This window comes from Allokutzneria multivorans (genome assembly GCF_039537405.1).
GTDB lineage: Bacteria > Actinomycetota > Actinomycetes > Mycobacteriales > Pseudonocardiaceae > Allokutzneria > Allokutzneria multivorans.
This window is the reverse complement of sequence record NZ_BAABAL010000019.1, coordinates 170,566-226,175: the sequence shown is the minus strand read 5'-3', so window position 1 is coordinate 226,175 and position 55,610 is coordinate 170,566. Positions and strand designations below refer to the sequence as shown.

General features: G+C 70.0%; 59 protein-coding genes (2 of these 59 only partly in view). 45 read left to right on the top strand and 14 right to left on the bottom strand.

Annotation, left to right across the window (positions count from 1 at the left end; all coding sequences use genetic code 11):
- From nadA to ABD798_RS28920, 4 genes are all read left to right on the top strand, one after another.
- Positions 1-720: the 3' portion of a quinolinate synthase NadA gene (gene nadA, locus ABD798_RS28935; protein ID WP_344881585.1), read on the top strand. It extends 282 nt beyond the left edge of the window; 720 of the gene's 1,002 nt are visible here — the last part of the coding sequence; its start codon lies beyond the left edge, outside the window; it ends in the stop codon at positions 718-720.
- Positions 717-2,354 (top strand): L-aspartate oxidase, encoded by a 1,638-nt coding sequence (locus tag ABD798_RS28930; RefSeq protein ID WP_344881582.1) that lies wholly within the window; start codon positions 717-719, stop codon positions 2,352-2,354. Before nadA ends, ABD798_RS28930 begins: the two co-directional genes overlap by 4 nt.
- Positions 2,351-3,244 carry a carboxylating nicotinate-nucleotide diphosphorylase gene (gene nadC / locus ABD798_RS28925; RefSeq protein WP_344881579.1) on the top strand — a complete coding sequence of 298 codons (894 nt, stop codon included), beginning with the start codon at positions 2,351-2,353 and terminating at the stop codon, positions 3,242-3,244. The genes ABD798_RS28930 and nadC overlap by 4 nt, the downstream gene beginning before the upstream one ends.
- A gap of 177 nt (positions 3,245-3,421) precedes the next feature.
- A complete protein-coding gene (locus ABD798_RS28920) occupies positions 3,422-4,309 on the top strand; it encodes an ATP-grasp domain-containing protein (protein ID WP_344881576.1) in 888 nt (295 codons plus the stop codon).
- Positions 4,310-4,327: 18 nt separating this feature from the next.
- On the opposite strand, the gene ABD798_RS28915 is transcribed toward ABD798_RS28920, so the two are convergent.
- Positions 4,328-5,116 carry a carbon-nitrogen hydrolase family protein gene (locus tag ABD798_RS28915; RefSeq protein ID WP_344881573.1) on the bottom strand — a complete coding sequence of 263 codons (789 nt, stop codon included), beginning with the start codon at positions 5,114-5,116 and terminating at the stop codon, positions 4,328-4,330.
- Between the two features lie 50 nt (positions 5,117-5,166).
- Between ABD798_RS28915 and ABD798_RS28910 the strand changes: the two genes are divergently transcribed.
- Positions 5,167-5,784, top strand: coding sequence for a GntR family transcriptional regulator (locus ABD798_RS28910; protein WP_344881570.1), 618 nt, complete (start codon positions 5,167-5,169; stop codon positions 5,782-5,784).
- Between the two features lie 173 nt (positions 5,785-5,957).
- On the opposite strand, the gene ABD798_RS28905 is transcribed toward ABD798_RS28910, so the two are convergent.
- Entirely contained in the window at positions 5,958-7,265 is a 1,308-nt protein-coding gene (locus tag ABD798_RS28905; RefSeq protein WP_344881566.1) for an MFS transporter, read from the bottom strand.
- 54 nt (positions 7,266-7,319) lie between these two features.
- Here ABD798_RS28905 and ABD798_RS28900 point away from each other — a divergent pair, with 54 nt between their 5' ends.
- The gene (locus ABD798_RS28900) at positions 7,320-7,994 is read left to right on the top strand and encodes a DUF2848 domain-containing protein (RefSeq protein ID WP_344881563.1); all 675 of its coding nucleotides are present in this window, start codon (positions 7,320-7,322) and stop codon (positions 7,992-7,994) included.
- Positions 7,995-8,021: 27 nt separating this feature from the next.
- Here the strand turns inward: ABD798_RS28900 and ABD798_RS28895 are convergent, their stop codons facing one another.
- Positions 8,022-8,234: a helix-turn-helix domain-containing protein gene (locus ABD798_RS28895; RefSeq protein ID WP_344881560.1), complete on the bottom strand. Its 213-nt coding sequence runs from the start codon at positions 8,232-8,234 to the stop codon at positions 8,022-8,024.
- Between the two features lie 52 nt (positions 8,235-8,286).
- Between ABD798_RS28895 and ABD798_RS28890 the strand changes: the two genes are divergently transcribed.
- From ABD798_RS28890 to ABD798_RS28840, 11 genes are all read left to right on the top strand, one after another.
- Positions 8,287-9,885, top strand: a complete 1,599-nt coding sequence (locus tag ABD798_RS28890; RefSeq protein WP_344881557.1) for an ABC transporter substrate-binding protein — start codon at positions 8,287-8,289, stop codon at positions 9,883-9,885.
- Positions 9,882-10,865 (top strand): ABC transporter permease, encoded by a 984-nt coding sequence (locus ABD798_RS28885; RefSeq protein ID WP_344881554.1) that lies wholly within the window; start codon positions 9,882-9,884, stop codon positions 10,863-10,865. Before ABD798_RS28890 ends, ABD798_RS28885 begins: the two co-directional genes overlap by 4 nt.
- Positions 10,866-11,038: 173 nt before the next feature.
- Positions 11,039-11,875, top strand: a complete 837-nt coding sequence (locus ABD798_RS28880) for an ABC transporter permease (RefSeq protein ID WP_344881551.1) — start codon at positions 11,039-11,041, stop codon at positions 11,873-11,875.
- The gene (locus ABD798_RS28875) at positions 11,872-12,771 is read left to right on the top strand and encodes an ABC transporter ATP-binding protein (RefSeq protein WP_344881548.1); all 900 of its coding nucleotides are present in this window, start codon (positions 11,872-11,874) and stop codon (positions 12,769-12,771) included. The genes ABD798_RS28880 and ABD798_RS28875 overlap by 4 nt, the downstream gene beginning before the upstream one ends.
- Complete coding sequence (locus ABD798_RS28870) at positions 12,753-13,397, top strand: ABC transporter ATP-binding protein (protein ID WP_344881545.1); 645 nt, start codon at positions 12,753-12,755, stop codon at positions 13,395-13,397. The genes ABD798_RS28875 and ABD798_RS28870 overlap by 19 nt, the downstream gene beginning before the upstream one ends.
- 18 nt (positions 13,398-13,415) lie before the next feature.
- Positions 13,416-14,600, top strand: a complete 1,185-nt coding sequence (locus ABD798_RS28865) for an aminotransferase class V-fold PLP-dependent enzyme (RefSeq protein WP_344881542.1) — start codon at positions 13,416-13,418, stop codon at positions 14,598-14,600.
- 25 nt (positions 14,601-14,625) lie between these two features.
- On the top strand, positions 14,626-14,928 hold the full coding sequence (locus ABD798_RS28860) for a hypothetical protein (protein ID WP_344881539.1): 303 nt from the start codon (positions 14,626-14,628) through the stop codon (positions 14,926-14,928).
- A gap of 45 nt (positions 14,929-14,973) precedes the next feature.
- Positions 14,974-15,276 (top strand): hypothetical protein, encoded by a 303-nt coding sequence (locus ABD798_RS28855; protein WP_344881536.1) that lies wholly within the window; start codon positions 14,974-14,976, stop codon positions 15,274-15,276.
- A 95-nt stretch (positions 15,277-15,371) separates the two neighbouring features.
- On the top strand, positions 15,372-15,647 hold the full coding sequence (locus tag ABD798_RS28850) for a hypothetical protein (RefSeq protein ID WP_344881533.1): 276 nt from the start codon (positions 15,372-15,374) through the stop codon (positions 15,645-15,647).
- A gap of 45 nt (positions 15,648-15,692) precedes the next feature.
- Positions 15,693-16,025 (top strand): hypothetical protein, encoded by a 333-nt coding sequence (locus tag ABD798_RS28845; protein WP_344881531.1) that lies wholly within the window; start codon positions 15,693-15,695, stop codon positions 16,023-16,025.
- Positions 16,026-16,066: 41 nt separating this feature from the next.
- Entirely contained in the window at positions 16,067-16,399 is a 333-nt protein-coding gene (locus tag ABD798_RS28840) for a hypothetical protein (RefSeq protein WP_344881528.1), read from the top strand.
- A gap of 67 nt (positions 16,400-16,466) precedes the next feature.
- Here ABD798_RS28840 and ABD798_RS28835 read toward each other — a convergent pair whose 3' ends face one another.
- The 3 genes from ABD798_RS28835 to ABD798_RS28825 all read right to left on the bottom strand — a co-directional run bounded on the left by ABD798_RS28835 (position 16,467) and on the right by ABD798_RS28825 (position 20,503).
- Positions 16,467-17,729, bottom strand: coding sequence for a M14 family metallopeptidase (locus ABD798_RS28835; protein ID WP_425549285.1), 1,263 nt, complete (start codon positions 17,727-17,729; stop codon positions 16,467-16,469).
- A 111-nt stretch (positions 17,730-17,840) separates the two neighbouring features.
- Complete coding sequence (locus ABD798_RS28830; RefSeq protein WP_344881525.1) at positions 17,841-19,124, bottom strand: M14 family metallopeptidase; 1,284 nt, start codon at positions 19,122-19,124, stop codon at positions 17,841-17,843.
- Between the two features lie 80 nt (positions 19,125-19,204).
- Entirely contained in the window at positions 19,205-20,503 is a 1,299-nt protein-coding gene (locus ABD798_RS28825) for a M14 family metallopeptidase (protein WP_344881522.1), read from the bottom strand.
- Positions 20,504-20,735: 232 nt separating this feature from the next.
- On the opposite strand from ABD798_RS28825, the gene hisD reads away from it, so the two are divergent.
- From hisD to ABD798_RS28800, 5 genes are all read left to right on the top strand, one after another.
- Entirely contained in the window at positions 20,736-22,058 is a 1,323-nt protein-coding gene (hisD, locus tag ABD798_RS28820) for a histidinol dehydrogenase (protein WP_344881519.1), read from the top strand.
- 31 nt (positions 22,059-22,089) lie between these two features.
- Entirely contained in the window at positions 22,090-23,208 is a 1,119-nt protein-coding gene (locus tag ABD798_RS28815) for a histidinol-phosphate transaminase (RefSeq protein WP_425549284.1), read from the top strand.
- Positions 23,205-23,804 (top strand): imidazoleglycerol-phosphate dehydratase HisB, encoded by a 600-nt coding sequence (gene hisB / locus ABD798_RS28810; protein ID WP_344881516.1) that lies wholly within the window; start codon positions 23,205-23,207, stop codon positions 23,802-23,804. Before ABD798_RS28815 ends, hisB begins: the two co-directional genes overlap by 4 nt.
- Before the next feature lie 136 nt (positions 23,805-23,940).
- On the top strand, positions 23,941-24,312 hold the full coding sequence (locus ABD798_RS28805) for a peptidase inhibitor family I36 protein (protein ID WP_344881513.1): 372 nt from the start codon (positions 23,941-23,943) through the stop codon (positions 24,310-24,312).
- 64 nt (positions 24,313-24,376) lie between these two features.
- Complete coding sequence (locus tag ABD798_RS28800) at positions 24,377-24,535, top strand: hypothetical protein (protein WP_344881510.1); 159 nt, start codon at positions 24,377-24,379, stop codon at positions 24,533-24,535.
- Between the two features lie 13 nt (positions 24,536-24,548).
- Here ABD798_RS28800 and ABD798_RS28795 read toward each other — a convergent pair whose 3' ends face one another.
- Both ABD798_RS28795 and soxR read right to left on the bottom strand, forming a co-directional pair.
- A complete protein-coding gene (locus ABD798_RS28795) occupies positions 24,549-25,082 on the bottom strand; it encodes an RNA 2'-phosphotransferase (RefSeq protein ID WP_344881507.1) in 534 nt (177 codons plus the stop codon).
- Positions 25,083-25,353: 271 nt separating this feature from the next.
- On the bottom strand, positions 25,354-25,818 hold the full coding sequence (gene soxR, locus ABD798_RS28790; RefSeq protein WP_344881504.1) for a redox-sensitive transcriptional activator SoxR: 465 nt from the start codon (positions 25,816-25,818) through the stop codon (positions 25,354-25,356).
- Between the two features lie 55 nt (positions 25,819-25,873).
- Here soxR and ABD798_RS28785 point away from each other — a divergent pair, with 55 nt between their 5' ends.
- The 4 genes from ABD798_RS28785 to priA all read left to right on the top strand — a co-directional run bounded on the left by ABD798_RS28785 (position 25,874) and on the right by priA (position 29,053).
- Complete coding sequence (locus tag ABD798_RS28785) at positions 25,874-26,575, top strand: transketolase (protein ID WP_344881501.1); 702 nt, start codon at positions 25,874-25,876, stop codon at positions 26,573-26,575.
- A gap of 59 nt (positions 26,576-26,634) precedes the next feature.
- Positions 26,635-27,513, top strand: coding sequence for a transketolase family protein (locus ABD798_RS28780; protein WP_344883615.1), 879 nt, complete (start codon positions 26,635-26,637; stop codon positions 27,511-27,513).
- Positions 27,514-27,671: 158 nt separating this feature from the next.
- Complete coding sequence (gene hisH / locus ABD798_RS28775; protein ID WP_344881498.1) at positions 27,672-28,301, top strand: imidazole glycerol phosphate synthase subunit HisH; 630 nt, start codon at positions 27,672-27,674, stop codon at positions 28,299-28,301.
- Positions 28,302-28,315: 14 nt separating this feature from the next.
- Positions 28,316-29,053, top strand: coding sequence for a bifunctional 1-(5-phosphoribosyl)-5-((5-phosphoribosylamino)methylideneamino)imidazole-4-carboxamide isomerase/phosphoribosylanthranilate isomerase PriA (priA, locus tag ABD798_RS28770; protein WP_344881495.1), 738 nt, complete (start codon positions 28,316-28,318; stop codon positions 29,051-29,053).
- On the opposite strand, the gene ABD798_RS28765 is transcribed toward priA, so the two are convergent.
- Complete coding sequence (locus ABD798_RS28765) at positions 29,050-29,742, bottom strand: Clp protease N-terminal domain-containing protein (RefSeq protein WP_344881492.1); 693 nt, start codon at positions 29,740-29,742, stop codon at positions 29,050-29,052. The genes priA and ABD798_RS28765 overlap by 4 nt on opposite strands.
- Before the next feature lie 634 nt (positions 29,743-30,376).
- On the opposite strand from ABD798_RS28765, the gene hisF reads away from it, so the two are divergent.
- From hisF to hisI, 3 genes are read left to right on the top strand one after another with little or no spacing between them, the layout of a single operon-like run.
- Complete coding sequence (gene hisF / locus ABD798_RS28760; protein ID WP_344881489.1) at positions 30,377-31,150, top strand: imidazole glycerol phosphate synthase subunit HisF; 774 nt, start codon at positions 30,377-30,379, stop codon at positions 31,148-31,150.
- The gene (locus ABD798_RS28755; protein WP_344881486.1) at positions 31,147-31,506 is read left to right on the top strand and encodes a hypothetical protein; all 360 of its coding nucleotides are present in this window, start codon (positions 31,147-31,149) and stop codon (positions 31,504-31,506) included. The genes hisF and ABD798_RS28755 overlap by 4 nt, the downstream gene beginning before the upstream one ends.
- Positions 31,503-31,859, top strand: coding sequence for a phosphoribosyl-AMP cyclohydrolase (gene hisI / locus ABD798_RS28750; protein ID WP_344881483.1), 357 nt, complete (start codon positions 31,503-31,505; stop codon positions 31,857-31,859). The genes ABD798_RS28755 and hisI overlap by 4 nt, the downstream gene beginning before the upstream one ends.
- Here hisI and ABD798_RS28745 read toward each other — a convergent pair.
- A complete protein-coding gene (locus ABD798_RS28745; RefSeq protein WP_344881481.1) occupies positions 31,837-32,451 on the bottom strand; it encodes a TetR/AcrR family transcriptional regulator in 615 nt (204 codons plus the stop codon). The genes hisI and ABD798_RS28745 overlap by 23 nt on opposite strands.
- 96 nt (positions 32,452-32,547) lie before the next feature.
- On the opposite strand from ABD798_RS28745, the gene ABD798_RS28740 reads away from it, so the two are divergent.
- The 10 genes from ABD798_RS28740 to ABD798_RS28695 all read left to right on the top strand — a co-directional run bounded on the left by ABD798_RS28740 (position 32,548) and on the right by ABD798_RS28695 (position 41,681).
- Positions 32,548-34,095 carry an anthranilate synthase component I gene (locus ABD798_RS28740; RefSeq protein WP_344881478.1) on the top strand — a complete coding sequence of 516 codons (1,548 nt, stop codon included), beginning with the start codon at positions 32,548-32,550 and terminating at the stop codon, positions 34,093-34,095.
- Positions 34,088-34,648 (top strand): Trp biosynthesis-associated membrane protein, encoded by a 561-nt coding sequence (locus ABD798_RS28735; protein WP_344881476.1) that lies wholly within the window; start codon positions 34,088-34,090, stop codon positions 34,646-34,648. The genes ABD798_RS28740 and ABD798_RS28735 overlap by 8 nt, the downstream gene beginning before the upstream one ends.
- Positions 34,649-34,835: 187 nt before the next feature.
- A complete protein-coding gene (trpC, locus tag ABD798_RS28730; protein WP_344881473.1) occupies positions 34,836-35,645 on the top strand; it encodes an indole-3-glycerol phosphate synthase TrpC in 810 nt (269 codons plus the stop codon).
- Positions 35,646-35,668: 23 nt separating this feature from the next.
- On the top strand, positions 35,669-36,892 hold the full coding sequence (trpB, locus tag ABD798_RS28725) for a tryptophan synthase subunit beta (RefSeq protein ID WP_344881470.1): 1,224 nt from the start codon (positions 35,669-35,671) through the stop codon (positions 36,890-36,892).
- On the top strand, positions 36,892-37,683 hold the full coding sequence (gene trpA / locus ABD798_RS28720; protein WP_344881468.1) for a tryptophan synthase subunit alpha: 792 nt from the start codon (positions 36,892-36,894) through the stop codon (positions 37,681-37,683). The genes trpB and trpA overlap by 1 nt, the downstream gene beginning before the upstream one ends.
- Before the next feature lie 309 nt (positions 37,684-37,992).
- Positions 37,993-38,187, top strand: a complete 195-nt coding sequence (locus tag ABD798_RS28715; protein WP_344881466.1) for a hypothetical protein — start codon at positions 37,993-37,995, stop codon at positions 38,185-38,187.
- 3 nt (positions 38,188-38,190) lie between these two features.
- A complete protein-coding gene (locus ABD798_RS28710) occupies positions 38,191-38,589 on the top strand; it encodes a type II toxin-antitoxin system VapC family toxin (protein ID WP_344881463.1) in 399 nt (132 codons plus the stop codon).
- A gap of 58 nt (positions 38,590-38,647) precedes the next feature.
- Positions 38,648-39,628 (top strand): prolipoprotein diacylglyceryl transferase, encoded by a 981-nt coding sequence (lgt, locus tag ABD798_RS28705; protein ID WP_344881459.1) that lies wholly within the window; start codon positions 38,648-38,650, stop codon positions 39,626-39,628.
- Between the two features lie 11 nt (positions 39,629-39,639).
- Positions 39,640-40,305, top strand: coding sequence for a response regulator transcription factor (locus ABD798_RS28700; RefSeq protein WP_086827280.1), 666 nt, complete (start codon positions 39,640-39,642; stop codon positions 40,303-40,305).
- A 2-nt stretch (positions 40,306-40,307) separates the two neighbouring features.
- Complete coding sequence (locus ABD798_RS28695; RefSeq protein WP_344881455.1) at positions 40,308-41,681, top strand: sensor histidine kinase; 1,374 nt, start codon at positions 40,308-40,310, stop codon at positions 41,679-41,681.
- A gap of 96 nt (positions 41,682-41,777) precedes the next feature.
- Here ABD798_RS28695 and ABD798_RS28690 read toward each other — a convergent pair whose 3' ends face one another.
- The gene (locus ABD798_RS28690; protein WP_344881452.1) at positions 41,778-42,722 is read right to left on the bottom strand and encodes a TAXI family TRAP transporter solute-binding subunit; all 945 of its coding nucleotides are present in this window, start codon (positions 42,720-42,722) and stop codon (positions 41,778-41,780) included.
- 163 nt (positions 42,723-42,885) lie between these two features.
- On the opposite strand from ABD798_RS28690, the gene dctA reads away from it, so the two are divergent.
- The gene (gene dctA, locus ABD798_RS28685) at positions 42,886-44,226 is read left to right on the top strand and encodes a C4-dicarboxylate transporter DctA (protein WP_344881449.1); all 1,341 of its coding nucleotides are present in this window, start codon (positions 42,886-42,888) and stop codon (positions 44,224-44,226) included.
- Here dctA and ABD798_RS28680 read toward each other — a convergent pair.
- From ABD798_RS28680 to ABD798_RS28670, 3 genes are read right to left on the bottom strand one after another with little or no spacing between them, the layout of a single operon-like run.
- The gene (locus ABD798_RS28680; RefSeq protein WP_344881446.1) at positions 44,216-44,989 is read right to left on the bottom strand and encodes an ABC transporter ATP-binding protein; all 774 of its coding nucleotides are present in this window, start codon (positions 44,987-44,989) and stop codon (positions 44,216-44,218) included. The genes dctA and ABD798_RS28680 overlap by 11 nt on opposite strands.
- Complete coding sequence (locus ABD798_RS28675; RefSeq protein WP_344881443.1) at positions 44,989-46,035, bottom strand: FecCD family ABC transporter permease; 1,047 nt, start codon at positions 46,033-46,035, stop codon at positions 44,989-44,991. Before ABD798_RS28675 ends, ABD798_RS28680 begins: the two co-directional genes overlap by 1 nt.
- Positions 46,032-46,976, bottom strand: coding sequence for an ABC transporter substrate-binding protein (locus tag ABD798_RS28670; protein WP_344881440.1), 945 nt, complete (start codon positions 46,974-46,976; stop codon positions 46,032-46,034). The genes ABD798_RS28675 and ABD798_RS28670 overlap by 4 nt, the downstream gene beginning before the upstream one ends.
- Positions 46,977-47,382: 406 nt before the next feature.
- Between ABD798_RS28670 and gltB the strand changes: the two genes are divergently transcribed.
- The 5 genes from gltB to ABD798_RS28645 all read left to right on the top strand — a co-directional run.
- Positions 47,383-51,939 (top strand): glutamate synthase large subunit, encoded by a 4,557-nt coding sequence (gene gltB, locus ABD798_RS28665; RefSeq protein WP_344881437.1) that lies wholly within the window; start codon positions 47,383-47,385, stop codon positions 51,937-51,939.
- Complete coding sequence (locus tag ABD798_RS28660) at positions 51,932-53,437, top strand: glutamate synthase subunit beta (protein ID WP_344881434.1); 1,506 nt, start codon at positions 51,932-51,934, stop codon at positions 53,435-53,437. Before gltB ends, ABD798_RS28660 begins: the two co-directional genes overlap by 8 nt.
- 226 nt (positions 53,438-53,663) lie before the next feature.
- Positions 53,664-54,608, top strand: a complete 945-nt coding sequence (locus ABD798_RS28655; RefSeq protein ID WP_344881431.1) for an L-tyrosine/L-tryptophan isonitrile synthase family protein — start codon at positions 53,664-53,666, stop codon at positions 54,606-54,608.
- Between the two features lie 30 nt (positions 54,609-54,638).
- The gene (locus tag ABD798_RS28650) at positions 54,639-55,469 is read left to right on the top strand and encodes a TauD/TfdA dioxygenase family protein (protein ID WP_344881428.1); all 831 of its coding nucleotides are present in this window, start codon (positions 54,639-54,641) and stop codon (positions 55,467-55,469) included.
- On the top strand, positions 55,466-55,610 hold the 5' portion of the coding sequence (locus ABD798_RS28645; protein WP_344881425.1) for an ArnT family glycosyltransferase. It continues 1,625 nt past the right edge of the window; only the first 145 of its 1,770 coding nucleotides appear in the window; it begins with the start codon at positions 55,466-55,468; the stop codon falls past the right edge of the window. Before ABD798_RS28650 ends, ABD798_RS28645 begins: the two co-directional genes overlap by 4 nt.

Genomic DNA, 55,610 nt, shown 5'->3' with positions numbered 1-55,610 from the left:
CGCGCGGGCTGCTCGCTGGCCGACTCGATCACCGCCGACCAGCTCCGCGCCTGGAAGGCCGAGCACCCCGGCGCCGTGGTCGTCTCCTACGTCAACACCACCGCCGACGTGAAGGCGGAGACCGACATCTGCTGCACCTCCTCCAACGCCGTGGACGTGGTGCGCTCGATCCCCGAGGACCGCGAGGTGCTCTTCCTTCCCGATCAGTTCCTCGGCGCGCACGTGCGGCGCGAGACCGGGCGGGACAACGTGCACGTGTGGGCGGGGGAGTGCCACGTGCACGCCGGGATCAACGGGCCCGAGCTGGCCGACCGCGCCGCCGCCTTCCCGGACGCGGACCTGTTCATCCACCCGGAGTGCGGCTGCGCGACCTCGGCGCTCTACCTCGCGGGAGAGGGCACGGTTCCCGCCGAGCAGGTCAAGATCCTCTCCACCGGTGACATGGTGAAGGCCGCGCGCAGCACCTCGGCGACCTCGGTCCTGGTCGCCACCGAGGTGGGCATGCTGCACCAGCTGCGCAAGGCCGCTCCGGAGATCGAGTTCCTCGCGGTGAACGAGCGCGCCTCCTGCCCCTACATGAAGATGATCACCCCGGCGGCGCTGCTGCGCGGCCTGCGGGAGAACGCCGACGAGGTGCACGTGGACGCCGAGACCGCCCGCCGGGCGCGCGGTGCCGTGCAGCGCATGATCGAGATCGGCACGCCCGGCGGTGGCGAGTGACGGCGGCGCTGCGCGAGGTCGGCGCGGCGACCTGGGAGGCCCGCGCTGACGTCGTCGTGGTCGGCACCGGCGTCGCGGGGCTGACCGCGGCGCTGACCGCGCACGAGCTGGGCCTGCGCGTTCTGGTGATCACCAAGGCATCGGCCGAGGACGGCAACACCCGTTGGGCGCAAGGCGGTGTGGCCGTCGTGCTGCCCGGCCAACACGATGCGGGCGACTCGGTGGACCGCCACATCGCGGACACGCTGACCGCCGGAGCCGGGCTCTGCGAGGAGGCTGCGACAGCCGCGATCATCCAGGACGGCCCGGCCGCCGTGCGCAAGCTGATGCGGCTCGGCGCGGCCTTCGACCTCGGCGAGGGCGGTCGGTTCGCCCGCACCCGCGAAGGCGGTCACAGCGCGTTCCGCGTGGTGCACGCGGGCGGGGACGCGACCGGCGCGGAGGTCGAGCGCGCGCTGCTGTCTTCGATCCGCGACGGCCGGATTCCCTTGCTGCACAACCACATCGCTGTTCAGGCTCTGCACACGCCAGCCGGCCAGGTCGCCGGGTTGCAGGTGCTCGACGGTGACGGAGTGCCCGGCGTTCTGCGCGCCCCGGCGGTGTTGCTCGCGACCGGAGGGCTTGGCCAGCTCTTCCAGGCGACGTCCAACCCGGAGGTCGCGACGGCGGACGGGCTCGCGCTCGCGCTGCGCGCCGGGGCGGCCGTCGCGGACGTGGAGTTCGTCCAGTTCCACCCCACGGTCTTGTTCACCGGAGCCGGTGCGCGCGGGCGGTGTCCGCTGGTCACGGAGGCGGTGCGCGGTGAGGGCGCAGTGCTGGTCGACGCGTTCGGCGAGCGCGTGATGACCGGTGTGCACCCGCTCGGCGACCTCGCTCCGCGTGATGTGGTCGCTGCCGCGATCAGCCGTCGGATGGCGGAGACCGGCACCAACCACGTGTACCTGGACGCGACGCACCTCGGCAGCGATGCCTTCCGGCGGCGGTTCCCCACGGTCCACGCCGCATGCCAGTCGGTCGGCGTCGACCCTGCGACCGACGGCATTCCCGTTGCGCCAGCGGCACATTTCGCGTGCGGCGGCGTGATGTCCACTGTGGACGGACGAACCTCGCTGACCGGGTTGTACGCGGCGGGCGAGGTGGCGCGCACCGGACTGCACGGCGCGAACCGCCTGGCCTCCAACAGCTTGCTCGAAGGTCTGGTCGTCGGAGCACGGGCGGCGCGCGCGGTCGCGTTCGACCTCGGCGCGGGCCTGCTCGGCGATCCGCGCGCGGTGGAGATCATCGACCTGCCCGCCGCTCCGGTCGCGGTTCGCGAGCCGTTGCAGGACGCGATGAGCCGCTACGCCGGAATCGGTAGAGAAGCAAAGGGGATCGCGGCGGCGCTGAGCGTGCTGGAGTCCTCTGTGCACCGTCCACTGAGGACACATCGCGCGGTGGAGGACGCCGCGCTCGCGTTGACCGCGCGGGCACTGCTGACGGCGGCCGACGCGCGCACGGAGTCGCGGGGCTGCCACGTGCGGCTGGACCACCCGGACCGCGACGACGCGCGGTGGCTGAGGAGCTTGCCGCTGCGCTTGGACGTGTCCGGACAGCCTGTACTGCTCAGCGCGATCGCCTTGGGAGGTGCGGCGTGAGACCCCTTTCGCCGGAGACGCAGATCAACCTCGCTGAGGCGGGCCTGGACCTGGAGGACGTGCGCCGGGTCGTCGACACCGCGCTCAACGAGGACCTCCGCTACGGCCCGGACGTGACGACGTTGGCCACCGTGCCCGCCAACGCGATCGCCGTCGCGGACATCAACCCGCGCGTGCCCGGCGTGCTCGCGGGCGGACCGCTGGCGTTGGCGGTCTTCGATGCGGTCCTCGGAGTCGGCGGTTACCAGGTGCTCGGCGTGCGGCCGGACGGTTCGCGGTTGCAGGCCGGAGAGTCCGCGTTGCGGATTCGTGGGCCGGTGCGGGGGCTGCTGACCGCCGAGCGGACCGCGCTCAACCTGCTGTGCCACCTCTCCGGCATCGCGACGACCACCGCGGAGTGGGTCGCGGAGATCGAGGGCACCGGCTGCGTCGTCCGGGACAGCCGCAAGACGCTGCCCGGGTTGAGGCTGTCGCAGAAGTACGCGGTGCGCTGCGGCGGCGGGCAGAACCACCGCCTCGGCCTCGGCGACGCGGTCCTGATCAAGGACAACCACGTGGTCGCGGCCGGATCGGTCGGTGCGGCGTTCAAGGCGGCGCGCGCGCACTCCCCGGAGCTGGAGTGCGAGGTCGAGGTGGGTTCGCTCGCCGAGCTGGACGAGGTCCTTGCCGAGCGCGCCGAGCTGGTGCTGCTCGACAACTTCACCGTCGAGGAGTGCGTGGAGGCCGTTCGCCGCACCCGCGCGGCCGAGGCACCCGCCCGGTTGGAGGCCTCCGGCGGGCTCAGCCTGGGCGTGGCGCGGGCCTACGCGGAGACCGGAGTGGACTTCTTGGCGGCCGGCGCGCTCACCCATTCGGCCGTCGCCCTCGATCTGGGGATGGACTTGGAGTAGGTCATTCGGTGTGCTGTACCGGACATCCGTGCACACCGGGTGAGCAAGATGAAGTTTCAATAAGGATTGAGCCGAAACGATCACCCGGATGGTCCACGCGGGCGCTCGTTTCCGTTAGTATCTGCCGCAAGTTAACGGTGAATATGAACGTCGCTCGGATCTCTCGGAGGTAACTCGGTGACCACCTCCTCGGACTCCTCGGACTCCTCAGTCTCCATCGGGCCGGTCTCCACCGAGACCGCCCCGTCGCAGCCGCGCGTCCTGCTGCTCTCCAGCGGCGTGCGCGAGCACGACTGGGCGTGCGAGCGGCTCGGCGACGACGCCTGGCTGATCACCTGCTCCGGTGAGGAGACGCTGCTCGCCGACGCGCTCGCCGACATGAAGCTGCGCTGGGGAGTTCCGGACCGCGTCGTTCCGCTCGACGGCCGCAGCATCCCGCTGGCGGCGCTGCTGCGCGCCAGCCTGGGACTGCCCGCCGCGCAGGCCGACGCGTTCGTGTCGAGCGACCTCCGCCAGACCCACCAGCGCGCCGTCGCGGCCGGGCTGCGGACCGTGCAGCTGCTCGACCGCGCCGAGCTGGAGGACTGGGACTTCCGCACCGCGGTGTTCGCCAAGCCGGTCCAGCGCGGTGCCGCGCCCGCGCGCAGGCTGACCTCCTCCTACGACCTCGCCGACCTCGACCCGGGTGTCGACATGCTCTTCGAGGAGTGGGTCGTGGCGCCGGTGTGCCACGTCGAGGGCATTGCGGTGGACGGCAGGATCGCCGCGGCGCGGCTGTTCTACTACGTCGGCCCCGGCGCCGGCCGGGTCACCGTGACCGACGAGATCGCGCTCGACCGGCTCACCGAGGCCGCCGCTGACGTGGTCGCCGGGCTCGCGCTGCCGGACGGCGCCTTCCACATCGAGCTGTTCGACCTGCCGACCAACCCGATGTTGCTCGACGTCGTCGTGCCGCTCGCGCCCGCCGAGGACCGCTCCCGGAACAAGAACTGCATCGCCTCGCGCGCCCCGCAGCGCGCTCGGGCCACCGTGACGCTGGAGGCGTTTCGCTTCACGGCCGCCTGAGTTCTTCGGTTCGTGTGGTTAGAGCCTGCGGTTGACCAGCACCGGAATGGCCGCGCGGGCGGGTTCGACGTCCTCGGGGTCGATGGCGACGACTCGCGTTTCGGGCTGAGCGTCAAGCGTCGTGTGCACCCGGCCGAAGGGATCGGCGACGAGGCTGAAGCCGATGCCGGTCGGCGCGGCGCCGCGCGCGGGGACGCCGACGCTGGCCGGGTCCGCCTGGCCGACCGCGACCACCCAGGACGTCGTGTCCAGCGCACGTGCGCGGACCAGCAGCTCCCACTGCTCGCGCTTGCCCGGCCCCGCACCCCACGACGCGGTCACGACGGTCACCTTGGCGCCGCGATCGGCCAACGCGCGGAACAGCTCGGGAAAGCGCACGTCGTAGCAGACCGCCGCTCCGACCGTGGTTCCGGCGACGTCGAAGGTGACCGCGTCCGTGCCGGGCGCGACGGTCGCTGACTCCTGGAAACCGAAGGCGTCGAAGAGGTGGATCTTGTCGTAGCCGTGGTGCCCGTGCGGCCCGGTGATCAGCAACGTGTTGCGCACGCGCCCGTCCGGCTCCGGCGTGAACATGCCCGCGAGCACCGTCACCCCGGCTTCGGCGGCGATCTCGCGGACCGCGCTCGCCCACGGGCCGTCCAGCGGCTCCGCGATCTCGGCGAGCTTGGGGCCGCCGAAGCAGGCCATCGTCGCCTCGGGGAACACGACCAGGTCCGCGCCCTCGGCCTCGCGCACGCCCTTGCGCACGAGGTCGAGGTTGGCGGCCGGGTCAGGTCCGGACACGATCTGGCAGAGGGCGATGCGCACGGGCTTCTCCTTGCTCGCTTGTATGCTCACTGTATGCAACGGGACGGGCGATGAAGTCGGGGCGGGACCGCGCGTACGAGTTCCTGCGGAACACGGTGCTCAGCGATCCCGCTCAGCAGGGCAGCTTCATCAGCGAACAGGACGTCGCCGACCGCATCGGAGTCTCCCGCACGCCCATCCGCGAGGCGCTGCTGATGCTCGCCGCCGAGGACCTCGTCCGCCTGGTGCCGAAGAAGGGCGCCTACATCGCGCCGGTCTCCGGGCGGGAGATCGCCGAGCTGATGGAGCTGCGCGGGCTCATCGAGCGGCACGCCGCGAGCTGCGCCGTCGGCTCTTCCGCTGTTGGCCGGATGCGCGAAACCCTTGCGCGGCAACGGCTCTTGGTTTCCTCTTCGGAGGGCGAGTTCATCGAGCTGGATCACGAGTTCCACTCCGCCCTGGTCGCGGCGACCGGGAACCAGCTGATGGGCCGCATGTACGAGGGCCTGCGCGCGCGGCAGATCCGCTGCGGCGTGGCCGCCCTCGTGCGTGCGCCCGGCAGGCAGGAGGCGGTGCTCGCCGAGCACGAAGCGATCGTCGCCGCCCTGGAGGCCGGGGACGTCGAGGCCGCCTCCGCCGCCATCACCCACCACCTCGAAACCACCCGCCAGGTCCTCCTCACCTCGTGACCCGCATCCTGCGCGCCGACCGGTTCACCAGTCTTCAAGACCCCCAAACCCCCGTCCCCACGGTCTTCAACGTCGGCAAACCCTCGGCCCACGTCGAGGTAGGGGGCGGTTGAAGACGACCGAGAGGTGGGTTCGCTGGTCTTGAAGACACCCCAACTCCCCAGGGGGCACGGTCAGGTGGCGGGGGTGAGGGCGCGGTCCTCGGCTTCGGCGTCGTCGGAGTCTCGGCCGAGGAAGACGCCGATGAGGGTGACGGCGCCGGTGAGGGCCAGGTAGGCGGCTACGGCCAGCCAGCTGGTGAAGGTGGCGAAGAGCCAGGTGAAGAGCAGGGGCGCGACGGCTCCGCCGATGACGCCCGCGAGCGTGTAGGCCAGGGAACTGCCGGTGTAGCGCAGGCGCGGCGCGAACTGCTCGGAGATGAACGCCGCCTGCGGGCCGTAGAGGAACGAGTGGATCGCCAGGCCGCCGATCACGCCCAGCACCAACAGGAACAGCGACCGCTGCTCGGCGAGCGGGAAGAACACGAACGGCCACGCGACCGCGCAGAGCGTCGCCACCGCGTAGGTCCTGCGGCGGCCCCACACGTCGGAGAGCGCTCCGGCGAGCGGGATCAGCACGAGCTGCGCGGCCGAGCCGATCATGATCGCGGTGAGCGCCCAGCTCTGCGGCAGCCCGAGCACCTGGGTGGTGTAGGTCAGCGTGAACACCGCGAACAACGCGTAGAGCACGTCCGGGCAGACGCGGCACAGGATCGCGGCGATCAGCGGCCGGGTCTGCGTCGTGAAGACCTCGCGAACGGGGGCGACCGGGCGGTCCCCGTGCTCGGCGATGGCCTTGAAGACCGGCGTCTCCTCCAGCTTCACCCTGATCCACAAGCCGAAGAGCACGAGCACCGCGGAGAGCAGGAAGGCCACGCGCCAACCCCAGCTCAGGAACTGCTCGCGGCTCAGCGATCCGGTCAGCACGGCGAGAACCCCGTTGGCCAGCAGGGTTCCCGCCGGTGGGCCGACCTGGGCGGCGGAGGCCCAGAAGCCGCGGCGCTCCGGGTCGCCGAACTCGCTGGAGAGCAGGACCGCGCCGCCCCACTCGCCGCCGAGCCCGACGCCCTGGGCGAAGCGCAGCAGCACCAGCAGGACCCCGGCGCTGGTGCCGATCTGCTCGTGCGTCGGCAGCACGCCGATCAGGAACGTGGCGATCCCGGTCAGCAGCAACGTGATCACCAGGACCCGCTTGCGGCCGATCACATCGCCCAGCCTGCCGAAGACGATCCCGCCGAGCGGGCGCGAGACGTAGCCGACCGCGTAGGTGGAGAAGGCGATCAGCGTCTCGGTCAGCGAGTCGCCGCTCGGGAAGAACAGGTGCCCGAAGACCAGCGCGGCGGCCGAGGAGTAGATCGCGAAGTCGTACCACTCCAAGGCGGTACCGGAGAGGCTGGCTGCGAAGGCTCGCGCCAGTGCTGAGCGGCTTGGTTGCGGGGCCATGCGTGTGATACTGACTGTATACAACACGTATGCGCAAGTGGAGGAGGATCGGCCGTGACCGAGCTGGTGTTCGAACTCCCCGACGGCTCCCGCGTTCCCGTGGCGGTGAAACACCTGCTCAACGGCGGCTACGCGGGCCGGAGCCAGGAGGATGTGGCCGCCCACGTGGCCGAGCTGGCCGAGCTCGGCGTGCCCGCCCCCTCGGTCACGCCGTGCCTGTACCCCGTCGCGCCGTACCTGGCGCAGCAGGCCACGACCGTGCCCGTGCAGCACGGCAAGACCTCGGGAGAGGCGGAGTGGGCGTTGGTGGTGACGGAGGACGACGTGCTGCTGACGGTGGCGTGCGACCACACCGATCGCGACCTCGAAGTGCACGGGGTCGCGTGGAGCAAGCAGGCCGCGCCGGACGTGCTCGGCACGCGGGCGTGGCGGTTGTCCGAGGTGGAGCAGCGCCTGGACTCGCTGGTGCTGACGGCGTGGGCCGACGACGAGGTGATCCAGCACGGCACGCTCGCCGAGCTGCTGCCGCCGTCCTACTGGCTCACGGACCTGCGCGAACGAGGGTTGTTGGAGGCCGGGACGGTCCTGCTCTCCGGCACGATCCCCATGCGCCCCGGCGTGAACCAGTTCGCGGGCTCGTGGCGCGTGGCGTTGTCCGACCCCGCGTCCCCCGCGAGCCCGCTGACGTTGGCCTACACCACCTCGCGGCTTCCCGAGCCGGTCGGCTGAGGCCGGGACAGTTCGCCTGCGGGCGGGTCAGTCCATGGCGTCGATGAGGTGGCGCATGGTGGTGACGGCCAGGGAGGGGCGGATGCGGGCGGCCTCGAAGTCGATCACCGCTTCGAGCGGCATGTTCGCGGCCTCGGCGAGCTGGGTGTAGCTCCAGCCCTTGCGCTCGCGGACCTCGCGGACGAGTTTCGCGAAGTCGCCGACCTCGTACGGCAAGAGGGCCTCTGCTTCGGTCGTCATGCGCACACGGTAGCTGTTGCAAGCCACTGGCAGGAGTTCCTAGGGTCGTCGGGTGCTCCTCACTCGCCGTCGGCGGCTCGCCGGCTCCGTCCTGATCGTCGTGGCAGCGGTCTCCGCGTGCACGACACCCTCAGCCCCCGATCGGCAGACCGGCCAGGACCGCACCGCCATGGTGCTGGCCGACGGCTACGAGCCCGAGACGCTCAACCCGCTGCTCGGCTTCGGCGAGGAGGGCGCCTCCAAGCTCTTCGACGGACTGGTGGAGCACCGCGCGGACCGCAGTGTGCGCGCCGCGCTCGCGGCCGAGGTACCGCAGCCCTCACCGGACGGCACGACCTGGACGGTGAAGCTCCGGCCGGGCGTGAAGTTCCACGACGGCACCACATTCGGCTCCGAGGACGTCGTCGCCACCTATCGCGCGGTGCTCGACCCGGCGTTCGCTTCAACGGTGCGCTCCAACTACTCCATGGTCACGGCGGTCGACTCGGACGGGCCGACGACCGTGCGCTTCACGTTGGCCTACCCCTACGCGCCTTTCGTCCACCGCATGGTGCTGGGCATCGTCCCGAGCGAGTCGGTGGCGCAGCCGGGACCGCTCGAACGCTCGCCGTTAAACGCCAAGCCGGTCGGTACGGGCCCGTACAAGCTCACCGAGTGGCGCAGGGGCGACCGCATGGTGATGGAGGCCAATGACGACTATTTCCTTGGTGCGCCCAAGGTTCGCAAGCTGACCGTGGTCTTCGCGATCGACGACAACACGCGCGCGCAGCGGATGCGCGCCGGTGAATTCGACGGGACCGCGCTGCCTCCCTTGGCCGCCAACGGCATGACCGACGTCAAGGGCGCGCAGGTCATCAAGCACTCCAGCGCCGACTACCGCACCGTGGTCATGCCGATGAACAACCCGGTGACCGGGGACCGCGCGATGCGGCTCGCGCTGAACTACGCGATGAACCGCGGCGGCATGATCCAGGCGCTGCTAGGCGGCAAGGGGCAGCCCGCGTCCACGCCGATCCCGCAGGCGCTTCCCGAGTTCGTCGAGCCCACCGCGCAGTTCCGCTACGACAAGGAAGAAGCCGCGCGCCTGTTGGAGCAGGCCGGCTGGGTGCTCGGCGCCGACGGCGTGCGGGCGCGCGGGCCGCAGCGCGCGAGCTTCTCGCTGATGTACCCGGCGGGCGACTCGGTGCGCAAGGACCTCGCGCAGGCCTTCGCCTCGGACGCGAAGGCCGTCGGCGTCGAGGTCAAGCTGGAGGGGCTCGGCTGGGAGGCCATCGAGCCGAGGATGGGCGCGGACGCGTTGGTGCTCGGCGGCGGCAACCCGTTCGACCCTGACCTGAAGTCCTACCCGCTGCTGCACTCCTCCTTTGCCGCCAACGGTTTCAACAACCCCGGCTCCTACCGCAACGCCCAGGTCGACGCGGCACTGGACGCCGGGCGCAAGGAGACCGATCCGGCCCAGCGCGTCGCGTACTACCGCCAGTTCCAGCGCGCCTACGCCGCTGATCCGGCCATGGTGTTCCTCGTCTTCCTCGACCACACCTACGTCGTGCGCGACGGCTGGACCGGCTATCAGGAGGTCGTCGACCCGCACACGCACGGCCTGACCTGGGGTCCGTGGTGGAACGTGCAGAGCTGGGTCCCCAAGGGGTGAGTTCTCGCGCGCGCGACATCGCCGCGTTGGCGTTGCGGCGGTTGGTCTTCTCTATCCCGGTGCTGTGCGCGGTCGCCGTCGGAGTCTTCCTGCTCGGCGCCGCGTCACCCTTCGACCCGATCCACCAGTACTACGGCGTGCAGATCTTCAACGCCTCGGCTTCGGAGATCGCCCAAGCTCGGGAAGCGTTGGGGCTCAACGACTCCCTGGTAGTCCAATTCGGACGGTGGGCGGGAGGTCTGCTGTCCGGTGACCTCGGCGTGAGCCGGTCGTTCCGGCAGCCCGTCGCGGAGGTCGTCAGCGAGCGCCTGCCGTGGACACTGCTGTTGGTGATCGTCGGGCTCGTGCTGGCGGTGCTGATCGCTCTGGTGCTCGGAGTGCTCGCGGCGTGGCGTCAGGGCGGGTGGCTCGACCGCTGCGTCACGGCGCTCGGCCATGCCCTGGAAGGGATTCCGCCGTTCGTGCTCGCGCTCGTCGCGATCGCGGTGTTCTCGTTGTCGCTGGGGTGGTTCCCGGTCGCGGGGCTGACCGATGCGGGTGCCGAGGCCACGTTCGGTCAAGTCACGTCGCACCTGGCCTTGCCCGCCTTGGTGTTGGCGGTGTCGCAGACGCCTTGGTTGGTGCTGCACGTGCGGCAGTCGTTGTTGACGTCCTTGGCGGAGGACCACGTGACCGGAGCCCGTGCGCGTGGACTCGCTGAACACGTCGTGGTGCTTCGGCACGCGCTGCCGACGGCGTTGCTGCCGTTCGTGACCCTGATCGGAGCGCGAGTGCCGGAGCTGGTGACCGGTGCGGTCCTCGTCGAAGAGGTCTTCTCGTGGCCCGGCGTGGCGAGCGCCGTGGTCCGCGCCGCGCTCGCCGTCGATTTCCCTCTGCTGGTGGTGCTTTCGTTGCTCGCCACGGCTGCCGTGCTCATCGGCTCACTCCTCGCCGACGTGGCCGCCGCCGTGCTCGACCCGAGGGTGGGCGTCGATGGCTGAGCGTCGTCGTAGCGCCATCGCGAACGCCTCATTTGGTGCGCTGAACGCACTGAACGGGTCGTTCAGTGCGTTAGAAGCCCTGAACGGGTCGTTTGGTGCGTTCAACTCGTCAAAGGGGCCGTTGGCGGGTGGATGTGGTGAGTGACCACGTGGTGAGTGGCCGGTGGAGGCGCGTGGGGCGGGCGCGGGCGGGCGCGTCGAGGTTGGTGTGGGGCGCGGGCACGCTTGCGGTGCTGGTGTTGGGGGCGGTGGTGCTGCCGTGGGCGGGCGGGTTGGACGAGAGCCTGATCCACTACGAGTCGGTGCGGCTGGCGCCGTCGTTGGAGCATCCGTTCGGGACGGACGCGGGTGGGCGCGATCTGTTGCTGCGGGCCTTCGCGGGGCTGCGCGTGTCGTTGTTGGTGGCGGTGCTGTGCGCGGTGATCTCCACGGTGCTCGGAGTGCTCATCGGCGGCTTGTCGGGAGCCCTTGGGGGATGGCCGGATCGGCTCGCGATGCGGTTCGTGGACACGCTGAACTCCGTGCCGCACCTGCTGCTCGGCATCGTGATCGTGGCTCTGTACAGGGGAAATCTGACCGCCGTGGTCGCTTCGATCGCGTTGACGCACTGGACGACGGTCGCGCGGATCGTGCGCGCGGAAGTGCTTTCCTTGCGAGAGCGGCCTTTCATCGACGCGGCGATCTCCGGCGGAGCTTCGAGGTGGCGTGTGCTGCACAGGCATCTCGTGCCCGCGGTGGTGCCCCAAGCGGCGATGTCGGCGGTGTTGTTGTTGCCGCACGCGGTGTGGCACGAGACGGCGCTGAGCTTCCTGGGACTGGGCCTGCCCCCGCACATGGCCAGCATCGGCAACATCCTCGCGGAGTCACGAGCGGCGGTGCTGAACGGAGCGTGGTGGGTGGTGGCGTTCCCGTCGCTCGTGCTCATCGCGACGACGCTGGCGGTGTCGGGGATGGCCTCGGTGTGGCGCGATCGCCTTGTGCCACGGCGGAGATCGGAGCTGGCGCTGTGATCGTCGAAGGTCTGTCGGTCCGATTCCTGGTGCGTGGAGCCGAAGTTCGCGCCGTCACGGACGCGTCGTTCGAGCTGAAGCCGGGGCGGCTGCTGGCGTTGGTGGGGGAGAGCGGGTGCGGGAAGTCGGTGCTCGCGTCGGCGTTGCTGGGGTTGTTGCCGGGCAACGCCGAAGTTCGCGGCAGCGCGCGGCTGAACGGGCTGGACGTGCTTGCGGCCGACGAGAAGACGTTGGCCACCAGGGTGCGCGGCCGAATGGTCGGCTTGGTCCCGCAATCGGCGGTCACGCACCTCACGCCGGTCCGCACCGCGCGCAGCCAGCTGAAAGAGGCCGTGCGCGCGCTCAAGCCGGAGCAGGACGTGGACGAGTTGGCCGTGCGAGTCGGGCTCGAACCGGAGCTCCTGGACAGGTATCCGCACGAGTTGTCCGGGGGCATGGCCCAGCGCGTCGCGATCGCGATGGCGCTGGCCGGTGATCCGCCGATCATCCTCGCCGACGAGCCGACCAGCGGGCTCGACCGGCCGTTGGTGGACCGGACGATGGACCTGCTCGCCGGGCTCGCGGAGGAGGGCAGGGCGGTCTTGCTGATCACGCACGACCTCGCGGCGGCGCGGAGGTCCGCGACCGACCTCGCGGTGATGTACGCGAGTAGGCTCGTGGAGCTGGGCGCGGCGGCGGAGGTGTTCGCCGACCCGTTGCACCCGTACACGAGCGGCTTGCTGGGGGCCTTGCCGGAGGGCGGTTTCCGGCCGATCCCGGGGCATCCGCCGGAGCTGACGCACCTGCCCGACGGCTGCGCCTTCCGGCCCCGCTGCCCGGTCTCCGACACGTGCACCGATGATCCTTCGCTCGCGCGGCACGGAGATCGGCTCGTCGCGTGCAGGCGCCCGTGCTGAGCGGGACCGGCCTGGTCGCCGGATACCGCAAGGGCGTGCCGGTTCTGTCCAATGTGGACATCCAGGTCGAGCGCGGCGCCGTGCTCGGGCTCGCCGGGCCCAGCGGCTGCGGGAAGTCGACGCTGGCCAAGGTGCTGACGCTGCTGCACGAGCCGTGGGCCGGACGGGTCGAGCTCGACGGCGAGGTGGTGCGGCGGTTCCGGCACGCCGCTCCACGCGCCGAGCGGACCGCGATCGGCGTGGTGTTCCAGCAGCCGAGGTTGTCGGTCGACCCCAGGTTCACCCTGCGCGAGATCATCGTGGAACCCTTGGCGGCCAACGGTTTCCCCGCGCAGATCGGAGAGCTGGCCGAGCGCGTGGGGCTGACCGGGGACCTGCTCGGCCGTCGTCCGCACGAGGTCAGCGACGGGCAGCTGCAACGCGCGTGCCTGGCGCGGGCGCTCGCGCTGAGACCGCGCTACCTGGTGTGCGACGAGATGACGGCGATGCTGGACGCCTCCACCACGGCCGCGCTGGTCGGCGTCGTGCAGGAGGAGGTCGGCGCGGCGGGCACGGGCGTGCTGGCGATCAGCCACGACGAGGCGCTTCTCGGGGTGTGGGCTGATCGTGTACAGCGCTGGGCCTGATCTCCTACGGTGAGGGCCATGTACGACGACGGGATCGACCTCGACGCCGTTCGCACCGACACGCCGGGTGCCCACGAGCGCGTCTTCCTCGACAGCGCGGGGTCGTCCCTCCCGCCCGAGCCCGTGCTCCGCGACACCATCAGCCACCTGCGCCGCGAGTCCGAGGTGGGCGGTTACCGCGCCGCCGCCGAACGCGCTGACGACCTGGAGAAGGGCTACGCCCTCGCGGCGAACTTCTTCGGCTGCGAGCCCGACGAGATCGCGTTCACCGAGAGCGCCACCCGGTCCTGGCTCAACGCCTTCATGGCGGTCCCGCTCGCGGAGGGCGACCGCGTGCTGATCACCGAGGCGGAGTACGGCAGCAACGCCGTGGCGATCTACCACCGGGCGCGGCAGGTCGGAGCGAATGTCGACGTCGTGCCGTCGGACTCGACCGGGACCCTGGACGTGGCCGCGCTCCGCGAGCTGCTCGACGAGCGGGTGAAGCTCGTGTCGCTCGTGCACGCGCCGACCAACAGCGGCCTGGTGAACCCCGTGCGCGAGGCCGTGGACGCCGCGCACGACGCGGGCGCTCTCGTACTGCTCGACGCGTGCCAGTCGGCCGGGCAGATGCGTGTGCGGGCCGATGAGACCGGCGCCGATCTGATCTCCGCGACCGGACGCAAGTGGCTTCGCGGCCCGCGTGGGACCGGGATTCTCGTTGTGCGCCAAGGGCTTCAGCTCAGTCCGACGCAGATCGACCAGCACGGCGCCACGTGGAGCATCCCGGACGGCGTCGCGCTTCGGCCGGACGCGCGCGTGCACGAGCTGTGGGAGTTCTCCGTGGCCGACCGGCTGGGGTTGATCGCCGCGCTGCGCTACGCCGACGAGATCGGGATCGACACCATCGAGCGCGCTGTGCGGGCTCGGGCCGACGCCCTCCGCGAAGGTCTGGCGGTCATCCCGCGCGTCCAGGTGCACGACATTGGAAGCGTGCGCAGCGGCATCGTGAGCTTCACCGTCGACGGCATCGGCGCCATGGACGTGAAGGCCGCTTTGCAGGCCAAGAGGATCACCGTTTCGGCGAGCGGGGCGCACGGCGCGCTGCTCGACATGACCCTGCGGGGGCTCACGGAGTTCGTGCGCGCATCACCGCACTACTTCGTCTCTCCTGAGCAGATCTCATCTTTTCTGGAGGCTGTTTCCGAGCTGATTTGCGAGTAGGTGCCACCTACCTGAAAATCACGGCATGCGTTCCAGGAACATCCTTCTCGCAGGTGCCTTCGCCCTGCTCGTCTCGGTGTCGGCGCCCACCGCCGCCCAGGCCACCACGTGCAACGGCGCTCGGCTGAAACTGACTTCGGGCAGCATGTCCGCCTGCTACGGGCCCGGCTCCCACGGCGTCGACAACCAGCGGACGACGTCGATCGAGGTCGCCGAGGGCTACCAGGCCACCCTGCACACCCGGGCAGCCGCGCCGAAGACCTACTTCCCCGGTACGCACATCACGGACACCAACGCCGCGACCCAGATCGTGGTCGTGAAGTTCTGACTGAATCCGAAGGTGTTTCCGAGGCGATTCGCGCATAGTCCTGGCATGCGTTCCACAAACATTCTGGTCACGGGTGCCCTCGCCCTCCTCGCCTCGATCTCGGTGTCCACCGGTGCCCAGGCGGCCGACTGCCAAGGCGCGAAACTGCGCTGGAGCTTCTCGCCCAACACGATCTGCTACTTCGCCGGCACTCACCACATCGACAACTGGCCGGGGAACTGGATCGACCCCACCCCGGGTTTCAAGGCCGTTGTTCACTTCAACCTCGTGCCGTCGAGGGTCTACGGGCCGGGCCGGGAGTCCTTGGACAACGAGGAAGTCACCCGTCTCGAGATCGTGAAGGTCTGACACTGGAAGGCCGCCTCCTCTCACGGGAGGCGGCTCTCCGACGAAGGTCGTCGTCGTGAAGTTCTGACTGAATCAGCAGGTCGTTCCGAGGCGATGTGAGCCATGGTCGCCGCACGCGTTCCACGAACATTCTTCTCGCTGCTGCCCTCGCTCTGCTCACCTCGGTCTCGGTACCCAGCAGCGCGCAGGCGGCCGTTTGCCTCGGTAGTGGCACCTACCACCTCGACAACGAGTCGGCGACGGTGATCGACATCGGCGACCGTGACAACGCCGTCCTCCACTTCAACCACGCGCCGTCGAGGCCCTACGGGCCGGGCAGGTCGTACCCGGAAGCCGTGGAGATCAGCCGCATCGAGGTCGTGAAGCGCTGACTGAAAGCCGAAGGGCTTTTGGGATTGATCGCGCATAGTCGTGGAATGCGATTACAGAAGACTCTTCTCGTGGGAGCCCTCACTCTGGCCGCTTCGGTGGTCGTTCCCACCGCTGCTCAGGCCACGACGTGCCACGGCGCACAGCTGAAGTGGACCTCCGGAACCTGGTCGCGCTGCTACGGCCTCGGCTTCCACGACATCGCGAACCAGAGGTCGATGTTGATCCACGTCGGTGGGGGCTTCAAGGCCACCCTGCACTTCCAGGGAACCCGGCCGGATGGCAGCCCGATCACGCCGCCCCAAACCTACGGGCCGGGCTCATTCATCACGAACATGGAAGGAAACAGCCTGAGCCAGTTGTTCGTCAAGAGCGCCTGAGGTGATTTGCGAGGGGTCGCGAAGTGCGTGAAAATCGTGGAATGCGTTCCACGAACATTCTTCTCGCGGGTGCCCTCGCTCTGCTCACCTCGGTGTCGGTGCCCGTCGCCGCCCAGGCCGCCGGGTGCACGGGCGCGCAGCTGAGCTGGACCTCGGGTGAATCCTCGCCCTGCTACGGCAGTGGTTCCCACGACATCGCCAACAAGACGTCGAAGTCCATCGAGGTCAGCAAGGGTTACCAGGCCACGCTGCACTTCCGGGGCACCCGCCCGGACGGCAAGCCGGTCACGCCGCCGAAGACCTACAAGCAGGGCAAGCACAACACGGACATGGACAACAACAACCTGATCGAAATCGTCGTCAAGAAGGTCTGATTTCGTTCTGGACCGAAAAGAGAAGGCCGCCTCCCGAAATGGGGAGGCGGCCTTCGTCACAGTGAGATCAGCAGGTTTTGCCGATGACCCGGGGAACGCAGTCCGCGTAGGACAGCAGCAGGTCGACGGCCTTGTCGTTGCGGGCCGTCTCCCGCTCGATGACCGTGTCACGCGGGTAGAAGCCGCCCGCGCCGCCCCCGCTCGGGTACATCTCGAAGGTGTAGGTCCAGATCTTGTGCTGGCCCCACATCCAGTCGGTGATGTCGCCGTCGGTCACGTAGAGGTCGCTGCCCTGCTGGGGCGTGTAGCCGTTGGTCTGCGCCATCTGCCTGCCCAGCGTGGAGAACGCCTTGGCCTCGTCGGCGTTCAGGCCCGGCGCGGTGTCGTCCTGGGTGTATCCGAAGGGCCACAGCACCAGCTCCGAGTAGGTGTGGAAGTCGATGTTCGCGGTGATCTGCTGCTTGCCGCCGACCACGCGCGAGTTCACGAAGTCGCGGATGCGCTGCGCCTCAGGAGTGGAGAAGGCCGAGGGGCCGCGGTAGGTCTCGCTGCCCGTGCTGCCGGAGGAACCGCCGCAGCAGCCCCACTTGTAGCCGAAGTTGCGGTTGATGTCGGTGCCGCTGGGGGCCTGCCGGTTCTTGCGCCAGCTGCGGAACTGCCCGGTGGCGATGTCGTACTCGGCGCCGTCGGGGTTCACGCTCGGCACGATCAGGATCTCGCGCGAGTCCACGACGCCCTTGATCGCGGAGTTGCTCGCGTAGCCGGTGGTGAAGCGCTTGGCGATGCGCAGGCACATCTCCACGGTCAGGTGCTCGCGGGCGTGGATGTTGCAGTTGAACAGGACCTCGGGCTCGTTCTCGTCGGAGTTCACGTTGTCGCTGATCTTCAGCATCCAGATGTCGCGGCCCTCGTGGCTCTTGCCGATGCTGGAGACCTTGGCGATGTTCGGGAAGTCCGCGGCGGCCTTGCGCAGCTCGTCGGTCATCTCCGCGTAGTTGTGGTAGCCCGCGTAACCGGAGGGGAAGTCCCGCGCGCTCGGACCGGAGGTGAGCCCGGCCAGCTGCTCCTGCACGTCACCCTGGTAGGTGACGGCGAAGCCCTTGTCGCGCAACACCTTCGCCTGCGCCTTGGTGGCGGCGACGGTCATCCGGTCGCCGTGCACGGAGTAGACGTCCACGCCCGTCGACGCGACGTCGGTGCGCAGCTCGACGGTCTTGGCGGTGACGTCGTAGACGCCGGAGGACTCGGGTGGGGCCGCGCCGGCGCCGACCGCGCCGGGGAGCAGCAGTGCCATACAGATCGCCACCAACAGGCCGCGACGCTTGCGCATGGTGTACCTCCGAGGAGAGCAGGGTTGATCGGAGCGTGGGGCCTCGCTGGGCGTCGCGGCAAGAGACGTTGGTAGGGCGAACCGGACGGAACGCCCTACCTGTCCCGAAGATCAGCCGCAGCTGCCCCCGACGACGCGGGGAACGCAGTCGGCGTAGGTCAGCATGAGGTCGACCGCCTTGTCGTTGCGACTCGTCTCGCGGTCGATCACCTCATCGGGCGGGTAGAAGCCGTACTGCCCGCCGAACATCTCGAAGGTGTAGCTCCAGATCCTGTGCTGGCCCCACATCCAGTCCCGCACACCGCCGTCGGTGATGTAGAGGTCGCTGGCCTGCTGGGGCTTGTAGCGGTTGCTGGTGGCCATCTGCGTGCCGAGCTCCTTGAAGGCGCGCAGGTGCTCGGAGTTCAGGTCGGGCGTGGTGTCGTCCTTGGTGTAGCCGTAGGGCCACATCACCAGCTCGCCGTAGGTGTGGAAGTCGATGTGCGTGGTGATCTGCTGCCTGCCACCGACCACCCGCGAGTTCACGAAGTCGCTGACCACCTTGGTCTCCGGCGCGGAGAACGGGTTCGCGCCCCGGTAGGTCTCACTGCCCGGTGAGGACGAGGAACCGCCGCAGCAGCCCCACTTGTGGCCCCAGTTGCGGTTCAGGTCGGTGCCGATCCGGGTGCTGCCCGCGTTCGGCTGCCGGTTGAGCCGCCAGCTCTTGTAGGTACCGGTTGCCACGTCGTACTCGATGCCGTCCGGGTTCACCATCGGCAGCACCCAGATCTCCCTGCTGTCCATGAACTTCTTGACAGCCGGGTCGGTGGCGTAGCCGGAGGTGAAGCGCTGCACGACGCGGCGCAGGCACATCTCCGCTGACAGGTGCTCGCGCGCGTGCTGGTTGCAGGTGAAGATCGTTTCCGGCTCGTTCTCGTCCGTGCCGACGTTGTTGCTGAGCTTCATCAGCCAGACGTCACGGCCCTCGTGGCTCTTCCCGACGCTGGAGAGCTTGGCCAGGTTGGGGAAGTCGCGCTCGGTCTTGCGCAGCGCCTCGGTCAGCTCGGTGTAGTTGTGGTAGCCCGCGTCGGCGGGCGGGAAGTCCCTCGCGACGACGTCCGGGCCGCTGCGCTCGGCGAGCTGGCGCGCGCGGTCACCCACCGCAGTGAGTTTGAAACCCTTGTCGCGCAACGCCTTCGCTTCGCCGGGCAGGGCGGAGACGGTCATCTCGGCGTGGTCGACGCCGAGCACGTCCGCGCCGGAGGAGACGACCTCCGTGCGCGCGTCGGTGCCCGAGACGCCGTCGACGGTGTAGACCGTCTCCGCCTCGGGCATGTTCGCCAGGCCGTAGGTCGGCACGATCACGGCGAGGCAGGCGCCGACCGCGACGGCTCTGAGGCCGAGTCGGGTGGCCATAGGGTCCTCCAGGTGCGTTCACAGGGGCGGGGGTGCTCCCACCCGCGCTGGTGGGAGCACCCCTGGAAGAACATGAAGACCTAGCAGGTCTTACCGATCACTCTGGGCACGCAGTCGGCATATTCCAAGAGCAGATCGACTGCTTTGTCGTTGCGCGTGGTCTCGCGCTGGATCACGGAGTCCCTGGGGTAGAAGCCGCCGCCCCAGAAGTCCTTCGGGTACATCTCGAAGGTGTAGCTCCAGATCTTGTGCACACCCCACATCCAGTCGTTGATGCCACCGTCGGTGATGTAGAGGTCACTGCTCTGCTGCGGGGTGTAGCCGTTGGTCTGGGCCATCTGGCGGCCCAGCGTGGAGAAGGTCCGCGCCTGGTCGGCGTCCAGCCCCGGAGCCGTGTCGGCCGTGGTGTAGCCGAAGGGCCACAACACCAGCTCCGAGTAGGTGTGCCAGTCGATGTGCGCGGTGATCTGCTGCTTGCCGCCCACCACGCGCGAGTTCACGAAGTCGCGCACGCGCTGGGTCTCCGGCGCGGAGAACGGCGACGGGCCGCGGTAGGTCTCACTGCCCGTGCTGCCCGAGGAACCACCGCAGCAGCCCCACTTGAAGTCCCAGTTGCGGTTGAGGTCGGTGCCCGCGCCCTGGCGGTTCTTGCGCCAGCTGCGGAACTGGCCGCTGGCGATGTCGTACTCCGAGCCGTCCGGGTTGACGTTGGGCACCAGCCAGATCTCCCGCGAGTCGACGTAGCGCTTCACCGCCGGGTCGCTGGCGTAGGTGGAGGTCAGGCGCTGCGCGATGCGCAGGCACATCTCGATCGTCAGGTGCTCGCGCGCGTGCTGCCCGCAGGTGAACAGCACCTCCGGCTCGTTCTCGTCGGTGCCGACGTTGTCGCTGATCTTGATGACGTTGAGGTCGCGGCCCTCGTGGCTCTTGCCGATGCTGGAGAGCTTGGCCAGCGCCGGGAAGTTCGCGACCGTCTTGTTCAGCTCCGCGTTCAGCTCGGCCAGGTTGTGGTAGCCCGCGTAGCCGGACGGGAAGTCGCGGACCCCGGGGCCCTCGTCGAGCTTGGGCAGCTGCGAGTGCAGGTCGACCTGGAAGCCCTTGGCGCGCAGGGCCGCGATCTCGGCAGGGGTGCCGATCACGGTCATCGCGGCGCCGTCGAAGCCGAGGACGTCGATCCCCGTGTTCGCCACCGCCGTGCGCTGTTCGACCGTCGCCGTGCCGCGCACCTGGTACACCGCACGGTCTTCGGTCTGGTTGTTCTGGTCTTGCAGGGCCGCCGCCGCGGGGGTCGCCGTGGCGGTAGCGGGGATCGAGGCGACCAGCGCCGCGCAGGCGCCGAGAGCCACCGCGAGCAGGGCCCGCTTGGTCCTTGTCAACATCGTGCCTCCGAACGTTGACGGAGTGTGATCAGTGCAGCGTGGCCCAGCTCACGGAGCGTCGACAAGACATAACTTCGGAGGCATGGAGGGGTGCTCTGGGCTGTAACCCGTTCGTGTGGCCAGGTTGACGTAGCGCACACCGAACTCGGTTCTGCTCCGAGTGGGCTACCGCCTACCCTGGGACCAGCACAAACTTTCCGTCCCCTTCCGAGAGACCGAGGACTGCTCCTCCATGCTGAGCCGCATCGACCTCCGTGGTCGCGTTCCGTCCGCCGCCGAGCTGCGCGCATCCCTTCCGCGCGCCGAGGTCGACGTGGACGCCGTGCTGCATCAGGTCCGGCCAGTGGTGGACGCGGTCCGCGAACGCGGTGTCGAGGCCGTGCTGGAGTTCGCCGAGCGCTTCGACAAGGTCCGCCCCGCGCGCGTGCGCGTGCCCGAGGCCGAGCTGAAGCGCGCCCTGGACGAGCTGGACCCGGCAGTGCGCGAGGCGCTGGAGACCTCCATCGCCCGCGCCCGCGTGGTGCACGCCGACCAGCGCCGCACCGACACCACCACCCGCGTCGTGCCTGGTGGCACCGTCACCGAGCGCTGGGTGCCTGTCGCCCGCGTCGGTCTCTACGCGCCCGGCGGCCTCGCGGTCTACCCGTCCTCCGTGGTGATGAACGTGGTGCCCGCACAGGTGGCGGGCGTTGAGTCGCTCGTCGTGTGCTCGCCGCCGCAGGCCGCGTTCGACGGGCTGCCGCACCCGACCGTGCTCGCCGCGTGCGCGCTGCTCGACGTCACCGAGGTGTGGGCGGTCGGCGGCGCGCAGGCTGTCGCGCTGCTGGCCTACGGCGGCGTGGACACCGACGGCGGAGCTCTGGAGCCGGTGGACACGGTCACCGGGCCGGGCAACATCTACCTGACCGCCGCCAAGCGACTGTTGCGCGGGCTGATCGGTATCGACTCCGAGGCGGGTCCGACCGAGATCGCGATCCTGGCCGACCACACCGCCGATCCGGTGCACGTGGCCGCCGACCTGATCAGCCAGGCCGAGCACGACCCGCAGGCCGCCAGCGTGCTGGTGACGACCTCCGAGGAGCTGGCCGACGCCGTCGACGCGCAGCTGCTCGCCCAGGTCGCCGCGACCAAGCACTCCGAGCGCGTGCGGACGGCGTTGGGCGGCAGGCAGTCCGGCTGCATGCTGGTGTCCACTGTGGACGAAGGGCTGCGGGTCGTCGACACCTACGCCGCCGAGCACCTGGAGATCCAGACGGTGAACGCCGCCGAGGTGGCCGCGCGCGTCCGCTCCGCCGGGGCGATCTTCGTCGGCCCGTACTCGCCGGTCTCGCTCGGCGACTACTGCGCCGGCTCGAACCACGTGCTGCCCACCGGCGGCTGCGCGCGGCACTCCTCCGGGCTGAGTGTGCAGACCTTCCTGCGCGGCGTCCACGTCGTCGAGTACACCCGCGAGGCGCTGGCGGAGGTGGCTTCCCAGGTGGTGGCCCTGGCTAACGCCGAGGACCTGCCCGCGCACGGCCAGGCGGTCACCGCGCGCTTCGGTGGTGGCGCATGAACGCCGACGTACTTTTCTCCGCGGAGGCGTCATGACACTGCCCTTGGGTTCCGATTTTTCTCTCGACGGGCTGCCGCTGCGCGAGGACCTGCGCGGGCGCTCGCCGTACGGGGCACCGCAGCTGGACGTCGCGGTTCGGCTCAACACCAACGAAAACCCGTACCCGCCGCCTCCGGCCCTCGTCGCCGACGTGGCCGCGGCGACGCGCGATGCGGCTGAGCGGCTGCACCGCTACCCCGACCGGGACGCCGTCGAGCTGCGCACCGCGCTGGCGGAGTACCTGACGCGCGCGACCGGCGTCGCGCTCGCCACGGAGAACCTGTGGGCCGCCAACGGTTCCAACGAGATCCTGCAACAGGTCCTCCAGGCGTTCGGCGGTCCGGGCCGCGTCGCGGTCGGCTTCGAGCCGTCGTACTCGATGCACCCGATCATCGCGGCGGGCACGCGCACCGAGTGGCTGTCCGCGCCGCGCCGCGCTGACTTCTCGCTCGACGCCGACGCGGCAGTCGCTCTGATCACTGAGCGGCAGCCCGACGTCGTTTTCCTGACCAGTCCCAACAATCCGACCGGCCAGTCGATCCCCGCCGAGGACCTGCGCAGGCTCGTCGCGGCGGCTCCGGGCATGGTCGTGGTGGACGAGGCGTACGCGGAGTTCTCCGCGCAGCCCAGTGCTGTCTCGCTGATCGGCGAGTGCGGCGGCAGGCTGATCGTCTCGCGCACCATGAGCAAGGCGTTCGCGTTCGCCGGTGGTCGGCTCGGCTACCTCGCCGCCGCGCCCGCCGTGGTCGACGCGCTCCAGCTCGTGCGGCTGCCGTACCACCTGTCCGCGCTGACACAGGCCGCCGCCCTGGCTTCGCTGCGGCACGCGGACGCCACGCTCGGCTCGGTCGCGCTGTTGGCCGCCGAACGCGACCGCGTCGTGGAGGCCTTGGGCGGCATGGGTTTCGCCGTGGTGCCGAGCGACGCGAACTTCGTCCTTTTTGGACAGTTCGAGGACGCGGCGGCTGTCTGGAAGTCCTATTTGGACCGTGGAGTGCTGATCAGGGACATCGGCATCGCGGGCCACCTGCGGGTGACCATCGGGGTCCCCGACGAGAACGACGCCTTCCTGGCCGCGAGCAAGGAAGTGGCAACGGAGGTGCAGCGGTGAACCGGATCGCCAAGATCGAGCGCACGACCAAGGAGTCCTCGATCCACGTCGAGCTCGACCTCGACGGCGCCGGCAAGGTCGACATCAGCACCGGCGTGCCGTTCTTCGACCACATGCTGACCGCGCTCGGCGCGCACGCGTCCTTCGACCTCGTCGTGCGAGCCACCGGTGACGTGGAGATCGACGCGCACCACACCGTCGAGGACACCGCGATCGTGCTCGGCCAAGCCCTGCGCGAGGCCATCGGCGACGCGTCCGGCATCCGCCGCTTCGGTGACGCGTGGATTCCGATGGACGAGACCCTGGCCCACGCCGCCGTGGACGTCTCCGGGCGGCCGTACTGCGTGCACGTTGGCGAGCCCGACCTCATGGCTGGCTACACCATCGGCAACAACTACCCGGCCGTGCTCAACCGGCACGTGTTCGAGTCGCTGGCTTTCCACGCGCGCATCGCCCTGCACGTGCGCGTGGTCCACGGTCGGGACCCGCACCACATCACCGAGGCCCAGTTCAAGGCCATCGCGCGAGCGTTGCGCGCGGCCGTCGAGCTCGACCCCAGGGTCACCGGAATCCCGTCCACCAAGGGCGTTCTCTGACCTGCGCGAAATCGATTGGATTCCAGCTGCCGGGATCGTTCCGCGATTCACGTGTCACTGAATCGTATGAGGCTTCACATTTCGCGAACCTACGCTGCGGGCGATTTCTGTCCCGTTGATGAGGTTGTGGAGAGTCATGCGATTACGAACAGTGCTCGGTTCCGTTGTGGCGGTGCTCGTGGCCGTGGGTGCGATGCTGGCAGGCGTCGCGCCTGCCTCGGCCAACGCGGATGATTGCAGCTACAAGCTGTGCATGTGGGAGGACGACTGGTATTCGGACTCCCTCTACGCGAAGTCGGCGGCGGTGTCCGGCTGTCAGGAAATCGCAGGCTGGAACGGTGACAACGAGATCAGCTCGCTCAGCAACAACACCGGGCACTCTGTCCGGCTCTACGCCGACGACAATTGTCAGGGCAGGAGCCTGTTGCTGAACCCGGGGTGGTACCCCGAACTCAGCAGGCTCGGCTTCAACAACGACACGGAGAGCTACAGGTTCGAAGGGAGATGACCTTCTGCGGCCACGAAGGTCACCGGTGTCCCGGCCGCGCGGAGTCGTGCTCTAACCTGCGCGCATGGATTACGTGTACATCGCCCTGCTCGCCCTCGCTGGCTTCCTCATCGGTGGCGCGTACACGCTGTGGAAGTCGATGAAGCTCATCGCGATCCTGTTGCTCTTCGGCGCCGTCCTCGCGGGCGCGGGCGCCGTGGCGTGGTGGATCTCCACCACCTGACCCGGCCCGGCGACTACGCCCGCCGCGTCAGGTAGCGCGGCGGGACGGTTGAGGTCAGCCAGACGCCGTTCGCGCTGCGGTGGAAGGTGTGGCCGTCGGCGGACATCGCGGCCGCGTCGATCACCAAGATCGTGGCGGAGCCCCGGCGGCTGCCGACGCGGTGCGCGGTCTCGACGTCCGCCGACAGGTGCACGGCGTGGCGCTTCATCGGCCGCAGTCCCTCGCTGAGGATCGCGGGCAGGAATCGTTCGACTGTGCCGTGATAGAGGGTTGCGGGCGGGACGGCTGCCTCAAGGCCGAGGTCGACGGCGACGCTGTGCCCTTGGCTGGCGCGGATCAGTTCGCCGGTCTCGTCGAAGGCGAAGCGCCGTTTGTCGTTGCCCGCCACCACTGTTTCCAGTTCCGCGCGCGTGATGCGCAGTGCGGCGATGAGGTCCGCGACCGCCACCCAGCCCGCCGCGTCCAGGGTGATCCCGATCTCCTCGGGGGCGTGGCGGAGGTGGCGGGACATCCGCTTCGACACGCTCACGAGTCGTGCTTCGTTCATGGCACCAGTCCAGCACCCCGCGCAAGTTCTTAGAGCCCGCCCCGCCCGCGAAGCATCCGCTCCGGGGTCTGGGTGTCTTCAAGACCCACAAACCCCGGCGCTCTGTCAGGGTTTGTTGTCGTTGAAGACCTCGAAGGCCGGGGTTTGTTGGTCTTGAAGACTGGCGAACCCGGCGACTTGTCCTGGGATAAAGTGCCGAACGTTGGCGAACACTTCAACGGCGCCGCATCGAGCTACCTGGTAGGTGTGAGGTGACGGTTTCTCGCGCGACTCAGTCTCGGCCGCCCTCGGCGGCGGGCTTGAGCTTGTGCGCGCCGGGGCCGTACTGGGCCTGCTCGTCGTTCTCGTTGTAGAGCCCGCACACCTTGAGCGACAGGCAGCCGCACCCGATGCACGACGCCAGCCGTTCGCGCAGGCGGTGCAGCGCGTCGATGCGGATCTCCAGCTCCTTGTCCCAGGCCTTGGACAAGCGGGCCCAGTCGGCCTTGGTCGGGGTGCGGTTGTCCGGCAGGGTGGCGAGCGCGTCGCGCACGTCCTCCAGGGTGAGCCCGACGCGTTGGGCGGAGCGGATGAAGGCGAGCCTGCGCAGCACGGAGCGCGCGTAGCGGCGCTGGTTGCCGGCGGTGCGCTCGGAGACGATCAGGCCCTTGTCCTCGTAGAAGCGCAACGAGGTGTGCGGGACCCCGCTGCGCGAGGCCACGTCGCCGATCGTCAGCCAGGTGAGCGATTCCGCCATGGGACGGGACCCTACTGCTTGACCTCTAGCTAAGTCGAGGTTGCACCGTGGTCCCATGACACAGGGGATCTTGAAGAGGGGCTGGTCCGAACTGCCGGACCTCTTCCGGCGCATGTCCGGGGACGAGAAGCACGAGTGGGCGGCGACCTCCACGCTGCCCGCGCTGTGGACGCTCTACGACCGTGTCCTCAACGTCTCGCCGGAGCGGGTCGAGGACCCGGACCGAGACCGTTTCCTGCTCTCCAAGGGGCACGGGCCGATGGCCTACTACGCGGTGCTCGCCGCGAAGGGCTTCCTCGATCCGTCCACATTGGACGATTGGACCGACTACGGCTCGCCGCTCGGCCAGCACCCGGACCGGGTCCTGGTGCCGGGCGTGGAGATCGGCGCGGGTTCGCTCGGCCACGGGCTGGCGCTCGGCGTCGGCCAGGTCCTCGGGCTGCGCGCACAGGGCCGCACCGCGCCGAGGGTGTTCGTGCTGGTCGGTGACGGCGAGTTCGACGAGGGCAGCAACCACGAGGCGATCGCGCTCGCGGGACGGCTCGGCCTCGACCAGCTGACCGTGGTGGCCATCGACAACGGCTCCGCGAGCCACGGCTGGCCCGGCGGCATGGCGAGCCGGTTCTCCGTCGAGGGCTGGGACACCGTCTCCGTCGACGGCCGCGACCAGGAAGCGCTCTACCGCGCGTTCACCGAGGCTCACCCCGGCCGCCCGCGCGCCGTGGTCGCCGTGATCAGGGAAGAAGGTGCGGAGTGACCGCCGCCGATTTCGCCGGGACCAAGACCGCGTTGGCACTGGCTTCCAGTGACGTCACGATGCGCGAGGCTTTCGTTGAGACCGTCACCGCCGCCATGGACACCGATCCGCGCATCGCCGTTGTGACAGCGGACATCTCGGCGGGCAACTTCGCCGAAGCGCGCTCGCGGCACCCGGAGCGCGTGGTCAACGTGGGCATCCGCGAGCAGGCCATGATCGGCGTCGCGGGCGGGATGGCGCTGACCGGGCTGAGGCCGGTGGCGCACAGCTACGCGCCGTTCCTGATCGAGCGGCCCTTCGAGCAGATCAAGCTCGACCTCGGGCACCAAGACGTCGGTGCGGTCCTCGTCAGCATCGGCGCGTCCTACGACGACCCGGTGTGGGGGCGCACCCACCAGGCTCCCGGCGACGTCGCGCTGATCGACACGCTGCCCGGCTGGACGATTCACGTTCCTGGCCACCAGGACGAGGTCCGCGCGCTGCTGTCCACCGCGCTCGCCGGTGATGACCGCGTCTACCTCCGCCTGTCCACCCGGCGCAACTCGCGCGCGCATTCTGTTGAGGGCTTCACCGCCGTTCGCACGGGGAGCAAGGGCGTCGTCGTCGCGGTCGGTCCGATGCTGGACAGCGTGCTCGCCGCAACGTCCACTGTGGACGTCACCGTGCTCTACGCCGCGACCGTGCGGCCCTTCGACCACGCTGGGCTGCGCGCGGCGGTGGGTTCGAACGCGAACGTCGTTCTGGTGGAGCCGTATCTTCGGGGCACTTCGGCGCACAAGGTCGCGACCGCGCTGGCCGACGTCCCGCACCGGCTGCTCGCGCTCGGTGTGGGCCGCGAGGAGGAGGTCCGCGCCTACGGAACCGCTGAGCAGCACGACGTCGTCCACGGCCTCGACACTGCCGGGCTCCACCACTCCATCACCCACTTCCTGGGCTGAGCGAACGGCCCCATTGGTGCGTTGAGCGCACTGAACGACCCGTTCAGTGCGTTCAAGTACCTCAACGGGTCGTTTGGTGCATACGGCGGGGGTGGCGGGGGTCACGGGGAGGGGTAACGGGTTCGCGGGTGGGCGGGGGTGACGACTAGCCTGAGAGGGTGTCCCGCGTCGTCGTGCTCGACTATGGCTCCGGCAACCTCCGCTCCGCCGAACGCGCTCTGCGCCGCGTCGGTGCCGACGTCGAGGTGACCGCGGACCATCGCGCGGCGCTCGCGGCCGACGGTCTGGTGGTCCCCGGGGTCGGCGCGTTCGGTGCGTGCATGGCGGGGCTGCGCTCCGTGCAGGGGCCGCGCATCATCGGCGAGCGGCTCGCGGGCGGACGCCCGGTTCTCGGGATCTGCGTGGGGATGCAGGCGCTGTTCGAGCGCGGCGTCGAGCACGGCGTCACCGACGAGGGCTGCGGCGAGTGGCCGGGCACCGTCGAGCGCCTGCACGCGGACGTCCTGCCGCACATGGGGTGGAACACCGTCCGCGCTCCGTCGGGCAGCCAGTTCTTCGCGGGGCTCGACGATGACGCCCGCTTCTACTTCGTGCACTCCTACGGCGTGCGCAAGTGGGAGCTGGACGCCTCCGGCGCCTTCACGCCGCCGCTGGTCACCTGGGCCCACCACGGCGAGGACTTCGTCGCGGCCGTGGAGAACGGGCCGCTGTGGGCGACGCAGTTCCACCCGGAGAAGTCCGGCGACACCGGCGCGCACATCCTGCGCAACTGGCTGAACACGCTCTAGCAGAAGGTATTCCCGTGACTTTCACGCTGTTCCCGGCCGTCGACGTGGTCGAGGGCAAGGCCGTCCGGCTCACCCAGGGCGAGGCGGGCACCGAGACCGCTTACGGCACCCCGTTCGACGCGGCCATGGCCTGGCAGGACGGCGGCGCCGAGTGGATCCACCTCGTCGACCTGGACGCGGCGTTCGGGCGCGGGGACAACCGCGCGCTGCTCGCCGACATGGTCGCGAAGCTGGACGTGAAGGTGGAGCTGTCGGGCGGTATCCGCGACGACGCTTCGCTGGCCGCCGCGCTGGCCACGGGCTGCGCGCGGGTGAACCTCGGCACCGCCGCGCTGGAGAGCCCCGAGTGGTGCGCGAAAGTCCTTGCCGCGCACGGGGAACAGGTCGCCGTCGGCCTCGATGTCCGGAGCACCGAGGACGGCGTTTACCGGCTCAAGGGCCGGGGTTGGACCTCCGACGGCGGCGACCTGTGGGAGGTGCTGGAGCGCCTGGAGCGGGACGGCTGCTCCCGTTACGTCGTCACCGACGTGTCCAAGGACGGCACGCTCCAGGGGCCGAACGTGGACCTGCTGCGCGAGATCTGCGGCCGCACGGACAAGCCGGTGATCGCATCCGGCGGAGTGTCCAGTGTGGACGACCTGCGGGCGCTGGCCGAGCTGGCCCCGCTCGGGCTCGAAGGGGCCATCGTCGGCAAGGCGCTCTACGCCAAGGCTTTCACGCTGCCCGAGGCCCTGGCCGCGGTCGCGGGCTAGCCCGCCAGCCTGGCCTCGACCTTCTCGCGGGAGACGCCGAGGCCGGTGACGACCTGTGCGCCCGTCCCGGCCTCCTCGCGCAGCAGCGCCAGCAGGATGTGCTCGGTGCCGATGTGCTTGCTGTTGTGCCGCAAGGACTCCCGCAGCGTCAGCTGGATGACCTTCTTGGCGCTGCCGGTGAACGGGATGTGCTCGGGGACCTCCGGCAGCGCCGGGGTGAGCACCTGGGTCACCGCCGCGCGGACGACCTGCTCGCTCGCGCCCTCGGCGGCCAAGGCCTGTGCCGCCAAGCCTTCCGGCGCGTGCAGCAGGCCGAGCAGGATGTGCTCGGTGCCGATCTCGGTGTTGCCCGCGGCGCGCGCTTCTTCCTGTGCCTGGACCAAGACCTTGCGGGCGTCGTCGGTGTAGCGGGTGAAGCTCTCCATCGTCATCTTGTCCATCTCCTTGCTGGGCACGAAGCGCTTCTGCGCGGCCTGCTTGGTCACTCCCATGCTCTGGCCGATCTCCGTCCAGGAGGCGCCACCGCGGCGCGCCTGGTCCACGAAGTGGCCGATCAGGTGGTCCGCGACCTCGCCGAGGCGCTCGCCGGTGAGCACGGCCGCGCTGAGGTGCTCCAGCGGCGAGCCGTCCGGGTACTGGGTCTTCACGTAGGTGATCAGGTCGTCGAGCCGAACTGGTGTCGATGTCATGCGTCAACCCTAAGTTGACGACCCTCCGACGTCAACCCCGAGTTGACGAAGTCGCCTCGTCGCGCCCTCACTACAGCCCCCACCCACCCGGGGGCACCCCTCGGCAATCGTGGCTCGGAATGCCGGAAAGGCCAGCTCAGGGATGCTCTAACGGGTGACTGGGTGGAATTTGTATCACCGGCCGCCGCGCCGGCACTCCGGAGCACCGCGTGCTGAAGCCCGTGCTGCGAATGGGCGAGCCGACGACGCCGGTAACGGTGCCGCGGACGGTTGGGGTGTCTTCAAGACCCACAAACCCCCTTGTCGATCATCGCTAACCGCCTCAAACCCGGCTGCCCCGCGAGGTTTGTGGTCGTTGAAGACGGCCGGGGCCGAGGTTTGTGGGTCTTGAAGACCGGCGAACCCGGTGCGCGAGCCACGGCCTGGCGCCGTCGCCGGAACATCTCGCTGAGACGACCTCGCTGGCGTCGCAGCCGCAGAGTGCCGGGCCCAAGGGCTGTCACTGGAGCGCACAGGTTCGCGTTTTGGCAACAACTTGTGCGCGGGAGCGCTCCCTGATCGCATCGTGTTGCCAAAACGCGAAGGGGCCACGCCAAAACGCGAAGGGGGACGGGGGCTCCCGTAGGCTTCGGGGGTGACGGTTGCTGTGCGAGTGATCCCCTGTCTGGACGTCGACAACGGGCGCGTGGTGAAGGGCGTCAACTTCACCAACCTGGTCGACGCGGGCGATCCCGTTGAGCTGGCGCGGACCTACGACGCCGAGGGCGCGGACGAGCTGACCTTCTTGGACATCACGGCTTCCTCGGGGAGCCGCGAGACCACCTACGACGTGGTGCGCCGCACGGCGGAGCAGGTGTTCATCCCGCTCACCGTCGGCGGCGGCGTGCGTGAGGTCGACGACGTCGACAAGCTGCTGCGCGCGGGCGCGGACAAGGTCAGTCTGAACACGGCGGCCATCGCGCGACCGGAGCTGCTGCGCGAGGCGTCGGTGCGTTTCGGCGCGCAGTGCATCGTGCTCTCGGTGGACGCGCGTCGGGTGCCGGAAGGGGGCCAACCCACGAAGTCCGGGTTCGAGGTCACCACGCACGGAGGCAGGCGCGGCACCGGGATATGCGCGGTGGAATGGGCCACGCGCGGCCAAGAACTCGGTGTCGGCGAGATCCTGTTGAACTCCATGGACGCCGACGGCACGAAGGCCGGGTTCGACCTGGAGCTGCTCGGGCTCGTGCGCGCTGCCGTGACCGTTCCGCTGATCGCGAGCGGGGGAGCGGGTGCGGTCGAGCACTTCCCGCCCGCAGTGGAAGCGGGGGCGAACGCGGTCCTCGCGGCCAGCGTGTTCCACTTCGGACAGTTGCGGATCGGCGAGGTCAAGGACGGCCTGCGCGAGGCCGGGGTGACGGTCAGGTGAAGCGCCCCGTCGAACTGTGGGCGACGCTGGCCTGTCTGGTCGGCGCCGAGCTGGTCTTCCTCGTCGCCGGACTCGTGCGCTGGGCCGCCGAAGGCGGAGCGGACCTGATCGTGCTTCCGTTGGTGCTGCTGGCGCTTTCCCTCGTCGCGGCGGGCAGCATCATGGCCCGCATCGGCATCGCCAGGGCGGGCGCGATCGCCATCGCGATCTTCGCGGGGTTGCTGCACCTGTTGGTGGTGCTCGGAGACGGCCCCGTCATCGCTCGCGTGATCTCGGGAATCGTTGGCGCGGCACAGATCTACGCCGTCGTGCTGCTCAGCACCGGCCCGATGCGGAAGTTCCTGGAGCGACGGTGACCAAGCTCGACCCGAAGATCGCCGAGCGGCTGAAGCGCAACGCGGACGGCCTTTTCTGCGCTGTGGCACAACAACGCGGCACCGGCGAGGTGCTGATGGTGGCGTGGATGGACGACGAGGCGCTGCACCGCACGCTGACCACACGCCGCGCCACCTACTACTCGCGCAGCCGTCAGCAGTACTGGGTGAAGGGCGAGACCTCCGGGCACACGCAGCAGGTGCACGAGGTGCGCCTGGACTGCGACGGAGACACGGTGCTGCTCGTGGTGGACCAGGAAGGCGCGGCCTGCCACACCGGGACGCGGACCTGCTTCGACACCGACGTGCTGCTCACAGCCCAAGATCCCCGGTGAGGTAGCGCTGGAGGTTCGGCCCGACCGACGTGGCGAGCGTGTCGTGGTCGGCCGAGGCCAGCGGCTCCAACTTGATCACGTAGCGGACCATGCCGAGCCCGGCGATCTGCGTGCCGCACAGCGACGCGCGCAGGTCGGGGCGGTCGGGCCCGACCCGCTTCGCGATCGGGCCGAAGACCATGGTGGATATGAACTCGCGCAGCATCCGCGCGGCGTTCTCGTTGCTGGAGGCGCTGCGCATCAGCGCGACGAACGCTCCGCCGCCCGCGCCGTCCCAGACGCCGAGGAACGTGCGCACGATGCGCTCGCCCATCTCCTCCAACGGGCCGGTCAGCAGCATCTCGCTGATCTGCTTGGGGTCCACCGGCAGCTCCATCGCGGCGGCGAACAAGCCCTCCTTGCCGCCGAACCAGTGGTTGACCATCGCCGCGTCCACCCCGGCCTCGGTGGCCATGGCGCGCACGGTCGCCCCGGCGAAGCCGTTCTCGGCGAAGGAACGGCGCGCGGCCTCCAGCAGCGCGCGGCGGGTGTCCTCGCCCGCGGGCCGCCGTCCCCGTCTGCGCGGTGCGTTATCTTGCGTCTCGGTGCTCACGTCCACCGTCCTGCCCCATCGGGCCTTTATTCAACAGCTGCGGAAATAATGGGCCGTGGTCACGGGCCCCGTCAACGACCGGGCACAATGTCCCCCATGGTCAGTGTGCTCGCGCCCGGCAGGACGGCGATGGGGGAGATCAGCCCCACCCGCGAGGAGTTCCGCGAACTCGCCAGGGACCGCCGCGTCATCCCGGTGGTCCGGCGACTGCTCGCCGACGGCGAGACCCCGGTCGGGGTCTACCGCAAGCTCGGCGCCGCCCGGCCCGGGACCTTCCTCTTCGAGTCCGCCGAGAACGGCCGCTCCTGGTCGCGCTGGTCCTTCGTGGGCGCGCACAGCCCGGCCGCGCTGACCGTGGTGGACGGCCACGCCACCTGGACCGGCACCCCGCCGGTGGGCCTGCCGCAGGACGGCGACCCGCTGGTGGCGCTGCGCGAGACCATGCGGCTGCTGCACACCGACGCGCTGCCCGGCATGCCCCCGCTGACCGGCGGCATGGTCGGCTACCTCGGCTACGACGTGGTGCGCAGGCTGGAGGCGCTGCCCGAGCTGGCCGAGAAGGACCTGGAGATCCCCGAGCTGGTGATGCTGCTGGCGATGGACCTCGCCGCGATGGACCACCACGAGGGCACGATCACGCTCATCGCGAACGCGATCAACTGGGACGACACCGACGAGCGCGTCGACGCCGCCTACGACGAGGCCGTCGCGCGCCTGGAGGACATGACCGCGCGGCTGTGCACCTCGGCGGCGCCCAGCGCGGCGGTGTTCTCCCGCCCGGAGCCGCGCTTCACCCGGCGCCGCAGCACCGCCGACTACACCGCGGCCGTGGAGAAGGCCAAGGAGGCCATCCACGCGGGCGAGGCGTTCCAGGTCGTGGTCTCGCAGCGCTTCGAGCTGGAGACCGGCGCCGACCCGCTGGACATCTACCGGGTCCTGCGCACCACCAACCCCAGCCCGTACATGTACCTGCTCAACCTCGACGGCTTCGCGATCGTCGGCTCCAGCCCGGAGGCGCTGGTCACCGTCCGCGACGGCAAGGCGACCACGCACCCCATCGCCGGGACGCGCTGGCGCGGAGCTGACGAGGAGGAGGACGCGCTGCTGGCCAAGGACCTCCTGCACGACGAGAAGGAGCGCGCCGAGCACCTGATGCTGGTCGACCTGGCCCGCAACGACCTCGGCCGCGTCTGCAAGCCGGGCTCGGTCACCGTCGTGGAGTTCTTCCGCATCGAGCGCTACAGCCACGTCATGCACATCGTCTCCACCGTGACCGGGCAGCTCGCCGACGACCGCACCGCCTACGACGCGGTCGCGGCCTGCTTCCCGGCAGGCACCCTCTCCGGGGCGCCGAAGCCGCGCGCGATGGAGCTGATCGAGGAGCTGGAGCCGACCCGGCGCGGCCTCTACGGCGGCGTCGTCGGCTACCTGGACTTCGCGGGCGACGCCGACACCGCGATCGCCATCCGCACCGCGCTCGTGCGCGAGGGCGTTGCCTACGTCCAGGCGGGCGCGGGCATCGTCGCCGACTCCGACCCGATCTCCGAGGACCAGGAGTGCCTCAACAAGGCCCGCGCCGTGCTCTCGGCGATCGCCACCGCCGACACGATGGCGTTGGCCGTGGACGGTGTCAGCGGTGGATGAGCCCGTTGGCGGGCAAGCCGTCCGGCCCGCCCGCAGTCTCATGTGGACGGTCGTGCTGCTGTTGCTCGCCGCGGCCGGACTGCTCTGGGGCTCCTCCACGATCGCGTGGTTCGACGCCTCCGGCGCGGCGGCCCTGGCGGCGAAGCCGCCGACCGGGGCCGACCAGGTGCCCGCGCTGATCCCGCTGGCGCTGCTCTGCCTCGCCGGGATCGCGGGGGTCCTGGCGACCGGCGGAGCGCTGCGCCGAGTCGTCGGCGCGCTGCTGCTCCTGCTGGCCGCCGGTGCCACCACTTTGTGGTTCACCGGCGCTCTGACCAGCGCTGACGTCGCGCTCGGGGCGTCGAGGGGTGCGGGCCCGGTGCTCGGCCTGAGCGGGCTCGGGCTGCTGTTCGCGGCCGGTCTGGCCGTGCTGCTGGGCGGTGGCCGGATGCCCGCGCTCGGTGCTCGCTACGACACCGGGAGTAACGCCAGGGCCTCCGATCCCGACCGGGAGGTGTGGGAGGCGTTGGACTCGGGGAGTGATCCCACGGTCACCGCCCGGAAAGACCCTTGACAGCCAGGACGGATTCGGTGACCCCAGACCGGAAGCGGCACCGCCTGAGAGTTAGCATCCATGAACGCCTCACGGCCACCGTGATGGGGACGGTCGCTATCGGGTGCGGCAGCAACGAACCGATTCGAGCGCCGGGACGAGCCAGCAACGGCCGGGCCGGACGAACGGATCATGCGGAGGAGTGCGCGTGAACGTCCTGGAGTCGATTCTCGAAGGCGTCCGCGCCGACCTGGCCGCCCGCGAAGCGCAGACACCGCTGGCGGAGATCAAGGAACTCGCCGCGCGGGCCGCAGCTCCCAGGGACGTGATGGCCGCGATGCGCGCCCCCGGCGTCGGCGTGATCGCCGAGGTCAAGCGCCGCAGCCCGTCCAAGGGCGAGCTGGCGGGCATCACCGATCCGGCAGAACTGGCGCGCGACTACGAGGCCGGTGGCGCGCGGGTGATCAGCGTGCTCACCGAGGAGCGCCGCTTCGGCGGTTCGCTCGCCGACCTCGACGCGGTCCGCGCCGCGGTCGACGTTCCCTTGCTGCGCAAGGACTTCATGGTCAGCCCGTACCAGATCCACGAGGCGCGGGCGCACGGCGCGGACATGATCCTGCTGATCGTGGCGGCGCTGGAGCAGAACGTGCTGGAGGCGCTGCTGGACCGCGCCGAATCGCTCGGCATGACCGCGCTGGTCGAGGTGCACACCGCCGAGGAGGCCGACCGCGCGCTGGAGGCGGGCGCCCAGGTGATCGGCGTGAACGCGCGCGACCTGACCACGCTGGAGGTGGACCGCGACTGCTTCGGCCGGATCGCGCCCGGTCTGCCCAGCGAAGTGATCAAGATCGCCGAGTCCGGTGTGCGCGGCCCCAGCGACCTGATGACCTACGCGGGTTACGGTGCGGACGCGGTCCTGGTCGGTGAGGGCCTGGTGACCAGCGGGAACCCGCGCGGCGCGGTGACGCAGCTGGTCACGGCGGGTTCGCACCCCGCATGCCCGCGCCCGAGCCGCTGAGCAGTCTGAAAAGAGAGAGCTTGATGACGCACGACGAGGACAGGGACAAGCACGGCCCCGACGAGCGCGGGCACTTCGGCCCCTACGGCGGGCGGTTCATGCCCGAGGCGCTGATGGCGGCGATCGACGAGCTGTCCACGTTCTACGACAAGGCCCGGGTCGACCCGGAGTTCGTCACCGAGTTCGAGCGGCTGCTGCGCGAGTACGCCAACCGCCCGTCGCTGCTGACGGAGGCCCCGAAGTTCGCCGAGCACGCGGGTGGCGCGCGGATCTTCCTCAAGCGCGAGGACCTCAACCACACCGGATCCCACAAGATCAACAACGTGCTGGGCCAGGCGCTGCTGACCAAGCGGATGGGCAAGAAGCGCGTCATCGCCGAGACCGGCGCAGGCCAGCACGGCGTCGCGACCGCCACCGCGTGCGCGCTGCTCGACCTCGACTGCGTCGTCTACATGGGCGAGGTCGACACCGAGCGGCAGGCGCTCAACGTGGCGCGGATGAAGCTGCTCGGCGCCGAGGTCATCCCGGTCAAGACCGGCTCGCGCACGCTCAAGGACGCGATCAACGAGGCGCTGCGCGACTGGGTCGCCAACGTCGACGACACGCACTACCTGCTCGGCACCGCCGCGGGCCCGCACCCGTTCCCGATGATGGTGCGCAACTTCCACAAGATCATCGGCGAAGAGGCTCGCGCGCAGATGCTCGACCAGGTCGGCCGCCTGCCCGACGTGGTCGCCGCGTGCGTCGGCGGTGGCTCCAACGCGATCGGCATCTTCCACGGCTTCCTCGACGACGCCGATGTGCGGCTGGTCGGCCTGGAGCCCGCGGGCAAGGGCGTGGACACCGACGAGCACGGCGCGACCCTGACCCAGGGCGAGCCCGGCGTGCTGCACGGCGCGTTCTCGTACCTGCTCCAGGACTCCGACGGGCAGATCACCGAGGCGTACTCGATCTCGGCCGGTCTGGACTACCCCGGCGTCGGGCCCGAGCACTCCTACCTCAAGGACATCGGCCGCGCCGAGTACCGCGCCGTGACCGACGACGAGGCGATGCAGGCGCTGCGGCTGCTCTCGCGCACCGAGGGCATCATCCCGGCGATCGAGTCCTCGCACGCGCTCGCCGGAGCGTTGGAGCTCGGCAAGGAACTCGGTCCCGACGGCGTGATCCTCGTGTGCCTGTCCGGCCGCGGTGACAAGGACATGGACACCGCCGCCCAGTACTTCAACCTCGTGGGGGAGAACGCCTGATGTCCTCGCTGACGCAGATGTTCGCCGACTGCCGCGCGGCCGACCGCGCCGCCCTGATCGGCTACCTGCCCGCGGGCTTCCCGACCGTCGAGGGCTCCAAGCAGCACCTCGCCGCGATGCTGGACTCCGGCTGCGACCTCGTCGAGGTCGGCCTGCCGTTCTCCGACCCCGTGATGGACGGCCCGACCATCCAGGACGCCGCGGAAACCGCGCTGCGCAACGGTTTCCGCGTGCACGACCTGTTCTCCGTCGTGGAGTCGATCTCCGCATCCGGTGGCCGTGCGGTCGTCATGACCTACTGGAACCCGGTGCTGCGCTACGGCGTCGACGCCTTCGCCCGCGACCTCGCCGCGGCGGGCGGGCTCGGGCTCATCACCCCCGACCTCATCCCGGAGCAGGCCGAGGACTGGATGGCCGCCTCCACCGAGCACGGCCTCGACCGGATCTTCCTCGTCGCGCCGTCCTCCACCGAGGAGCGGATCTCGCTGACCGCCTCCGCCAGCAGTGGATTCCTCTACGCCGCCTCCATCATGGGCGTCACCGGCGCCCGCGACGCCGTCAGCAGCCAGGCCCCGGAGCTCGTCGAGCGCACCCGCGCGCACACCGACCTGCCCATCGGCGTCGGCCTCGGCGTCCGCTCCGGCCCCCAGGCAGCCGAGGTCGCCGCGTTCGCCGACGGCGTGATCGTGGGCTCCGCCTTCGTCAACGCCGTCCCCTCCGGCGAGGCCGCCGTCCGCGCTCTCGCCTCCGAGCTCTCCTCCGCCACCCACCGCACCCCCGTCTCCGCCTGACGTCCCCGTTCCGTACTCCTGGCGCTCTTTTCCCGCTAGGAGTACGAAACGGATTTGTGGGCGGTGGACCTCGACTCTGCGGTCCTCGTTGTGGCGGTATCAGTGTTGCTGGCGTTTCCTTGTTGCCCCTGGCGCAAAGTGCCCTTCGATCGGGCGAACCGTGCCGCTCGACTCCGAAAACGGCCGGAGACTGTCGGTGCCGTGTGGACAGTTGGTCTCATGCAAACGACGACGTTCACACGAGATTCGCGGTCCCGGTTGTTCCCCGAGCGTGGCACTCTGGAAGGACCGGCGGAGGAGGTGGTGGCCATGAGCGCGGTGGGATTCGCCCCGTACGGGGTGCTCGACGGTCCGGCTCTGCTGGAGGCACTGATGGTGGAGAAGGCCGTCCAGCCGATCGCCTCGGCGGAGGACCTGGCCTGTGACGGGTTCTTCGAAACGGACGAGGAACTGGCCGAGTTCTTGGGCTGGTACGTCGACGAACGCGCGAAAGACGTCGCCTGAACCGTGAACCCGATCATTCTCGACACCGACGTGGCGTCACTGTCCTTCAAGCGGAAGTTGCCGATGCCCGTGGCGGCCCGGCTCGCCGGGTGCCGTCCGGCGATCACCTTCGTCACGCTCGGCGAGCTGACGAAGTGGCACCACGTCAGGCAGTGGGGACCGGCGCGCCGGGACGCGCTGGAGCGCTGGCTGACCCGGATGGTCGTGCTGCCGGGAACTCCGAAGGTCGCGCGGAAGTGGGGTGAGATCACCGCGTGCGCGAAGGTGCGCGGGCGTCCGCGCCCGGCGAACGACACGTGGATCGCGGCCTGCTGCCTCGCCTACGAGGCGCCCCTCGCGACGCTGAACGTGAAGGACTTCGCCGACTTCGCCGATCACGAGGGCTTGCGGCTGCTCCTGTGACGGCGCGACCGGCGGGGTGGAACGGAGTGGCTGACGAGCAGCGGCTACGGTGAGCGGCGTGACTGGAACGGTGTCCGCGATCCTGGCAACGATCCCCAGCCCTGACCGGGGGGTCTGGTACATCGGCCCGATCCCGCTGCGCGCCTACGCGCTCTGCATCATCGCGGGCATCGTGGTGGCGATCGCGTGGGGTGAGCGGCGCTTCGTCGCCAGGGGCGGGGAGAAGGGCGCGGTCACCGACATCGCGGTCTTCGCGGTTCCGTTCGGCCTGGTCGGCGGTCGGCTCTACCACGTGGCCACGGACTGGCCGCAGTACTTCGGCCCCGGCGGCAACCCGATCGACGCGCTGAAGATCTGGCAGGGCGGCCTCGGCATCTGGGGGGCCATCGCGCTGGGCGCGGTCGGAGCCCTCATCGCTTGTCGCAGGCGCGGTATCCCGCTGCCGGTCTTCGCGGACGCGGTCGCGCCGGGCATCGTGGTGGCGCAGGCCATCGGCCGCCTCGGCAACTGGTTCAACCAGGAGCTCTACGGCGGTCCGACGGACCTGCCGTGGGGCCTGGAGATCTACCGCAGGATCGACCCGGTCACGAACCTGGAGGACCCGCTCGGCGGCGTGGCCATGGACCACACGCCGATCGCGGTGGTGCACCCGACGTTCCTCTACGAACTGCTCTGGAACCTCGGCGTCGCCGCGCTGATCGTCTGGGCGGACCGGCGCTTCCGCCTCGGCCACGGCCGGGTGTTCGCGCTCTACGTGGCGGGCTACACGGCCGGCCGGTTCTGGATCGAGATCATGCGCGAGGACCACGCGACGCTGATCGCGGGCATCCGGATCAACGTGTTCACCTCGGTGCTGCTCTTCCTCGGCGCGGTGATCTACCTGGTGCTGGCCAAGAAGCGCGGTGAGCGCGAGGACCTCGCGGCGCTGCGGGCGGCCGAGCCGGAACCGGAACCCGACGCCGAACCCGCGGAGGACAAGGCCGAGGAAAAGCCGGTCGAGTCGGCGACGGCGGACCCGACGAAGACGGACAAGACCTAACATCGGTCCTCATGCGCATCCTCGTCGTCGAGGACGACGACCGAGTGGCACGCGGGCTGGTCACCGCGTTGCAGCACGCCGGCTACGACGTGCACCGGGTGGCGACCGCGGCGGCAGCGCTGCAAGCGGGCCACGCGGACGTCGTGCTGCTCGACCTGGGCCTGCCCGACGCTGACGGGCTCGACCTGCTGCGCAGGCTGCGGCAGACCGAGGGCATGGCGATCATCGCGGTCACCGCGCGCGGCGAGGAGCGCGAACGCGTTCTCGGCCTGCGCAGCGGCGCTGACGACTACGTGGTCAAGCCCTTCGGCACCGCCGAGCTGCTCGCCAGGGTCGAGGCCGTGCTCCGGCGCACCCGCTCCGCGCGGGCCAGCGCCGAGACCGAGGCCGAGACGATCGAGGCGGGCAAGCTCAGCGTCGACCTCTCCTCGCGAGTGGCCACTGTGGACGGTGAGCAGATCCTGTTGACCCGCAAGGAGTTCGACGTGCTCGCGCTGCTGGTGGCGCGACCGGGCAGCGTGGTCAGCCGTGACCACATCCTCGACCAGGTGTGGCACACCAGCTGGGAGGCGCGCTCGCGCAGCCTGGACACCCACATCGCCACGCTGCGCGGCAAGCTCGGTGAGCACGTTCGCATCGAAACAGTGCGCGGCGTCGGCTACCGCCTGGCCAGGTAGCCGTGCTGCGCAGGCTGCTCGGCGTGCTGGTGCCGCTGCTGGTCGTGCTCGCCGCGGCCATGGGCGTCCCGCTGGCGATGGCCGTCGCCGAGGGCGAGACGCAGCGGATGTACCTGGACCGCCTCGCCGACGCCAGCCGCTTCGCCTCCCTCGCCGACAACGCGCTCTCCTCCGGACGCACCGCCGCGTTGCGCGACGAGATCGTCCGCTACGACGCCCTGTACAGCAGCCCGATCGCGCTCGTCGCGCCCGGCGGGCGGATCATCTTGGCCTCGCGGGAGAACTTCGACCTCACCGTCCCCACCGTGTCCGAGCAGCTGGAGCTGGCCTTCGCGGGCTACCGCCCCGAACCGCCGGAGGTCGTGTGGCCGTGGCGCGACGCCCCGCTGGTCGTCGTCGAGCCCGTGGGTCGGGACAGCGAGGTCGTGGCCTCCGTGGTGACCGTGTCGTCGACGGCATCGCTGCGCGCGCGGATCGAGCAGATCTGGTGGCTGCTGGTGCTCGTGGGCCTGGTGCCGTTGCTGGCGCTGGTCGCGGTGGCTTGGCCGATCTCGCGGTGGGTGCTGCGGCCGATCCACCAGCTCGACGAGGCGACCGCGCGCGTGGCCAGCGGCAAGCTCGACACCCGGGCCGATGTGGACGGACCGCCGGAGCTGCGTCGGCTCGCGGTGTCCTTCAACAGCATGGTCGACGTGGTCGGGCGGGCGCTGCGGCGTCAGCGCGCGTTCGTCGCCGACGCTTCGCACCAGCTGCGCAACCCGTTGGCCAGCTTGCGCTTGGCCGTGGAGAACCTCCAGCCGCACTTGGACTCCGAGGCCGCCCGGCAGGCGCATGAGATTGCCGTCGAGGAGGCTGCGGAGATGGGCCGCGTCCTGGACGCGCTGCTCGCGGCGACCCGCCTGGACAGCGCTGCGGCGGCCGAGCCCGTGGAGCTGGACAGCTTGGTCGCCACGCACGAGCCCGCGTGGGCCGCGTCAGCGCTGCGCGCGGAGATCGAACTGCACGTGGACATCCCTGCCGGGCTCCGCGTCCTGGAGCCGCCCGGTGGGCTCGGCAGCGTGCTGGACGAACTGGTGGGCAACGCCGTCCGGCTCTCCGGCGGCAGCGAGATCATCGTGCGCGCGGAACGGGTCGGCGACGTGGTCGAGCTGCACGTGATCGACGACGGCACCGGCCTGCCGGAGGCCGAGCGCGTCGCCGCGCTGGACCGCTTCTGGCGCTCGCCGCGACACCAGAACATCGCGGGCACCGGCCTCGGCCTGGCGATCTGCGCCGAACTCGTCACCGCTGCCGGCGGCGACCTCGAACTCCTCTCCCCCGGCCCCCACGGCCTCGACGCCGTAGTCCGCCTCCCCGCCGCCGAGCTAACGCGCTGAATGACTCATTGAGGTACTTGAGCGCCCTCAATGACTCATTCAGCTACCTCAACTCCCTGAATGAGTCATTCAGGGCTTAAGCGGCGGCGGCGTGGGTCAGCGTTTGAGTGCGCGGAACCAGCGGGCGGCGCCGGAGTGCAGGGGGATGGGGCCGGTGGAGATGCCGGTGCGGATGTTGATGCGGCGCGCTTCGGGGCGGTCGGCGGCGATGGTGGGGGCTTCGAGGAAAACGGTGCGGGTCACGGTCTCCACGACGTCCTCGGGCACGTCTTCCCTGGCCAGCAGCAGGTTCGGCGTGACGACGGTCGGGCACGGCGGGAGCGCGCCGTAGGTGGTGGCGGGGATGGTGGCGGGCAGGTAGTAGCCGGTGGGCAGCCCGGCGAGGGCCTGGGCCTGAGCGGTCAGGGGCACCAGGCGGATGCGGGTGTGCTGTTCGAGGTCGGTGATGGCGGGAGTCGGGATGCCGGTGAGCGTGAAGAACGCGTCGAGCGAGCCCCTGGCCAACGCGGCGGCTGACTCCTGCTGGTTGAGCAGCACGGGGGTGAACGACATGCCGGTGACGCGGCGCAGGTTGGCCACGATGAACTCGGTCCCGGAGCCGCGCGCGCCGATGGACACGCGCTTGCCGTCGAGGTCCTCGAAGCCGCGGATGGGCCCGGCGGCGGGCACGACGAGGTGCAGGAAGCTGTCGTAGAGCCTGCCGACGGCGCTGATGCCGTGTATCGAGGTGTTCGGGTGCTCGGAGATCGCGTCCAAAGAGGACAGTGCGAGCTGTGCGGTCCCGCTGTTGAGCAGGTGCAGGTTCTGCACGGACGCGCTGCTGGGCAGGGCCCTGACGGCGATGTCGGGCAGCGCTTTGGCGAGCAGGGTGGCGATGGCCCCGCCGATCTTCTGGAACACCGCGCCGTCCGGGCCGGTCGCCAGGACGAGCTCGCGGATGCCGGGGTCCCGGCGCGGCGAACAACCCGCCGAACAGGCCGCGAGCAGGCCCGCTCCGGCCGCGACGATCAGCGTGCGGCGGCTCAGCGGACGGGGCAGCATGAGGCGCAGGCTAGTACCTCTTGAACGTGAAAGCGGTGTCACGCGGACGTTGCGGCTACGTCAGGCGAGTCTGAAGTTTCTCCGCCGGGCGTTGTCCTGGAGATTCGTGAACGGTCAACATTCCGGCCAACGTCCCCCAAGCAACGAAGCCCGAGGAGGGTCGATGGCCGACGCAGCTCGCGCGACCACCACCAAGAAACCGATCTACCGGCACCTCTACTTCTGGGTCCTGGTCTCGATCGCCCTCGGCGTGCTCGTCGGGCTGGTGTTCCCGAAGCAGGCCAGCGAGATGAAGTGGCTGGCGGACTTCTTCGTCAACCTGGTCAAGATGGTCATCGCGCCGACGATCTTCTGCACGATCGTGGTCGGCATCGCGGGGCTGGGCAACCTGGCCAAGGCGGGCGGGCTGGCGCTGCGGACGATCCTGTACTTCACCGCGATGACGCTGTTGGCGCTGGTCATCGGCCTGATCGTGGTCAACGTCCTCAAGCCGGGCGCCGACCTGAACATGCCGATCAACGCCGGTGAGGCCGCCGACACGATCGCCAAGGCCAAGAACACCGACGGCTTCACCGGGTTCATCCTGCACCTGGTCCCGGAGTCCTTCGTCGGCGCCTTCACCTCGGGCCAGCTGATCCAGGTGCTCGTGGTCGCCGTGCTGGTCGCGGTCGCCGTGTCCTTCATGGGCGAGCGCGGCAAGAAGGTCATCGACGCGCTGGACACCGTCTCCAAGGTGATGTTCGGCGTGATCAAGGTCGTCATGTACGCGGCCCCGATCGGTGCCTTCGGCGGCATGGCCTTCACCATCGGCAAGTACGGCAGCAAGGTGCTGACGGGCCTGGCGTTCCTGATGATCGCCTTCTACGCGACGTGCGTGCTGTTCGTGGTCGTGGTGCTGGGCATCGTCTCCCGGCTCGCCGGGTTCAGCGTGCTGAAGTTCGTCCGCTTCATCAAGGACGAGCTGCTGATCGTGCTGGGCACCTCCTCCAGCGAGGCGGTGCTGCCCAGGATGCTGGTCAAGATGGAGGCCGCCGGAGCGCAGAAGTCCGTTGTGGGCCTGACGATTCCCACGGGCTACTCGTTCAACCTCGACGGCACCTGCATCTACCTGACCATGGGCGCGATCTTCATCGCCCAGGCCACGGGTGTGGAGCTGTCCATCTGGACGCAGATCGGCCTGCTGCTGTTCATGCTGCTCTCCAGCAAGGGCGCCGCGGGGGTCACCGGAGCCGGGCTGATCACGCTCGCTGCGTCGTTGCAGGCCTTCGGCGACACCATCCCGGTCGTGGGCATCGCGCTGATCGTGGGCATCGACCGGTTCATGTCCGAGGCCCGCGCGCTGACCAACCTGGTCGGCAACGGCGTCGCGACGCTCGTGGTGGCGCGCTGGCAGAACTCGCTGGATCGCGATCGCCTCAACGAGGTTCTCGACAATCCGTCCCTTGTGGACATGGACGAACTCATGCGGGCTGACATCGAGAAGAAGGAAACCGTCAAGACCTGACGGGAGTCACCACCGGGGTGCCGTCCGGCGCTGCGAGGATCGCGACCTTGGCGCCGTAGTGCGCTGCGACCCGCTCGGCGGTCAGCACCTCGGTGGGCGGCCCGACGGCCACCACGTCGCCCTTGTCGATGAGGATCAGCTCATCGGCGTACTGGGCGGCAAGGGTGAGGTCGTGCAGCGTGCTCACCACCGTGGTGCCGTCGGCCCGCCGCAACCGGTCGACGAGCTCCAACAGGGCCTGGGCGTGTCCGACGTCCAGGCCCGTCGTGGGTTCGTCGAGCAGCAGCAGGCCCGCCCGCTGGGCCAGAACCCTTGCCAGCACGGCACGTTGGCGCTCACCGCCGGACAGTGTCCGAAGTGGACGGTCAGCGAGGTGGTCGAGGTCGAGGCGGCCGAGCACCTCGCGCACGATCTCCAGGTCCGCGTGGCCCTCGCGGGCGAGCAGGCCGAGGTGCGGGGTCCTGCCGAGCAGCGCGTAGTCCGTGACCGTCAAACCCTCCGGCGTCACCGGGGTCTGCGGCGCGTAGCCGACCGCGCGCGCCCGCAGCCGAGCGCCCATCGCGGAGATCGGCGCGCCGTCGAGCAGGATTTCCCCCGTGTGCTCGGTGATTCCGGTGATCGCCTTGAGCAGGGTCGACTTCCCGGCGCCGTTCGGGCCGATGATCGCCAGCCACGAGCCCTGGGGCAGCCGCGCGGTCACCTCGCGCACGACCATGGCGCCCTTGTAGCCAGCGGAGACCGAACGCAGCTCCAGCTCCGCCATCACACACGCCCCTTGCGAGTCGCCCGCAGCACGAAGGCGAAGAACGGCGCTCCGGTGAACGCGGTGATCACGCCGATGGGCAGCTCGGCGGGCGCCATCACGGTGCGCGCCACCACGTCCGCGCCCGCGAGGAAGATCGCCCCGCCGATGAGCGACAGCGGCACGAGCACGCGGTAGCTACCCGCCACCATCAGCCGGATCACGTGCGGCACAACGATTCCCACGAAGCCGATCAAGCCGCTGACCGAGACGGCCGCTGCCGTGGCGAGGGACGCCGCGACGAGCACCATCAGCCGCACGCGCGCGGGGCGCAGACCCAAGGCGGCGGCCTCCTCGTCGCCGACACCGAGGATGTCGATCAGCCGGCCGCTCGCGCACAGCACGGCCGCCGAGACCGCCACGTACGGCAGGATCAGCAGAACTTCGTTCCACCCGGTGGTTCCCAGGCCGCCGAGCATCCAGTTGTAGATGATCCGCAGGTTCTCCACGTTGAGCTGCTGGACGAAGGTCTGCACGGCCGTCAGGAACGAGGCGACCGCGACCCCGGCGAGCACCAGGGTCGCGGTCCCGTTGCCCGCGGAGCGCCCGAGCGCCCACGTCAGCCCGACGCCGCCGAGCGCTCCGAGGAACGCCGCCAAGGGCAGCGGTCCGAGCGCCCAGCCCTGCACGAGTTCCTGAGCGGCGGGCACCGCGAAGACCACGAGGGTCGCGGCCAGGCCCGCCCCGGCCGCCGCGCCGAGCAGGTACGGATCGGCCAGCGGATTGCGGAACACGCCCTGGAAGGCCGCTCCGGAGATCGCCAGCGCCCCGCCGACCAGGCAGCCCAGCACGACCCTGGGCACGCGGAGCTGCCAGAGGATCGCGGCCTCCTGCTCGGAGAGCGGGGACACGCCGCCGGTCAGCTGCGCCCAGAACTCGGCGAGCACGCGGCTCCAGCCGAGGTCGATGGCGCCGAGCAGCACCGCGACGACCACGACGACCACGAGCAGGGCGCAGCTGAGCGCCAGTTGCCGCCAGGTGAGCCTGGTCGGCCGGGGATCGCTCACTTCGCGGCGGCTGCCGAGACGGCCGAGGAGACGGTGCGGACGAGGTCGACGACGCGCGGACCCCACCGGGAGGCGATGTCGTCGTCCAGCGCGATGACGCCGCCGTTCTTCACCGCGTTCACGCTCTGCCAGCCCGGCCGGGCGCCGACGGTCTGCGCGCTCTGCCCGCAGCACTTGGTGTCGGCGAGGAAGATCAGGTCGGGGTTGGACTTGACCAGGTGCTCCGCGCTGATCTGCGGGTAGCCGCTGCCGCTCTTGTCGGCCTCGTCGGTGATGTTGGTCAGCCCGAAGCGGGAGTAGATGTTGCCGATGAAGGTCTTGGAGCTGACGCTGTACAGCGAGTTGTCCAGCTCGTGGAAGTACGTGAGCGGCCTGGCGGGCTTGCGGGTGTCGCTGACGATCTTGTCGATGTCCGTGCGCATCCGCTTGGCCAGCGCCGTGCCGTCGGCCGCGTGACCGGTCGCCTTGCCGACGACCTCCGCCTGCGTGAACGCGTCCTCCAGCGTCTTGGCCGGGGGAACCAGCAGCACCTGGATCTTCAGCTGGGCGAGCCCCGCGACCAGGTTGTCCAGGTCGTTGGAGGCCACCACGAGGTCGGGCTTGTGGTTGGCGATCGCTTCGAGGTTCGGCTTGAAGCCCGACAGCGTGGTCTTGGGCGCCTCCGCCGGGAAGGTGGACTGGTCGTCGACGGCCACGACCTGCTTGCCCGCGCCGACCGCGTAGAGGACCTCGGTGCTGCTCGGGTTGAGCGAGATGATCCGCTCCGGCCGCTTCTCCAGCTTCAGCCCGGTCGAGCCGCCGGGGACGCTCACCTCGACCGGGAAGTCGGCGGCGGGCGGGGGAGCGGGGGCGTTGATCTGCTGGCGGGTGGCGCAGCCGGTCAGGGCGAGCGCGGCAACGGCCAGCGCGGCGGTCGTGCGACGGAACAGCACTCGGCTCACGTCCTCGGTGCGGGAGTGTCGGATGGCGAGCGCGCGCGGAAGGCGACCTGGCTAAACCGGCTCGGTATGAGCAGGTCATCACAGTTGCGGGACAGCGCCGGGGTCACACCGGACTTCGCTACCGAGCGAGCAAGGGGGAAGTTACCAGTAGACTCGTGTTCCATCTGGGCACAACCCAGGACGGGCGTACTGTTACGTCGGGCGCTACATCGTGTCGACCACACGAATCGTTACGCCTGGGTGTGGGATACCACCCAGAAGAGGGTGCCCTGGTATTTCCGGGCTGTTACAGTCCCCGTAACAAACACGCTGCCTGTGGCATGTGCCAGGCACGCCCCAGCGGGCCACCGTCGTCCCGCAGCCCCCATTTTTTGGACTGCATTAGGACGACGAGGGAGGTCTGCGCGTGATCTTCTCCGCCATCCCTGGCCGGCAAGGTCTGTACGACCCCAGCACGGAACGCGACGCCTGTGGTGTCGCGATGGTGGCCGACATCCTGGGCCGCCGTTCGCACGGGATCGTGACCGACGCACTGACGGCCTTGGCGAACCTGGAACACCGCGGCGCCGCCGGCGCCGAGCCCACCAGCGGCGACGGCGCGGGCATCCTGCTCCAGCTCCCGGACGCGCTGCTGCGCGCCGAGGTGCCCGGACTGCCCGAGCCGGACGAGCACGGCGAGGCCCGCTACGCGGCCGGGATGGGCTTCCTGCCCGCCGATCCCGAGCGCCGCGCCGAGGCGGTGGCGCTGATCGAGCGCATCGCCGCCGACGAGGGCCTGAAGGTGCTGGGCTGGCGCGAGGTTCCGGTCGACCCCGACGCCGCCGACGTGGGCCCCACCGCCCGCTCGGTCATGCCGCACTTCGCCATCCTGGTGGTGACGGGAGCCTCCGACGTTCTCCCGTCCGGTGTGGCGCTGGACCGCCTGGCCTTCTGCCTGCGCAAGCGCGCCGAGGTGGAGAGCGAGCGAGCGGGCTGCGGCGTGTACTTCCCCTCGCTGTCCTCGCGGACGTTGGTGTACAAGGGAATGCTGACCACCGCTCAGCTTCCCGCGTTCTTCCCTGACCTGCGCGACGAGCGGCTGGAGAGCGCGATCGCGTTGGTGCACAGCCGTTTCTCCACCAACACGTTCCCGTCGTGGCCGCTGGCGCACCCGTTCCGCTACGTGGCGCACAACGGCGAGATCAACACGATTCGCGGCAACCGCAACCGGATGCGCTCCCGCGAGGCGCTGCTCTCCAGCGACCTCATCCCGGGCGACCTCAGCAGGTTGTTCCCGATCTGCACGCCGGACGGCTCGGACTCCGCCTCCTTCGACGAGGTGCTTGAACTGCTGCACCTCGGCGGCCGGAGCCTGCCGCACGCGGTCATGATGATGATCCCGGAGGCGTGGGAGAACGCGCCGGGCATGGACCCCGCGCGCCGCGCCTTCTACCGCTTCCACGCCAGCATGATGGAGCCGTGGGACGGCCCGGCCTGCGTGACCTTCACCGACGGAACGCTCGTCGGCGCGGTGCTCGACCGCAACGGCCTGCGCCCGGCGCGCTGGTGGCAGACGGCGGACGGCCGCATCGTGCTGGCCAGCGAGACCGGCGTGCTCGACGTCCCGCCGTCGGAGGTCGTCGCCAAGGGCCGCCTCCAGCCGGGCCGCATGTTCCTCGTGGACACCAAGGCCGGGCGGATCATCGACGACGCCGAGTTCAAGGCCGACCTGGGCTCGGAGCTGCCCTACGACGAGTGGGTGCACGCGGGCCTGCTGCACCTGGCCGACCTGCCCGACCGCGAGCACGTGGTGCAGAGCCACGAGTCGGTCGTGCGCCGCCAGCTCACCTTCGGCTACACCGAGGAGGAGCTGCGCGTCCTGCTCCTGCCGATGGTCACGGCGGGCATCGAACCGTTGGGCTCCATGGGTTCCGACACCCCGGTCGCCGCGCTCTCGCTGCGCCCCCGGCTGCTCTACGACTACTTCAAGCAGAACTTCGCGCAGGTCACCAATCCGCCGCTGGACGCCATCCGCGAGGAGATCGTCACCTCGGTCGCGCGCGTCATGGGCCCCGAGCAGAACCTGCTGGAGCCCGGCCCCGCGTCGTGTCGGCACATCGAACTGCCCTATCCCGTGATCGACAACGACGAGCTGGCCAAGCTCATCCACGTCAACGACGACGGCGACCTCCCGGGCTTCGCGTGCACCGTCCTTTCCGGACTGTACGAAGTGGACGGTGGCGGTCTCGCGCTGTCCGAGGCGGTCCAGCGCGTGCGCCGCGAGGCCTCGGAGGCCATCGCCGCCGGAGCGCGCACGCTCGTGCTCTCCGACCGCGACTCCGACCACAAGCGCGCGCCGATCCCGTCGCTGCTGCTGGTCTCCGCGGTGCACCACCACCTGGTGCGCACCAAGGAGCGGCTGCGCGTGGCGCTGGTGGTGGAGAGCGGTGACGCCCGCGAGGTGCACCACATCGCGCTGCTGCTGGGCTTCGGCGCTGCGGCGGTCAACCCGTACCTGGCCTTCGAGACCATCGAGGACATGGTCTCGCACGGGGCGATCACCGGCCTCTCACCGGAGAAGGCCATCAAGAACTACGTGCAGGCGCTGGTCAAGGGCGTGCTCAAGGTGATGTCCAAGATGGGCATCTCCACCGTGGGCGCTTACACCGCCGCGCAGGTCTTCGAGGCGCTCGGGCTGTCCCAGAACGTGGTCGACGAGTACTTCTGCGGCACCATCTCCAAGCTCGGCGGCGTCGGGCTCGACGTGCTCGCCACCGAGGCGGCGGCGCGGCACCGGATGGCCTACCCGGACAACCCGGCCGACCGCGCGCACCGCAAGCTCGACGTCGGCGGCGAGTACTACTACCGCCGCGAGGGCGAGCTGCACCTGTTCAACCCGGAGACGGTGTTCCTGCTCCAGCACGCCACCAAGACCCGCCGCCAGGAGGTCTACCGCCGTTACACCGAAGAGGTGGAGGCGTTGGCGCGCAAGGGCGGCACGCTGCGCGGGCTGTTCAAGCTGCGCACCGAGGCGCGCGAGCCGATCCCGATCGAGGAGGTCGAGTCGGTCGCCTCCATCGTGAAGCGGTTCAACACCGGCGCGATGTCCTACGGCTCGGTCTCCGCCGAGGCGCACGAAACCCTTGCCATCGCGATGAACCAGCTCGGTGGCCGCTCCAACAGCGGTGAGGGCGGCGAGGACCCGGAGCGCCTCTACGACCCGGCGCGGCGCTCCGCCGTGAAGCAGGTCGCCAGCGGGCGCTTCGGCGTCACCAGCGAGTACCTGGTCAACGGCACGGACATCCAGATCAAGATGGCCCAGGGCGCGAAGCCCGGTGAGGGCGGCCAGCTGCCCGGCTACAAGGTCTACCCGTGGATCGCGCGGACCCGGCACTCCACGCCCGGCGTCGCGCTGATCTCCCCGCCGCCGCACCACGACATCTACTCCATCGAGGACCTCGCGCAGCTCATCCACGACCTGAAGAACGCCAACGAGCAGGCCCGCATCCACGTGAAGCTGGTCAGTGAGGTCGGCGTCGGCACGGTCGCGGCGGGTGTGGCCAAGGCGCACGCGGACGTGGTGCTGATCTCCGGGCACGACGGGGGAACCGGCGCCTCGCCGCTGACCTCGCTCAAGCACACCGGGACGCCGTGGGAGATCGGCCTCGCCGAGACCCAGCAAACGTTGATGCTGAACGGTTTGCGCGACCGGATCACCGTCCAGGTCGACGGCGCCATGCGCACCGGCCGCGACGTCGTGGTGGCCGCGCTGCTCGGCGCCGAGGAGTTCGGCTTCGCCACCGCGCCGCTGATCGTGGCGGGCTGCGTGATGATGCGCGTCTGCCACCTCGACACCTGCCCGGTGGGCATCGCGACGCAGAACCCCGAGCTGCGCAAGCGCTACACCGGCAAGGCCGAGTTCGTGGTGAACTTCTTCGAGTTCATCGCCGAGGAGGTCCGCGAACACCTTGCCTCCCTTGGGTTCCGCACGCTGGACGAGGCCATTGGGCACGCCGAGCTGCTGGACACCGACAGCGCGGTCGAGCACTGGAAGGCCTCCGGTCTCGACCTGTCGCCGGTCTTCGCGACGCCGGAAACCCCTTACGGGGCGGCGAAGCGGCGGCTGCGCGGGCAGGACCACGGTCTGGAGCTGGCGCTGGACCGCACGCTGATCCAGCTCGCCGAGGCGGCACTGGAGGACGCGCACCCGGTGCGGCTCGAACTGCCGGTGCGCAACGTCAACCGCACGGTTGGCACGCTGCTCGGCTCCGAGGTCACCCGCCGCTTCGGTGGCGCGGGCCTGCCGGAAGGCACGATCCACGTGCGGCTCACCGGTTCCGCCGGTCAGTCGCTGGGCGCGTTCCTGCCGCCGGGCATCACCTTGGAGATGGTCGGCGACGCCAACGACTACGTCGGCAAGGGCCTCTCCGGTGGGCGGATCGTGGTGCGCCCGGCCGAGGAGTCCGGCTTCGCGGCCGAGCAGCAGGTGATCGCGGGCAACGTGATCGGCTACGGCGGCACGCGCGGTGAGATCTTCCTGCGCGGACGCGTCGGCGAGCGCTTCTGCGTGCGCAACTCCGGCCTCGTCGCGGTGTCCGAGGGCGTCGGCGACCACGCCTTCGAGTACATGACCGGCGGGCGAGCGGTGGTGCTCGGACCGACCGGGCGCAATGTCGCGGCGGGCATGTCCGGCGGCATCGCCTATGTGCTCGACCTCGACACTTCGCGGGTCAACAAGGCGATGGTGGAGCTGCAACGGCCTCGCCCTGAGGACCTGAAGTGGTTGCGGGACACCGTGGAACGCCACCACGAGCTGACCGGCTCGGCGGTGGCCGCGTCGCTGCTCGGCGACTGGCCCCGCAGGTCCTCGGCCTTCACCAAGATCATGCCGAGGGACTACCAGCGCGTCCTGGAGGCGGAGCGCTCCGCCCGCGCCGAGGGACGAGACGTCGACGCGGCGATCATGGAGGCGTCCCGTGGCTGACCCGAACGGTTTCCTCAAGCACACCCGCTCCGACGGCACCAAGCGCCCGGTCGACGACCGGCTGGGCGACTGGGCCGAGGTCTACGCGGCGATCGAGCAGCCCAAGCGCGACAACGAGGTCCGCACCCAGGCCGCTCGCTGCATGGACTGCGGGATTCCCTTCTGCCACTCCGGTTCCGCGGGCTGCCCGCTCGGCAACCTGATCCCGGAGTGGAACGACCTGGTGCGCCGGGGCGACTGGGAGCAGGCCTCGGAACGCCTGCACGCCACCAACAACTTCCCGGAGTTCACCGGCCGGCTGTGCCCGGCCCCGTGCGAGGCGGCGTGCGTGCTGTCGATCTCGCACGACTCCGGCGGCGCGGTGGCGATCAAGCGCGTCGAGCAGGCCATCGCCGATGTGGCCTGGGAGTCCGGCACCGTGCAGACGCTGCCCTCGGGCATCTCCACCGGCAAGAAGGTGGCCGTCGTCGGCTCCGGTCCCGCTGGCCTCGCGGCGGCGCAGCAGCTGACCAGGGCGGGTCACGAGGTCACGGTCTTCGAGCGTGACGACCGGCTCGGCGGCCTGCTCCGCTACGGGATTCCCGAGTTCAAGATGGAGAAGCAGGTCCTCGACCGCAGGCTGGCCCAGCTGCGCGCCGAGGGCACCCGCTTCATCACCAACTGCGAGGTCGGCGTCGACCTGCCCGTGGAGAAGCTGCGCGAGGAGTTCGACGCGGTGGTGCTCGCCGTGGGCGCGCTGCGCGGGCGCGACACTCCCGAGACCCCGGGGCGGCAGCTGCGCGGAGTGCACCTCGCGATGGAACACCTGGTGCCCGCCAACAAGTTCTGCGAGGGCGACGGCCCGACCACGATCGACGCGGCAGGCAAGAACGTCGTGATCATCGGCGGCGGTGACACCGGCGCCGACTGCCTCGGCACGGCGCACCGCCAGGGCGCGGTCGCGGTCTACCAGCTCGACCAGTACCCGCAGCCGCCGACCGTGCGCGACGACGACCGCTCGCCCTGGCCCACCTGGCCGTGGGTGCTGCGCTCCTACGCCGCGCACGAGGAAGGCGGCGAGCGCCTCTACGCCGTCGCGGTCGAGTCCTTCGTGGACGATGGGAGCGGCCAGGTCCGCGCGGTGCGGCTGCGCAAGGTCCGCGTCGAGCGCGACGCCTCCGGGCGCCGCCGGGTGGTGCCGCAGTCGGAGGAGGTCGAGGAGATCCCCTGCGACCTCGCGCTGCTGGCGATCGGCTTCGAGGGCGTTGAGCACATGCGCTTGCTCGACGACCTCGGGCTGGCGCTGACCCCGCGCGGCACGCTGTCCTGCGGCACCGACTGGCAGACCAGCTCGCCCGGCGTGTTCGTCTGCGGCGACGCGCACCGGGGTGCTTCCCTTGTGGTGTGGGCGATCGCGGAGGGCCGCTCGGTGGCCAACGCCGTGGACACCTACCTCACCGGCGCCTCCGACCTGCCGTCCCCGGTCCACCCCACCGCGATCCCGCTCTCGGTGGTGTAGTCCCGCTCTGCTCACGGCCCCCGGACAACGGCGTCCGGGGGCCGTTTCATGCCTCTGGTCCACTCCGTTCGTCTGGTTCGCGCGTTTCGACTTCTCGAATGACCCGACTTCGCGGCGGCTTTCCCCCGGGGCATAGCTCCAAGCTATGGGCACGTGGGATTGTTCGAAGTTGAACCTCCGTTGGCACGCTCGCCCCTGCTCAGCGAGCCGCGAGGAGGAGTCGGACATGCTCAGGACCGTGCTGCCGAGTGCGCGGGCAGCCGCCGTGCTCCGCCTGCTCATGGCCTACCAGCGGCGGCTGCCCGGCGAGCACCCGTCGCCGTGCCCGCAGTGCGAGGCGCCGCACCTGCGCCGGATCGAGGCGGCGATGGCGGAGGGCCGCGAGATCCAGCTGGTGCTGCCCGCGTTCCCGGCGAAGTCGCCCAACCGGGCCAAGACGCTCAGCCACCTCCCGGACATGGCCGAGCGCGTGGCGCTGGAGTTCCTCCAGTCGCTGTGCGATCGCATCGAGCGCGTCCACCCACCCGGCGCGCGCTTCGTGATCTGCTCCGACGGACGCGTTTTCGGTGACCTGATCGGGGTTCCGGACGCCGACATCACCGCCTACCGCCGCGAACTGCTCGCGATGATCGACCAGATCGGCGCTGAGCGGCTCGACGTCTTCGACCTCGACGACGTCGATCTTGGGCTCAGTCACGACGCGATGCGCGAGCACCTGGTGGCGCACTACGCGCAGCCGGTCGAGTCGGTGCGCGCGGAGGTCAAGGCGGGCGGCCAGGCGCTGAGCATCTACCGGGGGATGACCCGGTTCCTGTTCGAGGACCAGCTCGGCCCCGACTACGAGGGCAGCAGGGCGGCGGCGCTGCGCGAGGCCCGCCGCCGCGCCTACGGAGTCATCCAGCGCAGCCGCGCGTGGGGCGCGCTGCTGGCCGAGCGCTTCGCCGACGCCGTCCGGCTCTCCATCCACCCGCAACCGTGCGGTGCGGAGAAGCTCGGCGTGCTGCTGATGGAGACCGCCGACAGCTGGCTCACCCCGTGGCACGGCGTCGCGGTGGTGGTCGACGGGCGCGCGGAGCTGGCCAAGCGCGCGGACGCCGAACGCCTCGGCGCCACCCTCGTCCGGCGCGGCGGTCGGCCGAGCCACTACGTCCTCTCCCGCATCACCGGCTGACCTCACTGACTTCACGGCTAGGAGCCCGTCATGACCCTTGCCCAGCACCAGAAAATCGGCACCTTCGGCGTGCTCGTCGAGGCCGCTTCACCCGGCGCCAACCCTGCCGCTCTTGATGCTGCCGAGCTGCGCGCGCTCGTTCGTGAGCACCACATCCTCGTGCTGCGCGGATTCCGCAACTTCACCGACGCCGAGGACCTGACCGCGTGGTGCGGCACCCTCGGCGAGATCATGATGTGGCCCTTCGGTGCCGTGCTCGAACTGGTCGAGGCCGACGCGCCGACCGACCACATCTTCGACCACAGCTACGTTCCGCTGCACTGGGACGGCATGTACAAGCCGCTGATCCCGGAGTTCCAGGTCTTCCAGTGCGTGAGCGCGCCCGGCGAGGGCAACGGCGGTCGGACGACGTTCAGCGACTCCAGCGGCGTGCTCGCCTCCGCGTCCCCGGAGACCGTCGAGCGGTGGAGCCGGATCACCGTGACCTACCGCATCCAGAACAAGGTCCACTACGGCGGCCAGGCCGTTTCTCCTTTGGTGGTCCCGCATCCTGTGACCGGTGAGCCCACTATGCGCTACAACGAGCCGCCGATCGCTGACGACTCCTCGTTCCTCAACCGGCCCGACCACGACTTCGACGGCGTGGCTCGTCATGAAGTGCCCGCGCTGATCGAAGAACTCCAGAAAGCGCTGTACGACCCGCGCCATTACTACGCGCACGATTGGGTCGATGGGGATCTCGTGATCACCGACAACTACACGCTGCTGCACGGCCGTGAGGCGTTTACCCACCGTGCCCCTCGTCATCTGCGCCGCGTGCACGTGCTCGGCGACCCGCCTTTCAAGAACCCCGCGCTGTGAAGACGCATCGTTTCGCGCTCCTCGGCCTGACCGCAGCTACCTTTCTGTTGGCGTTCTGGGCTTTCGGGCGAGTCGATCCGCATTACTACTACACCGTCGGCGTGCGCTCGATGGCTTCGAGCTGGCACGCGTTCTTCTACG

Bases quoted from the DNA above. Each gene is read 5' to 3' on its own strand.
- ABD798_RS28795 (WP_344881507.1), bottom strand. From the start codon at position 25,082: ATGAACGAAGCACGACTCGTGAGCGTGTCGAAGCGGATGTCCCGCCAC.
- ABD798_RS28840 (WP_344881528.1), top strand. From the start codon at position 16,067: ATGCGTTCCACGAACATTCTTCTCGCGGGTGCCCTCGCTCTGCTCACC.
- ABD798_RS28815 (WP_425549284.1), top strand. From the start codon at position 22,090: ATGACACTGCCCTTGGGTTCCGATTTTTCTCTCGACGGGCTGCCGCTG.
- ABD798_RS28895 (WP_344881560.1), bottom strand. From the start codon at position 8,234: ATGACGACCGAAGCAGAGGCCCTCTTGCCGTACGAGGTCGGCGACTTC.
- ABD798_RS28830 (WP_344881525.1), bottom strand. From the start codon at position 19,124: ATGGCCACCCGACTCGGCCTCAGAGCCGTCGCGGTCGGCGCCTGCCTC.
- ABD798_RS28650 (WP_344881428.1), top strand. From the start codon at position 54,639: ATGACCCTTGCCCAGCACCAGAAAATCGGCACCTTCGGCGTGCTCGTC.
- ABD798_RS28765 (WP_344881492.1), bottom strand. From the start codon at position 29,742: ATGACATCGACACCAGTTCGGCTCGACGACCTGATCACCTACGTGAAG.
- trpA (WP_344881468.1), top strand. From the start codon at position 36,892: ATGTCCTCGCTGACGCAGATGTTCGCCGACTGCCGCGCGGCCGACCGC.
- ABD798_RS28825 (WP_344881522.1), bottom strand. From the start codon at position 20,503: ATGTTGACAAGGACCAAGCGGGCCCTGCTCGCGGTGGCTCTCGGCGCC.
- ABD798_RS28910 (WP_344881570.1), top strand. From the start codon at position 5,167: ATGAAGTCGGGGCGGGACCGCGCGTACGAGTTCCTGCGGAACACGGTG.
- ABD798_RS28845 (WP_344881531.1), top strand. From the start codon at position 15,693: ATGCGATTACAGAAGACTCTTCTCGTGGGAGCCCTCACTCTGGCCGCT.
- ABD798_RS28835 (WP_425549285.1), bottom strand. From the start codon at position 17,729: ATGCGCAAGCGTCGCGGCCTGTTGGTGGCGATCTGTATGGCACTGCTG.
- ABD798_RS28655 (WP_344881431.1), top strand. From the start codon at position 53,664: ATGCTCAGGACCGTGCTGCCGAGTGCGCGGGCAGCCGCCGTGCTCCGC.
- ABD798_RS28700 (WP_086827280.1), top strand. From the start codon at position 39,640: ATGCGCATCCTCGTCGTCGAGGACGACGACCGAGTGGCACGCGGGCTG.
- hisD (WP_344881519.1), top strand. From the start codon at position 20,736: ATGCTGAGCCGCATCGACCTCCGTGGTCGCGTTCCGTCCGCCGCCGAG.
- soxR (WP_344881504.1), bottom strand. From the start codon at position 25,818: ATGGCGGAATCGCTCACCTGGCTGACGATCGGCGACGTGGCCTCGCGC.
- ABD798_RS28805 (WP_344881513.1), top strand. From the start codon at position 23,941: ATGCGATTACGAACAGTGCTCGGTTCCGTTGTGGCGGTGCTCGTGGCC.
- ABD798_RS28785 (WP_344881501.1), top strand. From the start codon at position 25,874: ATGACACAGGGGATCTTGAAGAGGGGCTGGTCCGAACTGCCGGACCTC.
- dctA (WP_344881449.1), top strand. From the start codon at position 42,886: ATGGCCGACGCAGCTCGCGCGACCACCACCAAGAAACCGATCTACCGG.
- ABD798_RS28865 (WP_344881542.1), top strand. From the start codon at position 13,416: ATGTACGACGACGGGATCGACCTCGACGCCGTTCGCACCGACACGCCG.
- ABD798_RS28680 (WP_344881446.1), bottom strand. From the start codon at position 44,989: ATGGCGGAGCTGGAGCTGCGTTCGGTCTCCGCTGGCTACAAGGGCGCC.
- ABD798_RS28780 (WP_344883615.1), top strand. From the start codon at position 26,635: ATGCGCGAGGCTTTCGTTGAGACCGTCACCGCCGCCATGGACACCGAT.
- ABD798_RS28715 (WP_344881466.1), top strand. From the start codon at position 37,993: ATGAGCGCGGTGGGATTCGCCCCGTACGGGGTGCTCGACGGTCCGGCT.
- ABD798_RS28905 (WP_344881566.1), bottom strand. From the start codon at position 7,265: ATGGCCCCGCAACCAAGCCGCTCAGCACTGGCGCGAGCCTTCGCAGCC.
- trpB (WP_344881470.1), top strand. From the start codon at position 35,669: ATGACGCACGACGAGGACAGGGACAAGCACGGCCCCGACGAGCGCGGG.
- ABD798_RS28740 (WP_344881478.1), top strand. From the start codon at position 32,548: ATGGTCAGTGTGCTCGCGCCCGGCAGGACGGCGATGGGGGAGATCAGC.
- ABD798_RS28855 (WP_344881536.1), top strand. From the start codon at position 14,974: ATGCGTTCCACAAACATTCTGGTCACGGGTGCCCTCGCCCTCCTCGCC.
- ABD798_RS28860 (WP_344881539.1), top strand. From the start codon at position 14,626: ATGCGTTCCAGGAACATCCTTCTCGCAGGTGCCTTCGCCCTGCTCGTC.
- ABD798_RS28800 (WP_344881510.1), top strand. From the start codon at position 24,377: ATGGATTACGTGTACATCGCCCTGCTCGCCCTCGCTGGCTTCCTCATC.
- ABD798_RS28690 (WP_344881452.1), bottom strand. From the start codon at position 42,722: ATGCTGCCCCGTCCGCTGAGCCGCCGCACGCTGATCGTCGCGGCCGGA.